Genomic DNA, 57,671 nt, shown 5'->3' with positions numbered 1-57,671 from the left:
AGCAGGCCGATCTCCTCGGCCAGCGCGTCCTCGACCCGGCGCAGCAGCTCCTCGGAGGTCTGCGGGGTCGAGCCCTGCTCCAGCAGGGCCGCGGTCGCCTCCGGGATCTGCTCGCCGGTCGCGCCGGCGGCCTCCTCGTCGCGCCGGTCCGGGCGGACGTCCTTGGCCCAGATCGCGGTCTTGCCGGCGTCGATCAGGCGCTGCAGGTTCGCCGAGACCGGGAAGCGCTCCGCGCCGAAGGACGCGGAGAGGGACTCGGACACGTGCTGGGCCACGGGGATGCCGACCATGGCCAGGAGGGTGAACGGCGTCATCGGCAGGGCCAGCGGGTCCAGCGCGTGGTCGGCCTCGTGCGCGTCGGTGCCCTCGTCGAAGGAGTTCTGCACCTCGCCCATCATGCGCAGCAGGACGCGGTTGACCACGAACGCGGTGGCGTCGTGGACGAGCACGCCGGTCTTGCGGAGCCGGCGGGTCAGTTCGAACGCGGTGGCCACGACCTCGTCCGTCGTCGCCTCGGTCCGCACGATCTCCACGAGCGGCATGACCGCCACCGGGTTGAAGAAGTGGAAGCCCACGAGGCGCTCGGGACGCTCGAGGACCTCGGCCATGGCGGCCACGGACAGGCTCGAGGTGTTGGTCATCAGGATGGCGTCCTCACGCACGATGCCCTCGAGCTCGCGGAAGACGGTGCGCTTGACCTCGAGCTCCTCGAAGACGGCCTCGATGACGATGTCGGCGTCCGCATACACGGCTTTGTCCGTGTCCGCGGTGATCAACCCGGCCAGGGCCTGGCCGTCCTCGGCGGAGAGCCGTCCACGGGAGACCATCTTCTCGACCTGCGCGCGCACGCCCGCCAGGCCGCGCTCGACACGCTCGGCGTCGACGTCCGTCATCACGACGGGCACCCGCAGGTGCCGGGCGAAGACGAGGGCGAGCTGGCCGGCCATCAGGCCCGCACCGACGATGCCGACCTTCCGGACCTCGCGGGCGAGCTCGCGGCCCGGGTCGCCGGCGGGGCGCTTGGCGCGGCCCTGGACGAGGCCGAGGAACGCGTACACGGTGCGGCGGAACTCGGGGGAGTGCAGCAGCGTCCCGAGGGCGTCCGCCTCGGCCTGGGCGGACTCGGCGCGGGTGCGCGTGCGGGCCCCGGTGAACAGGGCCTCCAGGTGACGGCGCGCCGGCAGGTGGCGACCGGGACGGGCGGCCTGCAGCCGCTCCAGCGCCGCCAGGGCGCGGTCCCAGGCGGCGTCGGACACGTCGCGGTCGCGGTGGGCGGCCAGTTCGGCCGCCACGGACTCGTCCCCGGTGACCAGGGCGGCGGCGAGCTCGAGGCCGGCGTCGAGGAGGTCCCCCTCGACGATCCGGTCCATGAGCCCCAGCCCGTGCGCCGCGCGGGCGTCGAGCATGCGGTTGTCGTCGAGGGGGTTCTTCAGCACGACGTCGACGGCGGCCTCCGGGCCGATCAGGTGGGGCACGCGCCACACGCCGGACCAGCCGGGGATCAGGCCGAGCCGGACCTCGGGCAGGCCGAAGCCCTTCGCGTCGGCGGCCACCACGCGGTGTCCGGCGGCCAGGGCCAGCTCGAGGCCGCCGCCGAGGGCGAGGCCGTTCACGAGCGCGACCGTGGGGATCTCGAGGGCCGCGAGCCGGTCGTAGACGGCGTGGCCGAGCAGGGCCAGGTCGCGGCCGACGTCGTCGGTGATGCTCGCGATCAGGGACAGGTCCGCCCCGGCCGCGAAGGTCCCCTCCACGCCGGTCACGGCCAGGGCCTGGATCTCGCCCGCGGCGGCCCGGGCGGCCTGCTCGTCGAGGACCCGGCCGAGGCCGAGGAGCGTGGCCGGGCCCAGGGTCGCGGGCCGGCGGGGTCCCTGCCCGTTGTCCAGCGTGAGCAGCGCGAGCGTGCCCGCACCCTCGGGCAGGGCGTGGTCGGTCACGGTGACGGTGGTGACGACCTCATCCGGGGCCAGGGCGGGCAGGTGGTCGAAGGAAGCAAGAGAAACGGATGTCATGCGGGTCACACTACCGGCGAGTAGCCTCCGCGTCGACGCGACGCGACGGACCGATCCGGCCGGCCGCGTCGGGGGCTCAAGCGCCGGCGGGATCGGGGTCCAGGAGCGCGACCGTGACGATCGCGCCGACGTTCTCCACCTGCCACGGGCGCGCGCCCCGCTCCGTCAGGAACGCGTCCACGGTCTCGGGGGTGATCGGGGCAGGCGGGGTCCAGCAGATCCGCCGGAGGGTGTCCGGGGTGAGGAGGTTCTCGGTGGGCATCCCCAGCTGCTCGGCCCGACGGGCGACGCGGGCCTTGGCCGTGCGCAGGCGGCGGTCCGCCACCGGGTCCCGGTCCTTCCAGGCCCGGGGTGGGGGCGGGCCGTCCCCGGTGCGGATCTGCGCCGCGGGGGCGTCGCCCCGCTCGGCGTCCTCGACGCCGGCCCGGATCGCGGCGATCCAGCGCGGGGCCTCGCGGCTCGCGGCGCGGCCGTGGAAGCCGGAGGTCTGGCGCAGGGCGGGGACGGTGCGCGGCTGGGCGGCCGCGGCGGCGACGATCGACCGGTCCGGGATGAGCCGGCCGGGGGCGACGTCGCGGTGGCGGGCGAGGTCCTCGCGGGCCTCCCACAGGCGCTTGAGGACCGCGCGCTGCACGGGGCGGCGCAGCGTCTGGGAGCCCGAGGTGCCGCGCCAGGGGTCCTTCTTCGGCGTGGGCGGCGGGGCCGTGCGCACGTGCTCGAACTCCTGCTCGGCCCACGCGAGCTTGCCGTCGGCCTCGAGGCGCGCGATCAGGGCCTCGCGCAGCGGGACGAGCAGCTCGACGTCGAGCGCCGCGTAGGTGAGCATCGCCTCGGGCAGCGGACGCACCGACCAGTCGGCGGCCGAATGCTCCTTGGCGAGGGTGACCCCCAGCAGCTCCTCCAGGACCGCGGCCAGGCCGACGCGCGGCAGGCCGGCCACCCGGGCCGCGAGCTCGGTGTCGAACAGCCGATCGGGGCGCAGCCCCTGCTCGGCCAGGCAGGGCAGGTCCTGGCTGGCCGCGTGCAGGATCCACTCGACGCCCGCGAGGGCCTCCTGCAGCGGGGCCAGCCCGTCGAGGGCCTCGGGATCGACGAGCCAGATGCCGGCGCCCTCGCGCTTGAGCTGGACGAGCATGGCCCGCTGGCCGTACCGGATCCCGGAGGCGCGCTCCGCGTCGACGGCGACCGGCCCGGTCCCCGCGGCGAGCGCCGCGGCGCAGGCCTCCAGACCCGCGCGGGTGTCGGTGAGCCGGGGGACTCCACCGGCCGGTGTGGCGATCAGCCGCGGGGGCGCGTCCGGGGCGGCCGTCTCGGGGGCGTCGGTCATGCTGCTCCTGTTCGGGGAGGTCGGGGCGGGGACGGGCCGGGGCCCGGTGTGACGGAGGCGCGGGCGCGCGGTCAGGGGCCGGCCGTGTGGACGTCCGCGGCGTGCTCGGGCGGCAGACCGGCGAACGCGCAGATCATGTCCGACCACGCCTCGAGATGCGAGCCGAGGTCCCGCGGGGCTGGGGTCCACGAGGCGCGCAGCTCGATGTCGGTGGTGTCCGGGGCCGCACTGAGCGTCCCGAAGCCCTCCGCGATGCTGCGCGTCGCGGTGCCGCCGGCGTGGGAGTGCTCGGCGTGGTGGCGCTCGAGCGCCTCCACGAGCCACGTCCACGCGACGGCGCCGGCCAGCTGGTCCAGTGCGACGTCCGGTTCCAGGCTCGCACGGATCCAGGTCACCGCCCGGAAGCCTCCCGGCCACCGGGCGTCCGGGGCCGGGTCGTGCAGGAGGACGAACCGCCCCGTGGCCAGCACGCCGCCGGTCGCGCCCGGCCCGTCGCACACGTCGGCGGCGAGGGCGACGGCGAAGGGCGCCTGCCCCTCGGGTGCCGGGATCTCCCGCAGCCGCACCTCGGTCCGTGGCCGCGCATCGCGCAGGTCCGCCAGGGCACGCCGGAACACCCCCGGCGGCACGGGCGCCTCGACCGCCCCGGGGGCGGCGGAGAGGCGACGGGGCCCGATCACGCTCATGCCCGTCAGCCTAGGCTGCGGGGCCCAGCGGGCCGCGGGGGCGCGCCGTGGACGCCACGGCGCTCCCGCACCGGATCAGCGCGCCCCGTCCGGGGCCGCCGCGTCGTCGGCGGGGGCCAGGCGCAGCGAGATCGAGTTGATGCAGTAGCGCAGGTCCGTGGGGGTGTCATAGCCCTCGCCCGCGAAGACGTGACCCATGTGGGAGCCGCACGCCGCGCACCGCACCTCGATCCGCTCCATGCCCAGGGTGGTGTCCTTCAGGTACTCCACCCGGTCCTCCGCGAGCGGTGCGAAGAACGAGGGCCAGCCGCAGTGCGCGTCGAACTTCTCGTCCGAGCGGAACAGCTCGGATCCGCACGCCCGGCACGCGTACACGCCCTTCACGTGCGAGTCCCAGTACTCGCCCGTGAAGGGCCGTTCCGTGCCGGCCCGGCGCAGCACCTGGAACTCCTCGGGCGTGAGCCGTCGGGCCCACTCCTCGTCCGTCAGGCGGGCGCCGCCCGGGGCGGCCAGGGTCTGCTCGGGAGCGGGGACGTCCCGCGCGGGGTCGGGGGTGGGGCCGTCATGGGGGGTGTGGGGAGTCTCGGTCATGCCCGGTGCAACGGTCCGGAGCGCCGTCGTGTTCCCGACCGGCGTCGCATTGGCGGGCGCGCCCGCCCGTGGAGGACAATGGCGCGCATGGCCGCACGACCCCGCCGTCCCCGTCCCCACCCCGCCGACCTGCCGCCCGCCCTGGCCGCCGCCGTCACCGTGGCAGCCCGGCGGGCCGGGAGCCGCGAGTCCCGCGTCCGCCGAGCGGGCCGCCTGGTCCGCCGCGGAGTCACCGGATCGGTGCGCGGCGGCGTGGCCGTGGCCTCCCCGGTGGCCCGCTGGGCCCCGCCCGTGCTCAGCGTCGCCGCGGCCTCCGCCTTCGTGCTGGCCGGGGCGAGCTCGGCGCTCGCGGGCGTGTTCGCCCGCACCGTGGTGACCCCCGTGCGCCGCCACGCCGAGTCCACGCCGATCCTCGCCGTCGTCGACACGCCCGCCGGGCAGGACGTGATCCTGCAGGCCGACGAGTACACCACCGTGCCCGGCCAGTACTCCCTCACGTTCGACGACGGCGCCGGATGCGCCCGCATCGGGGAGATCACCTCCTTCGACCCCCGGGACGGCACGGTGCAGCGCGCGGTCGAGGAGGTCTTCTCCGGCGATCTGACGACGGCGACCCGGGGCCGGTTCACCGGCTTCGTCTACCCGACCCCCGCCGACGCCGGGCTCGACGCCGAGGACGTGCAGGTGCCGGTGCCCGGCGGCCACGCCCGCGCATGGCGCATCGCGCCTTACCCCAGCGAGGACGGCGAACCCCGTCCTGCGGAGGGGCTGTGGGCGGTGATGGTCCACGGCCGCGGCGCGCGCCGCAACGAGGGCATCCGCGCCGTGCCGACCGCCCGCCGCCTGGGCATGACGTCGCTGCTGATCTCCTACCGCAACGACGGCGACGCCCCGGACGCCGCCGACGCCCGCTACGGGCTCGGCACCACCGAATGGGAGGACGTCGAGGCGGCCATCCGCTACGCCCTCGACCACGGCGCCCGGGACGTCGTCCTCTTCGGCTGGTCCATGGGCGGGGCCGTGGTGCTGCAGACCGTGGACCGCTCCGCGCTGGCCCCGCACGTGCGCGGCGTGGTCCTGACGGGCCCCGTCATCGACTGGGTGGACGTGCTGCGCCACCAGGCCCGGCTCAACCGGATCCCCGAAGCCGTGGGCCTGCTCGGCCAGTGGCTGCTGGCCAACCGGGCCGGCCGGTTCATCACGGGCCTGGCCGCCCCCGTGGACCTCAAGGCCCTGGACTGGGTGACCCGCGCCGACCACGTGCGTGTGCCCACGCTGATCCTGCACTCCGAGGACGATGAGTACGTGCCCGTCGGCCCCTCGCAGGACCTGGCCGAGCGCAACCCGGACCTGGTTCGGTTCGTCCGCTTCCACCAGGCCCGCCACACCCGGGAGCAGAACGTGGACCCGCGCAAGTGGGACACCGCCGTGCGCGGCTGGCTGCGCGCCGTGCTCAGCGCCCCCCGCCCCGGCGGCCGGGGGCGCTGACCGCGCTCAGGCGGCGGCGTCCGCCAGCCCCCGACGGCGCAGCAGCGGCTCGAGCTCGGCGTCCCGGCCGCGGAACGCACGGTAGGACTCCAGCAGGTCACGCGTGTCGCCCCGCGAGAGCAGCTCGTCCGCGAACCGGCGGCCGTTCTCCCGCGTCATCCCGCCGTGCTCGCGGAACCACTCCACGGCGTCCGCGTCCAGCACCTCGGCCCACACGTAGGAGTAGTACCCGGCCGCGTAGCCGCCGCCGAAGATGTGCTTGAAGTAGCCGGTGCCGTAGCGCGGGGGCACCAGGTCCGGGTCGATGCCCGCCTCGGTCAGCACCCGGCGCTCGAACGCGGCCGGGTCGGCCGTGGCGGCGTCCACCGTCTCCTCCGTCAGCGAGTGCCAGGCCCAGTCCACGAGCGTCGCACCCAGGTACTCGACCGTGCGGTGCCCCTCGCCCCACAGGTCCGCCGCCTCGAGCCGCTCCAGCGTCCCGGCCGGCAGCGGCTCGCCCGTCTCCACGTGCCGCGCATACGCGGCCAGCAGGGACGGCTCGCGCAGCCACACCTCATTGACCTGCGACGGGAATTCCACGACGTCGCGCGGCACGTTCGTCCCGGTGAGCGAGGCGTACTCGCCCCGAGCCAGCAGCCCGTGCAGGGCGTGGCCGAACTCGTGGAACAGCGTCGTGGTCTCATCCAGCGTCAGCAGGGCCGGACGCCCCGCCGCCGGGGCCGGCACATTCATCGTGGTGAACACCACCGGGCGCTCGCCCAGGGCGTCCGCCCTGTCCCGCACCGTGTGCATCCAGGCACCGCCGGACTTGGTCGGCCGCGCGAACAGGTCCGCGACGAACAGACCCACCCCGGCACCGTCCTCACCCGTCACCTCGAACACCCGGATCCCGGGGCGGTACAGGTGTCGCGCCAGCTCCGGGCGCTCGGCGAACGTGAGCCCGTACAGCGCGGTCGCCGCCGCGAACACGCCCTCCGTCAGCACCCGGTCCAGCTCGAAGTACGGGCGCAGGGCGTCCGCGTCCACCGCGAACTCCTCCCGCGCGTACCCCGCGGACAGCGCCGGCCAGTCCCACGGGGCCACCTCGGCGTCCGCCCGGCCCGCGTGTGCCGCCGCCGTCGCCGCGTCCGCCCGCGCATTGGCCATCGCCCGCGGCGCCATCGCGGCCAGCAGCTCCTCCACGGCCGCCGTCGACGGCGCCGCCCGGTCCTTCAGCGCCTGCTCGGCCCAGCTCTGCGCCCCCAGCAGCCGCGCCTTGCGCAGCCGCAGCCGCACCATCGCCATCGCCGTCGTCAGCGTCTCGTGCTCCCCGGACCCGCCCCGGCCCGTCGACGCCTCGAACACCTCGCGCCGCATCCCCTCGTCCTGCAGGGACGCCAGCCACGGCTGCGACGTGAACAGGGACAGCGTCAGCAGCCACGGGCCCGCCGCCGCGTCCCCGTCCCCGTGCCCCGCCTCGGCGGCCGCCCCCGCCGCCGCGGCCAGGTCGTCCTCGCTCAGACCGGCCAGGCGCTCGCGGTCCGTGACGAGCACGGCGCGGGCGGCGGTGTCCGCGACGAGGCGGCGCGTGTAGGCGGCCGAGAGGGACGCCAGCTCCGTGTTGATCCCGCGCAGCTCCTCGCGCGCGGCCTCGTCCAGGTCCGCCCCCGCCAGGGAGAGGCGCAGGCGCAGCGTCTCCAGCAGGCGGGCGTCCTCGCCCGTGAGGCCGCCGTCGTCGATCGAAGCGACGCGCGCCGCCAGCCGCGGGTCCAGCAGGATCGCGTCCTCGTGGGCCGCGAGCTCGGGGGAGAGCTCCTCGGCCAGGGCCTGCCGCGCATCCGTGCCGTCCGAGCCGACGAGCGTGAAGAACATCGCGGCGGAGCGGCGCAGCAGCTGGCCGGACAGCTCGAGCGCACGGACGGTGTTCTCGAAGGTCGGCGCCGTGGCCGCCCCGAGGATCTGGTCGACCTCGGCGCGCTGGGCCGCCATCCCCGCGCGCACGGCCTCGGCCAGCTGCGCGTCGGAGACGGCGGAGAAGTCGGGCAGCCCGTAGGGCAGGTCGGAGGGGGTCGCCAGCGGGTGGTCGGCGGGCAGGACGGAGGGCGCGGAGGTGTGGGTCATGGGCGCGAGTGTAGTCAGCCGTGATCCGCGCCACCCCACCGGGCGTCGCTAGACTGGGCGGTCGAGCCAGCAGACGAGATCCAGACCTGAGGAGGCGTGATGGCAGGACATTCCAAGTGGGCGACCACCAAGCACAAGAAGGCCGTCATCGACGCGCGGCGCGCCAAGGCGTTCGCGAAGTACATCAAGAACATCGAGGTCGCGGCACGTGCCGGCGGACCCGACGTCGCCGGCAACCCCGCCCTCGACCTGGCCGTGTCCAAGGCCAAGAAGGCCTCGGTGCCCAACGACAACATCGACCGCGCCGTCAAGCGCGGCGCCGGCCTCACCGGCGAGGTCATCGACTACGCCGAGATCATGTACGAGGTCCGCGGCCCCCAGGGCTCGGCGCTGCTGGTCGAGTGCCTGACCGACAACAAGAACCGCGCCGCCGCGGACGTGCGCGCGGCCGTCACCCGCAACGGCGGCACCATGGCCGACTCCGGCTCCGTCTCCTTCCTCTTCGAGCGCAAGGGCCTCGTGCGCCTGCCCGCCGAGGGCAACACCGAGGACGGCCTGCTCGAGGCCGTGCTCGAGGGCGGCGCCGACGCCGAGGAGGTCGTCGTCTCCGGCGACTCCTTCGAGATCCTCTCGGACCCCTCCGACCTGCAGTCCGTGGCCAAGGCCCTCGACGAGGCGGGCGTGGAGTACGAGTCCGACGAGCTCGAGTTCGTCCCCACCATGAAGGTGGACCTGGACGCGTCGGGCGCCCGCACCTTCCTGAAGCTGGCCGATGCCCTCGAGGACCTCGACGACGTCCAGAACGTCTTCTCGAACGTGGACATCGCCCCCGAGGTCCTCGCCGAGCTCGACGAGGACTGATCGCGCTGAGCGCGCGCCGGCCCGCCGACGTCGTCCGGATCCTCGGGGTGGACCCGGGGCTCACCCGCTGCGGGATCGCCGTGGTGGACGTGGACGCGCGACGGCGGGCCGCGCTCGTCCACGTCGAGGTCACGGGCACCCCGCCCACCGCCCCCCTGGACCAGCGCCTCCTGCGCATCGACGAGGCCGTCTCCGCGGTCCTCGCCGCGCACCGGCCCGATCGCGCCGCCGTCGAGCGCATGTTCGCGAACACGAACACGCCGACCGTGCTGGGCACGGCCCAGGCCGCGGGCGTGGCGATCGCCGCGGCCGCGCGCGCCGGCGTCCCCGTGGGCCTGCACACCCCCTCCGAGGTCAAGGCCGCCGTCACCGGACACGGCGATGCGGGCAAGGAGCAGGTCACCACGATGGTCACCCGGATCCTCCGCCTCGACGCCCCGCCGCGCCCGGCCGACGCGGCCGACGCCCTCGCCCTGGCCATCGCCCACGGCTGGCGCGGCACCGCCCTCGGCGCGGCCGCCGGCCAGACCGGCCTCGACACCGCAGACCTCGCCTCCCGGGCGGGGCGCTCGCAGTTCGCCGCCAAGGCGCCCGCGCGCGCCCGCCCGCGGGGCCAGCTCACCGCCGCGCAGCGGGCCTGGCTCGACGCCGAGCGCTCGGCGGGCGGCGGGCGTCGCCGGTAGGCCGCTGCCGGGCCGGCGTTCGATGATATGTTCGAATCCGCGCCGACCGGCGTCCGTCCGTCCCGACAGGAGGGCCCCTCATGATCGCCTCGCTCAGCGGCACCGTGGAGCACGTGGCCCTCGACCGGGCGGTCATCGCCGTCGGCGGCCTGGGCGTGCAGTTCTCCGCCACCCCGCAGACGCTGTCCACGCTGCACGAGGGCCGGCCGGGAACGGTGCAGACCCACCTCGTGGTCAAGGAGGACGCCCTGACCCTCTACGGCTTCGCGGACCGTGACGAGCGCGAGGTGTTCGAGGTGCTCATCACGGCCAACGGCGTGGGTCCCCGGCTCGCCCTGGCGATCCTCTCGGTCCACCACCCCGAGACCGTGCGCCGGGCGGTCACCGAGGAGGACGAGAAGACCCTCACCCGCGTGCCCGGCATCGGGCCGAAGATGGCGCGCAAGATCATCGTCGAGCTCTCCGGCCGCCTCGCGCCCACCGGGGAGCCGGTGCCCGAGGCGGAGGCCGAGGCGAGCGCCGAGCCGACCGTCGAGACGGTCTGGCACGCCGACGTCGTGCAGGCGATGGCCGGCCTGGGCTGGTCCGAGAAGGAGGCGCTCAAGGCCGTCGAGGCCACCGTGGCGGCCCGCCCGGAGCTGGACGAGGGCCGCGACGTCGCCGCGCTGCTGCGCGCCACCCTGCGCGACGTCGGCATGGCCGGCGCGGTGCGAGGCGGGCGATGAGCGCGGAGTCCTCACCGCTGTCCGCGGCGGCCGTCGACCCGGAGGAGCGCCGGCTCGAGGCCGCGCTGCGCCCCAAGCACCTGGACGAGTTCGTGGGCCAGATGCGGGTGCGCGAGCAGCTGGACCTCATGCTCGCCTCCGCCCGGCTGCGGGACCGCGCCGCGGACCACGTCCTGCTGTCCGGTCCGCCCGGGCTCGGCAAGACCACGCTGGCGATGATCGTGGCCGCGGAGATGAACGCCCCCCTGCGGCTGTCCTCCGGCCCCGCGATCCAGCATGCGGGCGACCTCGCGGCCATCCTGTCCTCGCTCACCGAGGGTGAGGTGCTCTTCCTCGACGAGATCCACCGGATGTCCCGCCCGGCCGAGGAGATGCTCTACATGGCCATGGAGGACTTCCGGGTGGACATCGTGGTGGGCAAGGGCGCCGGCGCCACCTCGATCCCGCTCGAGCTGCCGCCCTTCACGCTCGTGGGCGCCACCACGCGGGCCGGCCTCCTGCCGGGGCCGCTGCGCGACCGTTTCGGCTTCACGGGTCACCTGGACTTCTACACCGAGGAGGAGCTCGAGCGCGTCCTGCGCCGCTCCGCCCTGCTGCTGGACATGCGGCTGGCCACGGAGGGGTACCGGCAGATCGCCCGGCGCTCGCGCGGCACCCCGCGCATCGCCAACCGGCTGCTGCGCCGGGTGCGGGACTGGGCGCTCGTGAAGGGGCTGGCCGAGGTCGGCGCGCACGACGCCGCCGCCGCCCTGGACATGTACGACGTCGACGGGCGCGGCCTGGACCGGCTCGACCGGTCCGTCCTCACCGCCCTGTGCACCACGTTCGGCGGCGGGCCCGTGGGGCTCAGCACGCTGGCCACCGCCGTGGGGGAGGAGGCCGAGACCGTGGAGACCGTGGCCGAGCCCTTCCTCATCCGCGAGGGCATGGTGGCGCGCACCCCCCGTGGCCGCGTCGCGCTGCCGGGGGCCTGGGAGCACCTGGGCCTCGCCGCTCCGGAGGCCACGCCGGGGCCGTGACGCCCAGGGCGGGCCCCTACACTGGACAGGCCCGCCCACCCCGAGCTTCAGGAGTCCCCCATGCCCGTCGCCGCCGCAGCGACCCTGCCCGTGATCGCCCAGCAGGCCCAGGGGGGTGGCGGCAGCATGCTCATGCTCATCGCCTTCGCCCTGCTCGCGGTGATGCTCTTCCTCTCCTTCCGCAAGGGCAAGAAGATGCAGCAGCAGCAGGCGCAGATGCGCAGCACCCTCGCCCCGGGCGTCGAGGTCATGACCGGCGCCGGCATCTTCGGCACCGTCGTGGCCGTGGACGCCGAGGCCCAGCGGGTGACGCTGGAGACCGCCCCGGGCACGCGCATGGACGTGCACCTGCAGGGCATCACCACCGTCGTGGAGCCCGAGACGGCCGCCGCGGCCGCCGCGCCCACCACGGACCCGTCGCGTCGGGATGACGCCCCCGGCACCGAGTACCGCGCCGACGACGCCGACCCGCGTCCGCGCCGCGACGACCTGGCCTGAGGCCCACCCACCCCTGCACACGCGGCCCCGCCTGGCGGGGCCGCTCGGATGTGACGGAAGCACCTGAGCAATGGCGAAGAGAACACCCTCCGGCTCCGCCGGGCGCACCCTGACCTGGCTGGCCGCCCTCCTCGTGGTCCTGGCCGCGATCCTCGGCGGGGGCGTGGCCTCCGGCGCGGCCTCCTGGGCTCCCAAGCTCGCCCTCGACCTCGAGGGCGGCACGCAGATGGTGCTGGCCCCCGAGACCTCGACGGGCGAGTCCGTCACCCCCGAGCAGCTGGACCAGGCCGTGGAGATCATCCGCCAGCGTGTGGACGGCTCCGGCGTGGCCGAGGCGGAGGTCGCCACGCAGGGCTCCCAGAACGTGGTCGTCTCCCTGCCCGGGGTCCCGGACGAGGAGACCCGCCGCCTGATCCAGGCGTCCGCGGACATGCAGTTCCGCCCCGTGCTGCAGTCCGGCCCGGGGGAGGCCACCCCCGAGGACCAGCGCCTGCCCGAAGACCAGCTGCCGAAGCCCGACGGGGAGCCGGCGGACGCCTACGACCCGAACTGGGTCACCCCGGCCCTGCTGGCCGAGTTCCAGGCCACGGACTGCACCGCCCCGCGGGACCCGGCCGCGCCCCCGCCGCCGTCCGACCGGGCGATCGTCGCCTGCCAGCCCTCCGAGGAGCTCGCCGACGGCGCCGTCACGCCGGCCCAGAAGTACATCCTGGGCCCCGTGGTCATCCCGGGCACCCAGATCAAGGGCGCGTCCAACGGCATGGCCCAGGCCCAGGGCGGCGTCTCCACCAACCAGTGGGTCGTCAACATCGAGTTCGACGAGGAGGGCACCAAGGCCTTCACGGAGGTCACCCAGAAGCTCACCCCGTACCCCGAGGGCGACCCGCGCAAGCAGTTCGCGATCCTGCTGGACGGGGACGTGATCTCCGCGCCGCAGTCCAACGTGGTCATCACCAACGGCAGCGCGCAGATCAGCGGCCCCACCCTGAACGAGCAGACGACGGCGCAGTTGGCCGAGCAGCTCAACTACGGCTCCCTGCCGATCTCCTTCTCGATCGAGTCCGAGCAGCAGATCTCCGCCACGCTCGGCCGGGACCAGCTCTTCTGGGGCCTGATCGCCGGCCTGATCGGCCTCGGCCTCGTGGCCGTGTACCAGTTCTTCCAGTATCGGGCCCTGGGCCTGCTGACCTTCGCCTCGATCATCGTGGCGGGCGTGCTGACGTGGCTGACCATCGCGATCCTGGGCTGGACGGACAACTACCGCCTGTCCCTCGCGGGCATCGCCGGGCTCATCGTGGCGATCGGTCTGACGGCGGACTCGTTCATCGTCTACTTCGAACGCATCAAGGACGAGCTGCGCGCGGGCCACACCGTGCCCGTCGCCGTGCACGAGGGCTGGAAGCGCGCCCGGCGGACGATCACCGCGTCCAAGGCCGTGAACCTGCTGGCCGCCGTCGTGCTGTACTTCGTGGCCGTCGGCAACGTGCGCGGCTTCGCGTTCACCCTCGGCCTCACCGCGATCGCCGACCTGATCGTGGTGTTCATGTTCACCCACCCGCTCATGGTGCTGTTGGCCCAGACCCGCTTCGTGGGCGAGGGACACCCGATGTCCGGACTGGACCCGTCGCTGTTGGGCGGGCCGTCCCTGTACCAGGGCGCCGGGCGCTTCCGCGAGCCCGCCACTGCCCCCCGCACCGGGCTCCCGGCGGAGGCCTCCGACGAGCCGGCCGACGCCGACGACGCGGCGGCCGCCGACGCCCCGCGCCCGCTCGCCGCGACGGGCGCCCCCCGCGCGGGCACGTCCGCCCGGGGCGGCCGCCGCTCGCGCACCGCGCCGCCCATGACGATCGCCGAGCGACGCCGCGCCGAGCGCCGCCGCCAGGAGGAGGACCAGTGAACCGCTTCGCCGACTGGGGCAACGCCCTCTACTCGGGCCGCATCTCCTACCCGTTCATCCAGCGCTGGCGGTGGTGGTTCGCCCTCGCCGCCCTGCTGCTCGTCCTCGCCGGCGGCCTGACCGCCCTGCGCGGCGGCTTCAACCTCGGCATCGAGTTCCGGGGCGGCTCCGAGTTCACCGTCTCGCAGACGGCCTCCACCGACGTGGCCGCGGGCGAGCGCGCCGTGACCGACGTGCTGGCCGACGGCCACGCCACCGTCACGAACGTCGCCCCAAGCACCGTGCGCGTCCAGACCGAGCAGCTCGACGACGCCCAGACCCGAGCCGTGGCCGCGAACCTGCAGGAGGCCTACGGCGTCGGCCAGGACCAGGTGACCTCGACCTTCGTGGGGCCGACCTGGGGCGCCGCGGTGTCGCAGCAGGCCCTGATCGGCCTGGTGATCTTCGTGGTGCTCGTGACCCTGTTCATGGCCGTGTACTTCCGCACCTGGAAGATGTCCCTGGCCGCCGTGCTCGGCATGCTCTACGTGGTCGCGCTGACCGCCGGCATCTACGGCGCCACCGGCTTCGAGATCACGCCGTCGGCCATCATCGGCTTCCTCACGATCCTGTCGTACGCGCTCTACGACACCGTGGTGGTCTTCGACAAGATCCGCGAGAACACGATCGGGGCCGAGGAGGACCCGGAGCGCTCCTTCGTCGAGAACGTGAACCTCGCGGTGAACCAGACGCTCGTCCGGTCCATCACGACCTCCGTCGTCGGCATCCTGCCGGTCGGCTCGATCCTGTTCATCGGCGCGGGGCTGCTCGGTGCCGGCACGCTGCGGGACATCGCGCTCGCGCTGTTCGTGGGCATCATCGTGGGCACCCTGTCCACCCTGTTCCTCCAGGCGCCGCTGTACGCCCTGCTGCGCCGCAACGACCCGGACGTGCGCGACCACGACGCCCGGGCCGCGGCCCGCGCCGCCCGGGAGCGTGCCTCAGAGGCGGTCACCGATCCCGACGTCGCCCCCTGGGACGACGGCGCACGGCTCTGACGGAGCCGCTGCGGCCCCGGTGGTCTTCCTGGGGCGGGGTGGGACGGGCGCGGGTAGACTCGCCGATCATCCCGGCCGGAGCGGTCGGGGCCGCACGAGTCAGGAGGCGTGGCCCATGAGCGAGCAGGACCCCACTCCCGCCCCGGCCCGTCCCGTCCCGGTCCGGCCCCGCGGCCGGATCGCACGCCTGACCGGCCGGCACGCCACCGAGTACTCGCCCCTGCTCGAGCCGCTGATGCGCACGGTGCGGCAGCGAGCCACCAAGACCGAGCTGGCCGACATCGTCCGCGCCTTCGAGGTCGCCCGCGCGGCACACGAGGGGCAGATGCGGCGCTCCGGGGACCCGTACATCACCCACCCCGTCGCGGTCGCCACGATCCTCGCCGAGATCGGCGTGACCGGCCCGACCCTCCTGGCGGCCCTGCTGCACGACACCGTCGAGGACACGGACTACTCCCTGGAGCGCCTGCGCGCCGACTTCGGCTCCGACGTCGCCCTCCTCGTGGACGGCGTGACCAAGCTGGACAAGGTGACCTACGGCGCCGCGGCGCAGGCCGAGACCGTGCGCAAGATGGTCATCGCGATGGCCCAGGACGTGAACGTCCTGCTCATCAAGCTCGCCGACCGGCTGCACAACGCGCGGACGTGGCGGTACGTCTCCCCGGAGTCCAGCGCGCGCAAGGCCCAGGAGACCCTGGACATCTACGCCCCGCTGGCCCACCGGCTCGGCATGAACACCGTCAAGTGGGAGCTCGAGGACCTCTCCTTCGCCGCCCTCAAGCCCAAGATGTACGCGGAGATCGTGCGCCTCGTGGGGGAGCGGAACCCGGAGCGGGAGAAGCACATCGCGGCGCTGCGCACCGTGATCGAGGATCATCTGCGCGAGCACCGGATCCGGGCGACCGTCACCGGACGGCCGAAGCACTACTACTCGATCTACCAGAAGATGGTGACGCGCGGGAAGGACTTCGACGACATCCACGACCTGACGGGCATCCGGGTGCTCGTGGACTCCGTGCGTGACTGCTACGCCGTGCTCGGCGCGATCCACGCCCGCTGGAACCCGGTCCCGGGTCGGTTCAAGGACTACATCGCGGTCCCGAAGCTGAACATGTACCGCTCCCTGCACACCACGGTGATGGTGCCGGGCGGCAAGCCGGTGGAGATCCAGATCCGCACGCAGGAGATGCACCGCCAGGCCGAGTACGGCGTCGCCGCGCACTGGCGGTACAAGGCCCAGGCCGCCGGCCAGGCGCCGGTGCAGGCCACGCCGGCCTGGCTGCGCTCGGTGATGGACTGGCAGGCGGACACCCGGGACCCGGACGAGTTCCTCGCCTCGCTGCGCACCCAGATCGGGGCGGACGAGGTGTACGTCTTCACGCCGAAGGGGGAGATCCGCACCCTGCCGGCCGGCTCCACGCCCGTGGACTTCGCCTACGCCATCCACACCGACGTCGGCCACCGCACCATCGGTGCCCGGGTCAACGGCAAGCTCGTCCCGCTGTCCACGCCGCTGAGCCACGGTGACACCGTGGAGGTCTTCACCTCGCGCGCCGAGGACGCGGGCCCGAGCCGGGACTGGCTGGGCTTCGTGGTCTCGCCGCGGGCCCGGTCCAAGATCCGTCACCACTTCGCCACGCAGCGCCGCGACGAGCAGGCCGACCGGGGACGCGAGTCGCTGACCCGTCAGCTGCGCAAGGCCGGCATGGCCGTGCAGCAGGTGCTCGGCGGCGAGGAGCTGGTGCAGGTGGCCACGGATCTCGGCTACGCGGACCTCGACGGGCTGTTCGTGGCCCTCGGCGACGGCCACGTGTCCGCCCAGTCCGTGCAGGAACGCGTCGCGGAGCGCCTCGCTCCGCCGACGCCGACGCAGGCCGAGCCGGAGGGCGAGCTGACCGTCGGCGAGGTGCACCTGCAGGAGCTGGTCCCGGCCCAGTCGCGGCGCGCCCCCGCGCGGGCCACCAACGACGCCGGCGTGCTCGTGGACGGCGACGGCGGCGTCATGGCCAAGCTGGCACGGTGCTGCAACCCGGTGCCGCCGGACGCCATCGACGGGTTCGTCACCCGCGGCTCCGGGGTCTCCGTGCACCGGGTCGACTGTCCCAACCTGGCGACCCTGCTCGCGCAGGAGCCGGAGCGCCGCACCCCGGTCAGCTGGGCGCCGTCGCGGGACACCGTCTACCTGGTGGAGATCCAGATCGAGGCGCTGGACCGCAAGTCGCTGCTCTCCGACGTCACACGGGTCCTCTCCGAGAACCACGTGTACATCCTCTCGGCCTCCGTGAACACCACCCGCGACCGCGTGGCGATGAGCCGGTTCGTCTTCGAGATGGGCGACCCCCGGTTCCTCGGCCACGTGATCGACGCGGTGCGCCGCATCGACGGCGTCTTCGACGTGCACCGCACCTGAGCCTCCCGGCCTCAGTCGGGGACGTCCAGCGCCGCCAGCAGCGCGCCCAGCCGGCGCCGGGCCGCCACGACGCCGGCACGGCGGGTCCGGCGGGCCAGCCGCTCCCGCAGCCCGGCGGCGCCGTGGGCGCCGATCACGGCGGCCGCGCGCCGCGCCGCATCCGGGTCGGCGCTGAGCAGCAGGTCTTCGACTGTCCGGGCGGGCGTCGTGACCCGCACGGGGCCGAAGCGGAGCACGTCGTGCTCGGCGGGGGCGACGCCCGTGGCATCGGCCGCGACGTCCGACTGCGTGAGCGTCCAGGGCAGCAGGCCCCCGCCGGCGGGGCGCCGGTGGAAGTGCGGCACGGCCGCGTGTAGCCGCCCGGGCGCCGCGCCGCCGGCCAGGATCCAGGCCGCCGACGGGCCGATCGCGGTCCAGCCGGCGGCCAGGAGCGGGCCGCCGAGGGTCCACAGGGCAGCGGCCCGGACCGCGGGATCGTCCGCGGCGTCCGGCCGCGCCCACACCCCGGGCAGCAGCGGCCGCACGGCGCCCCGCGCGCCGAGCGCCTGCAGCTCCGGCTCCGTGAAGGGGTCGCCCGCCAGCACGAGTGCCCCGGTCGGGGCGGTCTCCTCGATCGTCACGGTCGTCATGCCCGGATCCTGCCAGAGACGGGGACGCCCCCGCGGCCGCCTGTGGACAGGCGGGCCGCGGGGGCGTGCTCGAGACGGGTGGGGCTCAGCGGAGCTCGGAGGCCGAGGCCTCGAGGGCCTGCTTCCACTGCAGGCGCGCGTCGAGCGCCTCCTGGGCCTTCTTGACGGCGCGCTGGTCGCCCCGGGCCTGGGCCCGGGCGAGATCCGCCTCGAGCCCCGCGATGGTCTCCTCGAGCTGCGTGAGGGCGGAGTTCGTGCGGGCCTTGGTCTCCGGGTCGGTGCGGCGCCAGTGCTCGTTCTCCGCCTGCTTGAGGGCGTCCTCGAGCTTGCGGAGGCCCTCCTCCATCCGGCGGACGTCCCCGCGGGGCACGCGGCCGGCATCCTCCCACCGCCCGCGCAGCTCGTTGAGCGCGCGCCGTCCGGCCTTGACGTCCGTGAACGGGAGCAGCTTCTGGCCGTCGGCGAGGATCTGCTCCTTCACCTTCAGGTTGGCCCCGTACTCGCGGTCGATCTCCTGGTTCGCGGCCTTGCGGGCGGCGAAGAAGACGTCCTGGGCGGCGCGGAAGCGGGCCCAGAGGGCGTCGTCCTCCTTGCGGGAGGCCCGGGGGGCGCGCTTCCACTCGTCCATCAGGTCGCGGTACTTGCCGGCGGTCACGCCCCAGTCGGTGGAGGTGGACAGCTCCTCGGCACGGGCGATGAGACGCTCCTTGACCTGCTTGGCCTCGGCCGAGGCGGCGTCCAGCCGGGAGAAGTGGGCGCGGCGGGTCTTGTCGAACGCGGTGCGGGCGCCGCGGAAGCGCTTCCACAGGTCGTCCTCGACCGACTTGGCCAGACGCGGACCGGCCTTCTGGGCGGCCTTCCACTCCTCGAACAGCTCCGTCATGCGCTTGGACGCGGTCTTCCAGGGCATCCGCTCGGCCGGGGTCTGGGCGAAGGTCTCGGCCTCGGCGACGATGGCCTCGCGGGTGGCCAGCTGCTCGGCCTGGGCGGCCTGCCGGGCCTCCTGTTCCGCGGCGCGGTAGTCGCCCAGGAGGGTCTCCAGGGCCGCCAGGCGGGTGCGGAGGGCGTCCATGTCGCCGACCATGTGGCGCTCGTTCACCGCGGTCGTCATCTGACCCAGCGCCCGGCCCAGCTCACTCGAGGGGGCGCCGGCGGCGATGCGCTGCTCGAACAGGGCCATCTGGGCGCGCACGTCGTCGTACTTGCGCACGAAGTACGCCAGCGCGTCCTCGGTGCTCGCGTCCGGCACCTGGCCGACCGCGTGCTCCTCCTGCCCGTCCAGCAGCGTGACGTGGCCGTCCTCGCTCACCCGGGCGAACCTGGCGGCCTCCTCCACCGGGGTGGGCGGCACGGTCGGGGCCACGACGGGGGTCGGGGCGGCGGACGCGGCGGCGGGCGTCGCGGGGCGCACGGCGGCCGGGCTGGCCTTCTTCATCGCGGCCGGGGAGGGCACGGCGGGCGCCTCGGCGGGCTGGGAGGAATCACCGTGCGCCGGCGCGTCGGGGACGACCTCGGGGACGGGCCGGGCCTCGGCGGGCACGGTCGGCTCGGCGGCCTCGGCCGACGCGGGGGCGGCCTCGGTGGCGGGGGACTGCTGGTCGTCGGGCTGCATGTGATTGGTCACCGCTGGAACTCTCCCTGACTGCGCCGGCACGCAGTCGTCGAGGGATGCGGCCGGTCGGGATGGACACGAACAGGGCCAGCGTACCGGGCCGGACAGCGCCCGCGCCTAGAATGGGCCGGTGCGCCGGCGGGGGACCGTCGCGCGTCCCCGCCGTCGTCGTCTCGAAGGATCGCCATGTCCCGCAAGGCCTCCCTGTCCGGTTTCCACGAGTGGCTGCCCGCCGAGCGGCTCGTGGAGCAGCACGTGCTCGACACGCTGCGGCGGACCTTCGAGCTGCACGGGTTCGCCGGCATCGAGACCCGTGCCGTGGAGACCCTGGGCCAGCTGCTGCGCAAGGGCGAGGTGGACAAGGAGGTCTACGCGGTCTCCCGCCTGGCCGAGGACGAGGAGGTCGCCGCGGGCCGGCGCGATCCCAAGGACCCGGCCGACCCCAAGCGCCTGGCCCTGCACTTCGACCTCACCGTGCCGTTCGCCCGCTACGTCGTGGAGAACGCCGGCCACCTCGCCTTCCCCTTCCGTCGCTACCAGATGCAGAAGGTCTGGCGCGGGGAGCGCCCTCAGGAGGGCCGCGCCCGCGAGTTCACCCAGGCGGACATCGACGTCGTCGGCGACGGCGCCCTCTCGCCCCGGTACGACGCCGACGTCGCACTCGTGATGGCCGAGGCGCTCGGCGCCCTGCCGATCGGCGACTTCCTCATCCGCGTGAACAACCGCAAGCTCGCCGAGGGCTTCTACCGGGGCATCGGCCTGGAGGACACCGCCGGCGTGCTGCGCAGCATCGACAAGCTGGAGAAGGTCGGCCCGGAGGAGGTCGCGCGGCTGCTCCAGGAGGAGGTCGGCGCGAGCCCCGAGCAGGCTGCGCAGGCGCTGGCCCTGGCGGACATCCGCACGTCGGACGCCTCGTTCGTCGAGCGGGTCCGCGCCCTGGGGGTGACCCACGAGCTGCTCGAGGAGGGGCTGACCGAGCTGGCCGACGTCGTCGCCACCCTGCACCGCCGCGCCCCCGGGCGCGCCGTGGCGGACCTGTCCATCGCGCGCGGCCTGGACTACTACACGGGCACCGTCTACGAGACCGTCCTGGTGGGCCACGAGCAGCTCGGCTCGATCTGCTCGGGCGGCCGCTACGACGCGCTCGCCTCCAAGGGGAACCGCGTGTTCCCCGGTGTCGGACTGTCCATCGGCGTGACGCGGCTGGTGATGCGCATGCTGTCCCAGCAGATGGCCGTGGCCTCCCGCTCCGTGCCGACCGCGGTGTACGTGGCGCTGACGGCGGACGAGGACTGGCCCGAGGCCCAGGACGTCGCGGCCCTGCTGCGGGAGCGCGGCATCCCCGCGGAGGTCGCGGTGTCCGCGGAGAAGTTCGGCAAACAGATCAAGTACGCGGACCGCCGCGGCATCCCGTTCGTGTGGTTCATGGGCCGGGACGACGCCGGCGCGCGGGTCCACGAGGTGAAGGACATCCGCTCCGGCGAGCAGCACGCCGCGGACCCGGCCGACTGGACCCCGCCGGCCGAGGACCTGCTGCCGCAGGTCGCCCGCGCGCAGGACTGAGCGGACGCGGCCGCTGTGCCGGCCCCGGTGTGCGGCGGCGGTGGGTGTCTGCGCGTCGGGTCACCGGCCCCGGCGCCCGGCCCGCACGAACGCGCGCCCGCCCACCCCGATCAGGAACACGCCCGCCATCGCGGCCACGGACATCGGCGGCAGGCTGAGGGCGAGCAGCAGGCACAGGGCCAGGCCGAGGACGTTGACGGCGCGGGGCACGCGCAGCGGGCGCAGCGGGCGCGGCCGGGCCGGGCGGCGGCCGTCGTCGTCCCCGCGCAGGGTCAGGGCGGACAGGTTCGCCACCGCGTAGTAGACGAGCACGCCGAACGAGCTGAAGCCCACCACGGTGAGGATGTCCGTGGTGAGCAGGAGCAGGATCACGGCCGCGGCCACCGTCAGCTGAGCCGTCCACGGCGTGCCGGTCCCCGCATGGACCCGTGCCAGGGGGCGGGGCAGGTCGGACTCGCGGGCCATGGCCAGGGCGGTGCGGGAGATGCCCGTCAGCAGGTTGAGCATGGCCCCGGCCGCGGCGAGGGCGGCGCCGGCCACCGCCACCCAGCCCCAGCCGGAGCCCAGGGCGGTCTCGAGCAGGTCGCGCACGGGCGCCGGGGACCGGGCCAGCCCGGAGGTCCCGAGGCCCGAGATCAGCGCCGTGGCGAGCAGCAGGTACAGCGCCACGGTCACGGCGAGGGCGATCAGGATGGCGCGCGGGATCGTGCGTGCGGGGTCGATGACCTCCTCACCCATGGTGGCCACGCGCGCGTAGCCGGCGAACGCGAAGAACAGGACGCCCGCGCCCATGAGCACGCCCTGCACGGGGGAGTCGACGCCGAGCGCCGCGGCCGAGCCCCCGGGGGCCTCGCGCGCCAGGCCTGCGCCGATGGCCAACACGAGCACGGCGAGCACGGGCACGAGGATCGCCAACGTCGCCTGCGCGGTCCGCGTCACGCCCGCCATCGCCACCCCGGTGAGCACGACGACGGCGGCCACGCCCGTCCACCGGGCCGCGGCGGCGTCGTCGGGGAAGAGGTACAGGCCGAGGGTGGCCGCCATCGCGGCCACCGACGCGGTCTTGCCCGTGACGAAGCCCCAGCCGGCGACGAAGCCGGCCCACGGGTGCAGCTGCCGCCGGCCGTAGACGTAGGCGCCGCCGGACTCGGGGTGGACGGTGGCCAGCTGCGCCGTGGACAGGGCGTTGCACAGGGCCGCGACGGCCGCGACCGCCAGGGCCCCGTACAGCAGGCCGGGGTGGCCGCCGGTGAGCGCGGCCGCCAGGCCGATCGCGGTGAACACGCCCGCGCCGATCATCGAGCCGAGGCCGATCGCGACGGCGTGGAGCAGGGTCAGGCGGCGCTGCAGGGCGGCGGTCATGACGGGGTCCTCCTGGGCTGGGGCAGTGTGGACGGGGCACTAGACTGACGGGAACGGCGCGCGCCCGCCCCGCAGGCGTATCACACGGCGTCGACCATCACATGAACCCCGCACATCGTCCGGCGACCGGACGGAGAGGATCCTCGTGCTGCGCACCCACTCCCTCGGCGAGCTCAACGCCTCGCTCATCGGCCAGACCGTCACCGTCACCGGCTGGGTGGCGCGGCGGCGAGACCACGGCGGCGTGGCCTTCGTGGACCTGCGCGACGCCTCGGGCTTCGCCCAGGTTGTGGTGCGGGACGAGGCGGACTTCGACCCGCTGCGCAACGAGTGGGTTCTGCAGGTCACCGGCACGGTCGAGCGCCGCCCCGAGGGCAACGAGAACCCGAACCTGCCCTCCGGCGAGATCGAGCTGATCGCGGAGACCGTGACGGTGCTCAACACCGCCGCCGCGCTGCCGTTCCAGGTGGACGAGCACGTGGAGGTCGGCGAGGAGGCCCGGCTGCGCCACCGCTACCTGGACCTGCGCCGCCCGCAGCCCTCGCGCATCATGCGCCTGCGCTCCGAGGTCAACCGGACGGCGCGCGAGCTGCTGCACGGCGAGGGCTTCGTGGAGGTCGAGACCCCGACTCTCACGCGCTCGACGCCGGAGGGCGCCCGCGACTTCCTCGTCCCGGCCCGCCTGGCTCCCGGCTCCTGGTACGCCCTGCCGCAGTCGCCGCAGCTGTTCAAGCAGCTGCTGCAGGTGGGCGGGATCGAGAAGTACTACCAGATCGCCCGCTGCTACCGCGACGAGGACTTCCGCGCGGACCGTCAGCCCGAGTTCACCCAGCTGGACATCGAGGCCTCCTTCGTGGAGCAGGATGACGTGATCGCCCTCGGCGAGAAGATCGTCAAGGCCCTGTGGGCCCTCGTGGGCGTGGACGTGCCGACGCCGATCCGCCGCATGACCTACGCCGAGGCGATGGAGAAGTACGGCTCGGACAAGCCGGACCTGCGCTTCGGCCTCGAGCTGACGGACCTGACCGAGTACTTCAAGGACACCCCGTTCCGCGTGTTCCAGAACGAGTACGTGGGCGCCGTCGTGATGCCGGGCGGCGCCTCCCAGGCCCGCCGCACCCTCGACGCGTGGCAGGAGTGGGCCAAGCAGCGCGGCGCCAAGGGCCTGGCCTACGTGCTCATCCAGGAGGACGGCGAGCTGACCGGCCCGGTGTCCAAGAACATCTCCGAGGAGGAGAAGGCCGGGCTGGCCGCCGCCGTGGGCGCGAACCCGGGCGACTGCGTGTTCTTCGCCGCCGGGAAGCCGAAGGAGTCCCGCGCGCTGCTGGGTGCGGCCCGCGTGGAGATCGGCCGTCGCTGCGGGCTGTTCACCGATGCCGGTGACGGCGTGGCCGCGAAGGACGCCGACTGGGCGTTCGTGTGGGTCGTGGACGCGCCGATGTTCGAGCCGGCGGCCGACGCCGTGGCCTCGGGCGACGTCGCCGTGGGTGCGGGCGCCTGGACCGCCGTGCACCACGCGTTCACCTCGCCCAAGCCGGAGTTCGCGGACACCTTCGACACCGACCCGGGCGCGGCCCTGGCGTATGCGTACGACATCGTGTGCAACGGCAACGAGATCGGCGGCGGTTCCATCCGCATCCACCGTCAGGACGTGCAGGAGCGCGTGTTCGAGGTCATGGGCTTGTCCCCGGAGGAGGCGAACGAGAAGTTCGGCTTCCTGCTCGAGGGCTTCAAGTACGGCGCCCCGCCGCACGGCGGCATCGCGTTCGGCTGGGACCGCGTGGTCGCCCTGCTGGCCGGCACCGACTCGATCCGCGAGGTCATCGCGTTCCCGAAGACCGGCGGCGGCTTCGACCCGCTGACGGCCGCACCGGCGCCCATCACCGCCCAGCAGCGCAAGGAGGCCGGCGTCGACGCGCAGCCGGAGCCGAAGCAGGCCGAGGCCGAGCCGGAGGCCTGATCCGGGTCCGCGGCGGGCCCGCCTCAGCCGCGCCGCGGACCGGCCAGCTCGTCCGAGTCCACGATCAGCGTGAACGGCCCGGAGTTGGTGAGGGAGACGTCCATCTTCGCGCCGAACACCCCGCGCTCCACGCGCACGCCGGCGGCCTCGAGCTCGGCCGTGAACCGCTCGTAGAGCGGCTCGGCCTGGTTGCCCTTCGCCGCGCGCGTCCAGGACGGCCGCCGGCCCTTCCGCACGTCGCCGTACAGCGTGAACTGGCTGACGACGAGCGCCGGGGCACCGGCGTCGGTGAGGGACCGCTCGCCGTCGAGCATGCGGAGCCCGGCCACCTTGCGGGCCACCTGGACGGCCTCGGCCTCGGTGTCGTCGACGGTCACGCCGAGCAGGATCACCAGCCCCTCGCCCTCGAAGGAGCCGACGACTTTGCCGTCGACGGTCACGGACGCGGAACGGGCGCGTTGCAGAACGGCTCTCATGCAGCCATTCTGCAACGCGCCCGGAACCGGTCCGCGTCAGCGGATCACTGACGACGGGTCGGATTCACCTCGTACACGGTGGTCGAGCCGGAGACCTCGTTGGCGACGATCAGCAGGGCGGTGCCGGAGGGGGACTCGTCGGCCGGCACGAAGGTCAGGCCCTCGGCGCCCATGTCACCCAGGCCGGCCGTGGCGTCGTCGCCCGCGGCATCCCAGTCACGGTCGTTGACGTAGTCCACGTAGGTGGCGTTCCGCGGGTCGGTGATGTCGAAGACCACCACGCCGCCGATGCGCTCGAGGCCCACGAACGCGTAGGTGCGGCCCTGGATCGTGCCCACCACCACGGACTCGGGCTCGGGGCCCTTGTCATCCGAACGGGAGTCCCCGGACGGGGTCTCGTCGTTGTTCGCGTTGAACGCGTGCTCCGGCAGCTCGCCGGCGGCCACGAGCCGGGCGATCTGCTCCTCGATCATGCCGGCGGAGTCGAACAGGCGGGTGCCGTCCGCGGTGTAGATGGAGAAGGACCGGCCGCCCAGTGTGGTCAGGGAGGAGTGGCACTCGCGCTCAGAGTCGTAGCCGAGGTCGGTGAGCACCTTCAGGCGGCCCAGGGCATCCTTCTTCTGCAGGGCCTTGGCCCCCGGGAACTCGGCGGCGCACAGGTCCAGGTCGCTGACGCGCTCGGAGTCGTTGAAGTCGCCCCACTCCCGCCCGTCACCCTCGTTGGCGGTGACGACCAGGTTCTGACCGCGCCAGCGGTACGTGTCGATGCCGTCGGGCATGGGCAGGCCGTCGACCGGCCAGTGGCCCAGCTCGATGCCGCCGTCCTTGTCCGAGGCGTCCAGCACGCCCTCGGTGGACCAATCGGTGGGCGTCAGCGCCCAGAGGTCCTCCAGCGTGGCGGACTTCAGGTCCACGACGGCGACGGCGTTGGCCTCCTGCACGGACACGTAGGCGGTGCGTCCGGTCGGGTCGACGGTGACGTACTCCGGCTCGAGGTTGCGAGCCACCCGACCGGCGGGCTCGTGACCGGCGGGCACCGCCATATCGGGGCCGGAGACGCGCACGCCGGCGGGCAGGGCGGTGCCGGCGTCGTAGGCGCGGAAGTCCACGGTGCGCACCGCGTCCTGGGTCAGGCGGGAGAACTGCCGGGCGTTCTTCGGTACGGAGACCACGGAGATCGTGCCCTCCGGGTCGACGGAGAAGTCGTCGGCCGGTTCGCCCTCGTTGGCGACCACCACGTACGCCCCGTTCGGGGAGAAGGCCAGCGAGTCCGGCAGGGCACCCACCCGCACGCCGCCGAGGTAGCGCAGGGTGGTGGTGTCGAAGAACACGACCCAGCCGTGGTCGGTCTTCTCGGCGGCCTCCACGGCGACGGCCATCACGCCGCCGGAGACGGCCACGGAGTTCACCGTGGCGCCCTTGTCCGTGACGGAGCCGTCCGCGGTGCGCAGGCCCTCGGCGGAGAGGGTCCGCTCGGCCACGGGGGCGGCGTCGGCGCCCAGGCGCATGACGTCGACGGCGCCGCGCTGCGCGTTCACCACGAACAGGCGGCCGGAGACCGCGTCGAAGGCCGGGATCTCGGCGGCGGACTCGCCGAACACGCCGGTCTCGTGGGTGCCGGCGCGGGTGAGCTCGATGCTCTTGCCGGACGGGTTGGCGGCGATGGCGGCGCGCTGGGCCGTGGCCGAGTGCGGGGCGGGCGCGCTGAGGGAGGCCGGGGCGAGGAAGGCCGTGGACAGGGCCGCGGCGGTGACGGCCGTGGCGAGGCGTGCGAGGCGAGGCATGGATGCTCCAGTCAGGGCAGGGAGGCGGAGGACGGGGTCACCCCATCGCACGGATGTGAACGGACCGTGACGTCCCGGCCAGCGCGCGGTGTCCCGCGGGTGTCGACGCCCCGGACGCCCCGCGTGCCGTCCGCCGAGGTCAGTCCTCGCTCGGCAGCCCCGCGAGCACCCGCACCGTCGTGAGGTTCCGGGCCGTGCCGCGCACCCCGAGCGCCCGGTCGAGGCGAGCCGGGGTGAGCGGGGAGTCGGCGACCCCCGCGGCGCAGCGCATCCACAGCAGCCGTCCCTCCAGGGCCGTGCGATCCGGCCCCGCGGGTCGGCCATCCCCGTGGTCGAGCGCGGCCAGGGCGGCGGCCGCCTCGGGTGCGGGGTCGTCCTCGAGCACGGTGAGCTGGGTGCGTTTCGGCTCGCCGCCGGCCCAGGGGAGCGCGTCGTGCAGCTCCAGGGCGCGCCGGAGCGTGCCCACGTCCACGAGGACCACGGGGACGTCGAGGCCGCCCTCCTCACGCGCCCGCCGCGCGAACCCCTGCCGCACGCCCTCGGCGGCCGCGTCGGAGGACGCCCGGAACAGGACGTTGCCGCTGGCCAGGTGGGTCGTGACCGCCTCCCCGCCGGCGGCCCGGGCCCAGCGGATCAGCGTGTCCTTCCCGACACGGTTGCTCCGGCCCACGTTGATCCCGCGCAGCAGCAGGACATGGGTGTGGTCGGCGCGCGGGGCGGCGGGGCTCATGCGGCCAGGATGCCACCCACGCGCCCGCGGGCCGAGGACTACCCTGGACCCGATGGACGACCTCTTCAGCGCCGCGCACAACGGGGCCGACGACGACGGCCCGGCCGGCACCGTGGCCGCCCCGCACCCCGGCGCACCGCTGGCCGTGCGCATGCGCCCGCGCACGCTGGATGACGTGCTGGGCCAGCGGCACCTCATGCGGCCGGGCTCCCCGCTGCGCAAGCTCGCTGAGCCCGATCCGGACTCCGCCGCGGGACCGAGCTCGGTCATCCTCTACGGGCCTCCGGGCATCGGCAAGACGACGCTGGCCCACGTGATCGCCCGCGCCCCCGGGCGCACGTTCACGGAGCTGTCCGCGATCACGGCCGGTGTGAAGGACGTGCGGCAGGTGATGGAGCAGGCCCAGCGCGAACGGGACCTCTACGGGCGCACCACCGTCCTGTTCCTCGATGAGATCCACCGCTTCTCCAAGGCGCAGCAGGACGCGCTGCTGCCGGGCGTCGAGAACCGCTGGGTCGTGCTGGTGGCCGCGACCACGGAGAACCCGTCCTTCTCCGTGATCGCACCCCTGCTCTCCCGGTCGCTGCTGCTCACGCTGCGTCCCCTCACGGACGACGACATCGTCGGGCTGCTGGACCGTGCCGTGACCCAGGAGCGCGGGCTCAACGGCGCCGTGGTGCTCCAGGACGACGCGCGGGACTACCTGGTGCGGATGGCCGGCGGCGACGCGAGGCGGGCGCTCACGGTGCTGGAGGCCGCGGCCGGCGTCGCCCTGGACAAGGCGCGCGAGGCCGGCCGGGCGGGGGAGGGCGCCGTCGCGGTCACGGAGGAGGACGCCGCGCAGGCGATGGACCACCACGTCCAGCGCTACGACAAGGACGGCGACCAGCACTACGACGTGATCAGTGCCTTCATCAAGTCCATCCGCGGCTCGGACGTGGACGCGTCGATGCACTACCTCGCCCGGATGCTGGAGGCGGGGGAGGACCCCCGGTTCATCGCCCGGCGGCTGATCATCTCCGCGTCCGAGGACGTGGGCATGGCCGACCCGACCGCGCTGCAGACCGCCGTGGCCGCCGCCCAGGCCGTGCAGCTGATCGGCATGCCGGAGGGACGCATCATCCTGGCGCAGGCCGTGACGCATCTGGCCACCGCGCCGAAGTCCAACGCGAGCTACACCGCCGTGAACGAGGCGATCGCGGACGTGCGGGCCGGCCACACGGGCGCGGTGCCGGCGCACCTGCGGGACGCGCACTACCCCGGCGCGGCGGCCCTCGGCCACGGCCAGGGCTACGTCTACAGCCACGACGAGCCGCACGCCGTCGCCCGTCAGCAGTACGCGCCGGACCCCCTGGTCGGGAGGGACTATTACCGGCCCAAGCCCATCGGACACGAGAAGCGGCTCACCGAGCAGGTGGCCGCGCTGCGCCGGATCATCCGCGGCGACTGAGCGCGCGCCGGGCCCGGGGGCGGACGCCTCGGGCGGCCGCGCGGAATAAAGACGCCCGGATCACCGGTTGTCCAGGGATGAGCGGGGCGGTCGACGTCGGCCCGCCGACTCCTCGCCCGCTCGCGCCCCCATGCACCACCGACGCACAGAAGGAACAGAAGGAGCCGCCCCCATGACCCAGTCCACTCCGCAGCAGTCCACCCCGCAGCACACCGCCGCGCAGCAGCCGGCCCCGTACGGCCGCCCCGGCGCCGGCGGCCCCGCCCTCCCGCAGGCCGACTACCGCATCCTGCGCTCCGTCCCGGCCTACGCCGAGGCCCAGGCCCTCGTGGACCAGCTCTCCGACGCCGGGTTCCCCGTGGAGCGCGTGCGCATCGTGGGCACCGGGCTGCGCTCCGTGGAGCAGGTCCTGGGCCGGATGACCACCGGCAAGGCCGCCGTCCGCGGCGGGCTGCAGGGCCTGTGGTTCGGCCTCCTGCTCGGCCTGCTCTTCTCGATCTTCGCCCCCGGCTTCGGGTTCCTCTGGATCCTGCTGATCTCCCTGGGCCTGGGCGCCCTGTGGGGGGCGGTCTTCGGGGCGATCGGCCACGCGGCCACCGGCGGCAGGCGCGACTTCACGTCCCTGCAGACCATGGAGGCCGAGTCGTACGACGTGCTGGTCGAGGCCTCCCACCTGGACCAGGCCGGTCAGCTCCTCGGCGCGGACCCCGGCACCGCGGCCACGCCGCGCGCCTGAGCCCCGGCCCGCCCCGTCGTCGTCGCTCTGGTAAGGTGGACCGGTCTGGCAGGCGCTGCGCCCCGGACGCATCCCCCTCGCTCGGATCCCCGCGGACGCCCGCGTGCCCGGGCGAGGGACGCGCAGCGCATCAGTGGATGACGGGCGGCGGCACGCCCCTCAGCTCTCCTCAGGATCGCGGGGAGGCCAGGTTCGAGGCCCCTTGACCCGTGCGCCCCGGCGCCCGGACGAGACCTCGAGACAAACCCGAACCGTGCCGCACGTCAAGGAAAGGCAGGTCCACCATGAGTGGCAACCTTCGCACCCGCCGCACCGTGCGGCACTCCCGCGCCCTGGGCATCGCGCTGACTCCCAAGGCCGAGAAGTACATGGAGCGTCGTCCGTACGGCCCCGGCCAGCACGGCCGTGCCCGCCGCAAGCAGGACTCGGACTACGCGGTGCGCCTCAAGGAGAAGCAGCGTCTGCGCGCCCAGTACAACATCCGCGAGGCCCAGATGCGCCGCTACTTCGAGGAGGCCAAGCGCACCGCCGGCCTGACCGGTGAGAACCTGGTCGAGCTCCTCGAGCAGCGCCTCGACGCCCTCGTGCTGCGTGCCGGCTTCGCCCGCACCATCCAGCAGGCCCGTCAGCTCGTCGTGCACCGCCACATCATGGTGGACGGCAAGCGCGTGGACGTCCCCTCGTTCCGCGTGAAGGAGGGCCAGATGATCCACGTGCACGAGCGCTCGGAGAAGATGGTCCCCTTCCAGCTGGCCGCCGCCGGCGCCCACCAGCAGGTCCTGCCCGCCACCCCGGGCTACCTGACCGTGGAGATCGACAAGCTGCGCGCCACCCTCACCCGTCGCCCGAAGCGCTCCGAGGTCCCCGTGACCTGCGAGGAGCAGCTCGTGGTCGAGTACTACGCGCGCTGATCCGCCGCGGCCGGGTCCGTCCCGGACGACGGCGCCCCGCGCGTCCCGCAGGCCCGGTCACCTCTCGGAGGTGACCGGGCCTGCGGCGTCCCCCGGGCCCGCCGCCGGGGATCGGCGCCGCGCCCGGTAAGGTGGGGCCGGAATCCCTGCCGTCCGAAGGAGGCCCCCGCCATGCTCCGCTCGCTGCTGCTCGTCGGCGCCGGCGCCGCATCCGGCTGGTTCGCACACCGCGCCCTCGGCGACCGTGCCCACCCGGCCACCGACGCGACCGACGCGCCGACGTCTGACCCTGGCTCCGCGGGGGGGCGCGCGGGGTTCTCCGCCCGCCTGGACCCGGAGCGTCTGGCCCGCCAGGCCGGTGAGGCCGCCGCCGACGCCGCGGCGGCCGCCCTGCAGGACGGTGCCCGGCGCCTGGCCGAGCGCGTCCGCGCCGAGGCCCCCTGGGCCGCGCCCTACCTGCCCCACACGGGGCCGATCATCTCCGGGGAGACCGTGGAGCCGCCGTCGCACGGCGCCGCCCGCCCCCAGACCACCACCACGCAGAAGGACACCCCCGCATGAAGTCCCAGGAGATCGCCCGCCGCTGGACCGCCTTCTTCGAGTCCAGGGGGCACCGCGTGGTGCCGTCGGCGTCGCTCGTCTCGCCGGATCCGTCGCTGCTGTTCACGGTGGCCGGCATGGTCCCGTTCATCCCGTACTTCCTGGGGGAGCAGACCCCGCCGAGCCCGCGCGTCGTCTCGGTGCAGAAGTGCATCCGCACCGCGGACATCGAGGAGGTCGGCAAGACCGTCCGCCACGGCACCTTCTTCCAGATGTGCGGCAACTTCTCCTTCGGCGACTACTTCAAGGAGACGGCCATCCCGATGGCCTGGGAGCTGCTGACGTCCTCGGTCGAGGACGGCGGCTTCGGCCTGGACCCCGAGCGCCTCTGGGTCACCGTGTACCGCGAGGACGACGAGGCCGAGCGCATCTGGCGCGAGGACGTGGGCGTCCGTCCAGAGCGCATCCAGCGCATGGGCAAGGAGGACAACTACTGGCACACCGGCCAGCCCGGCCCGGGCGGCCCCTGCTCGGAGATCTTCTACGACCGCGGCCCCGCGTACGGCGTCGACGGCGGCCCGGCCGCGGACGACACCCGCTACATCGAGATCTGGAACCTCGTGTTCATGCAGTACCGCCTCTCCGCGGTGCGCTCGAAGGACGACTTCGACGTCGCCGGCGAGCTCGAGCACAAGAACATCGACACCGGTCTCGGCCTCGAGCGGCTCGCCATGATCCTCCAGGGTGTGGAGAACATGTACGAGACGGACCAGGTCCGCCCCGTGCTCGACCGCGCCGCGCAGCTGGCCGGTCGCTCCTACACCTCCACCGAGGACCCGGCCGACCCGCACTACGACGACGACGTCCGCCTGCGCATGGTGGCCGACCACGTGCGCTCGGCCCTGATGCTGATCAGCGACGGCGTGCGTCCCGGCAACGAGGGCCGCGGCTACGTGCTGCGCCGCCTCATCCGCCGCGTCGTCCGCGCCCTGCGCCTGATGGGCGTCACCGAGCCCGTGTTCCCCGAGCTGCTGCCGGTCTCCCGGGACGCGATGAAGGGCACCTACCCGGTCGTCGCGGACGAGTTCGAGCGCATCGCCCGGATCGCCTACGCCGAGGAGAAGGCGTTCCTGCGGACCATCGCCGCGGGCACGGCCCGCCTCGACGCCGCGGTGGGCCAGGCCCGCTCGGCGGGCGGCGGCATCGCCGGCCCGGACGCGTTCGAGCTGCACGACACCTACGGCTTCCCGATCGAGCTGACGCTGGAGATCGCGGAGGAGGCCGGCGTCGCCGTGGACGAGGCCGGGTTCCGCGCCCTCATGGCCGAGCAGCGCGACCGCGCCCGCGCGGACGCCAAGGCCAAGAAGTCCGGCCACACGGACACGGCCGTGTACCAGCGCCTGCGCGCCGAAGGCCAGACCCACTTCACCGGCTACACCGAGCACACCACCGAGTCGGTGGTGCGCGGCCTGCTGCAGAACGGCGAGGAGGTCCCGTCCGCGGGCGCCGGCACGGAGCTCGAGCTCGTCCTAGACGCCACGCCGTTCTACGCGGAGTCCGGCGGCCAGGCCGCGGACACCGGCCTGATCACCGGCGACGGCTTCCGCCTCGAGGTGCTCGACGTGCAGGCCCCCGTGAAGGGGCTGTCCGTGCACAGGGTCAAGGTCCTCGACGGCGAGGTCGCCGCCGGCGCGCAGGCCCTCGGCGCGATCGACCTGCAGCGCCGCCTTGACGGCGAGAAGGCCCACTCCGGCACCCACCTGGTGCACGCCGCGCTGCACCAGATCCTCGGCCCCGAGGCCACCCAGTCCGGCTCCTTCAACAAGGAGGGCTACCTGCGCTTCGACTTCCGCTGGGCCGAGTCGCTCTCGGCCGGGGCCCGCTCCGAGGTCGAGGACGTGGTGAACATCGCCATCCGCGACGACCACACCGTGCTCACCCAGGAGATGAGCCTCGAGGAGGCGCGCGCACTCGGCGCGATGAGCCTGTTCGGCGAGAAGTACGGCGACCGGGTGCGCGTCGTGGAGATCGACGGCGCCTGGTCCCGCGAGCTGTGCGGCGGCACCCACGTGGGCCGCACCGCGCAGATCGGCTCGCTGACCCTGCTCGGCGAGCAGTCCGTGGGCTCGGGCAACCGCCGCGTCGAGGCCCTCGTCGGCCTGGACTCGTTCCGCCACCTCGCCGCGGAGCGCACCCTCGTCTCCGAGCTCTCGGAGATGTTCAAGGCCCCGGCCGAGGAGCTCAAGGACCGCATCGGCGCCACCCTGGACCGGCTCAAGGCGGCCGAGAAGCAGGTCGCGGAGCTGCGGGCCCAGGCGCTGCAGGCCCAGGCCGGACAGCTCGCCGCGCAGGCCCGGGACGTCACGACGTCCGGTGGGACGTCGGTGCGGGTGCTGGCCCACCACGCCGGCGACGTGGCCGGGGACCAGCTGCGTTCCCTCGCGCTGGACCTGCGCGCCCGGATCGAGTCGGCCGGCGGCAACGCGGCGGGCACGCCCGTGTTCGTGGCCCTCACGGCCGAGGCCAAGGGCCGGCCCCTCGTGGTCGTGGCGACCAACGAGGCCGCCCGCGCGGCCGGCCTCAAGGCGGGCGCCATGGTCAAGACCGCCACCGGCGTGCTCGGCGGCGGGGGCGGAGGCAAGGACGACGTCGCCCAGGGCGGCGGCCAGGACGTCACGCGCGTCGGGGATGCGCTCGACGCCGTCGTCGCCGCGGTGCGCGCGGCCTGAGGCGGACGTGAGCGCAGGTCAGGACGGGGCCAACGCGGCAACCGACGCCGTGCGCCGGGGGCGCACCCTCGGCGTCGACGTCGGCCGTGCCCGCGTGGGCGTCGCGTCGGCCGACCCCGACGGCCTGATCGCCACCCCCGTGGCCACCCTGCGGCGGGATGCGCGTCGACGTCGTGACGTGGACGAGCTCGTCGCCCACGCACGCGAGCTCGACGTCGTCGCCGTGTACGTCGGCCTGCCGGTGAATCTACGGGGCGAGCACACGCCGTCCACGCAGGACGCCCTCGACTACGCGGACGCCGTCGCCGCCGCCCTGGCCGAGGCGGGCCACCCTGTGCCGGTCCGGCTCGTCGACGAGCGGCTCAGCACGGTCTCCGCGCAGGCCGGACTGCGGGCCGCGGGCCGGTCCGTCAAGGACAGCCGCGGCGTGATCGACCAGGCGGCCGCCGTCGCGATCCTGCAGGCCGCCGTGGACGAGCAGCGCCGCACCGGGCGCTGGGCCGGCCAGGACCGGGAGCCGATCCGGTGACCGGCGACCACCAGCACGCTCGGCGTGAGGACCACTGGGACGATCTGCTCGACGACGAGGCCGACGTCCACGACGACCTCGACGTGTTCGGCTTCGCCCACGAGGAGGCGGACGAGGCCGACGTCGGCGCCCCGTCCCAGCCGGTCGGCGCGGCCGGCCCACGCCGGCCCCGCACGTTCCTGCGCCGCCGGGGCACCGGGTCCCACCCGGCCTCGCGGGTCGACCGCGGCGCCGGCCGGCGGCGGACCGCGCTGGTGCTGGGCACGGTGCTGGTGGCGTTCGCCGTCGTGGTCGGGCTGATCGTGCGCGGCTTCCTGAGCGGCCCCGACCACACGGCCGTCGAGGGCGACGAGGTGACGTTCTCGGTGGAGCCGGGCGAGGACCTGGGCTCCGTGGCGGCCCGCCTGGACCGGGCCGGCATCGTGGGCTCAGCCCGTGCTTTCGAGCGCGCCGCCAGGGACACGGGCAGCGGTCTCGTCCGTTCGGGGGACTTCGTGCTGCGCGAGCGGATGCCCGCGGCCGAGGCCCTCGCGGTGCTCCAGGGTGCCACGGACGGGGCCGTGCACTACGTGCTCGTGGAGCGCGGGCGGCGACTCACCGAGGTGCTGGACGCCGTCGCCGAGGCCACGGGGCTGCCCCGCGAGGAGCTCGAGGCCGCCGCCCAGGACCCGACCCGCTACGGCGTCCCCGGGGAGGCGGGCACGCTCGAGGGCTGGCTCGACGCCGGGGAGTACCGCCTCCCCGTCGACGCCACCGCCGGGCAGGTGCTCGACGCCCTGGTCCGGCCCACCCTCGCCGAGCTCGAGGCCCTCGACGTCCGCGACCCGGCCGAGCAGCAGCGCGTGCTCACGATCGCCTCCATCCTCGAGGCGGAGGCCCTGCCCCAGGACTACCAGCAGGTCGCCGGCGCCATCGAGAACCGCCTCGCCCCGGACAACACCGAGACGCACGGGCTCCTGCAGATCGACGCCACCGTCACGTACGGCCTCGGAGTGCGCAGCCTCAGCTTCACCTCGGGCCAGCGGCAGGACGCCTCGAACCCCTACAACACGTACGTGCACCCGGGCCTGCCGCCGGGTCCGATCGGCATGCCCTCCGACGCGGCCGTCGAGGCCGCCCTCGACCCGGCCGAGACGGACGCCTACTACTGGGTGACCACGGACATCGGCACCGGCCACACCGAGTTCTCCCGCACCTATGAGGAGCACCAGCAGCACGTGCGCACCCTGCAGCGCTACTGCGCGTCCAATCCGGGGGTGTGCTGATGCGCCCCGTGCTGCGCGCGGCGGTCCTGGGCCGGCCGATCGCCCACTCGCTCTCCCCGGTGCTGCACGCGGCCGCCTACCGGGTCCTCGGCCTCGACGTCGACTACGGCCGCCGTGACCTGGGCGAGGACGAGGTGCTGGCCTTCGCGGCCGAGCACCTCGGCGCCCCGGGCGCGGCCGACGGCGGCGCGGCCGCGGCCCGCGGGCAGGACTGGCTCGGCTGCTCCGTCACCATGCCGCTGAAGCGGGCGGTCGTCGCCGCCGCCGGGCACGTCAGCGACCGCGTCCGGCTCCTGGGCACCGCGAACACCCTCGTGCGCGACCATCCCGCCGCCCCCGGGGTCGTCCACGCCGAGAACACGGACGTGGACGGCATCCTCGGCGCCCTCGCCGCGGCCGGCCTCGACCGTGCCGCCCGGGGCGGGACCGTCGGCGTCCTCGGGAACGGGGGGACCGCGACGGCGGCCGTCCTCGCCGCCGCCACGCTCGGCGCGAACGCGGTGCTCTTCGGCGTCCGCGACGCCGCCCGCGCCGCCGAGGTGACGGCCCTGGCCGACGCGCTGGGGCTGCGCTGGGCGACCCTGACCCAGGCGGATCTGCTCCGGCGGGCGCCGGGGCTGCGTGCCGTCGTCGCCACCCTGCCGCCGCGCGCCGCGGACGCCCTGGCCGCGCACGTGCCGGCCGACGCCGCCCTGCCGCCCCTGCTGGACGCGGCCTACGACCCGTGGCCCTCCGTGCTGGCGGCCGCCTGGTCCCGGGAGGGCGGTCCGGTGGCGTCCGGGCTGTCCATGCTGCTGCACCAGGGCGTCGAGCAGGTGCGGCTGTTCACGGCCCGGCCCCGCGCCGCGGCCGGGATGCCCGAGCCGGACTGGGCGGCGGTGACGCGCGCCGCGGCGGACGCCCTGGGGCCGGCCGCCGGCTGAGCGCCGGACGCCGCATCCGGCGCGTCCCGTCCGGTCACACGCGGCGGCGCGGTGCCCCGTGCGTGAGAGACTGCACGCCATGGTGCGCTGGTTGACAGCGGGGGAGTCTCACGGCCCCGCGCTCACAGGAATCGTTGAGGGACTGCCGGCCGGGATCCCGGTCACGACGCAGGACGTGCAGGACGCGCTCGCGCGCCGCCGCCTGGGGTACGGGCGCGGCGCGCGCATGAAGTTCGAGCAGGACGCGGTGACGATCCTCGGCGGCGTCCGCCACGGCCGCACCCTCGGCTCGCCCGTGGCGATCCAGGTGGGCAACACGGAATGGCCCAAGTGGGAGAAGGTGATGGCCGCCGATCCCGTCCCCGCGGAGGAGCTCGACGGTCTGGCCCGCAACGCGGCGCTCACCCGCCCGCGGCCCGGCCACGCCGACCTGACCGGCATGCAGAAGTACGGCTTCGACGAGGCCCGCCCCCTCCTCGAGCGCGCCTCCGCCCGTGAGACCGCCGCCCGTGTGGCCCTGGGCACCGTCGCCCGCGCCTTCCTCGGCGAGCTCGGCGTGCGGATCGTCTCCCACACCGTGGCCTTCGGGGAGGCCGCCCTGCCGGAGGGCCACCCGTTCCCCGTGCCCGAGGACGAGGCCCGCCTCGACGCCGACCCGGTCCGCTGCCTCGACCCGCAGACCTCGGCGGCGATGGTCGCCGAGGTCGACGACGCCCACCGCGCCGGGGAGACCCTCGGCGGCGTCGTGGAGGTGCTGGCGTACGGCGTGCCGATCGGCCTGGGCTCCCACGTGCACTGGGACCGCCGCCTCGACGCGCGGCTGGCCGGGGCGCTCGTGGGCATCCAGGCGATCAAGGGCGTGCAGGTCGGCGACGGGTTCGCCACGGCCGCCCGACGCGGCTCCGCCGCCCACGACGGGATCGCCCGCGGCGCGGACGGCCGCCCCCGGCGCACGAGCGACCGGGCCGGCGGCATCGAGGCCGGCATGTCGACGGGTGAGCTGCTGCGCGTGAGCGCCGCGATGAAGCCGATCGCCACGGTGCCGCGCGCGCTGCCCACGGTCGACGTCGCCACGGGCGCGGAGACCACGGCCCACCATCAGCGCTCCGACGTGGCGGCCGTGCCCGCCGCGGGCATCGTCGCCGAGGCCATGGTCGCCCTCGTCCTGGCCGACGCGATGCTCGAGAAGTTCGGCGGCGACTCCGTGGCCGAGACGCGCCGCAACCTCGAGGCGTTCCAGGCCGCGGTCCCCGCCCTGCCGGAGCCGGCCGCCGACGTCGTGGCGGACGGCCCGATGGGCGACCCCCTGCCGTGACCGACACCCCCGGGACCGCGCCGGCCCCGGGACCGGACCCGAGCACGCGTCCCGTCCCCGGCCCCGTCACCGTGTGCCCGTGGGAGGGCATGACCGGTGCCCTCGAGGCGCGCCTGACGGCCGCGGCCACGGTGGCCGCCGCGGCCGACGAGGACCCGGCCGCGCGCCCGGCCCGCCGGGTCGTCCTCGTCGGCCCGATGGGGGCCGGGAAGACGACGGTCGGCCGGGCCCTGGCCGCCGTGACCGGGCTGCCCTTCGTGGACTCCGACGAGCTGTTCACCCAGGTCCACGGCCCGATCCCGGAGTTCTTCGCCGAGCACGGCGAGGCCGCGTTCCGGGCGGAGGAGGCGCGCGTCATCGGCCATGTGCTCGGCCGACCCACCCCGTGCGTCCTCTCGTGCGGCGGCGGCGCCGTCCTGCATCCGGGCACCCGCCGCGCGCTGGCCGGGCCGGACTCCGACGTCGTCTACCTCGCGGTCGGAGAGGAGGAGGCGCTGCGCCGCGTGGGCGGCGGCGCGGGCCGCCCCGTCCTGGCCGGCGACCCCGCCGGGACCTGGCGGCGCATCCTCGCCGAACGCGAGGGGCTGTACCGCGAGGTCGCCGACCTCGTGCTCGACACCACAGGCCTGACGGCCGCCGAAGCGGCCTGGCGTATCGTGGGGGACGCCCACCGCCCCCGAAGGAGTGAGTCACACCCATGACCGACCGTGAGCCGGACATCACCGAGCAGGAGACACCGGGGGCGGCGCCCGCGGCCGCTCCGGCCGCACCCGAGGACGTGACGGTCATCCCCGTGGCCGGCGGCCACGAGGCGGCCGTGCACGGCGGCTACGACGTGGTGGTGGGCCGGGGCCTGCTCGCGCGCCTGCCGGACCTGCTCGGCCCGACCGTCCGACGCGTGCTGGTCATCCATCCGCGCGCCCTCCGGGCCACCGGCGACGTCGTCAAGAACGACCTCGAGGCCGTGGGCCTGACCGCACTGACCGCCGAGATCCCGGACGCCGAGGAGGGCAAGCACCTGCAGGTGGCCGGGTTCTGCTGGCAGGTGCTCGGCCAGAACGACTTCACCCGGTCGGACGCGATCGTCTCCGTGGGCGGCGGCGCCGTGTCCGACCTGGCCGGCTTCGTGGCGGCCACGTGGCTGCGCGGCATCCGCGTCGTGCACATGCCCACCACCCTGCTGGGCATGGTGGACGCGGCGGTGGGCGGCAAGACCGGCATCAACACCGCCGAGGGCAAGAACCTGGTGGGGGCGTTCCACAATCCGGCCGGCGTGCTGGCCGACCTGGACACGCTGCTCACCCTGCCGGCCAACGAGCTGATCTCCGGCCTGGCCGAGGTCGTGAAGTGCGGCTTCATCGCCGACCCCGCGATCCTCGACCTCATCGAGGAGGACCCGGCCCAGGCCCAGAACCCGCACTCCCCGCGGCTGCGCGAGCTGATCGAGCGCTCGATCCGGGTCAAGGCGGACGTCGTCTCCCGCGACCCCCGCGAGTCGGGCGCCCGCGAGGCACTGAACTACGGCCACACGATGGGGCACGCGATCGAGCTCGCCGAGCGCTACCAGTGGCGCCACGGCGCCGCGGTGTCCGTGGGCCTGGTCTTCGCGGCCGAGCTGGCCCGATCCCTCGGCCGGCTCGACGACGCCACCGCGGACCGGCACTGGTCGGTGCTGACAGCCCTGGGCCTGCCCGTCTCCTACCGCGGGGACCGGTGGCAGACCCTGCTCGAGGGCATCCGCCGGGACAAGAAGAACCGCGGCGACCAGCTGCGCTTCGTCCTGCTGGACGGGCTCGCGCAGCCCACCACCGTGGACATCCCGGACGCGTCCCTGCTCTTCGCGGCGTACCAGGAGATCGCGGAGTGAGCCGCCGCTGACCCCGGCCCCGCGCGGGGCCTCCCGTAGACTGGCCCGCGCACATCCAAGACCCCACCCACTGCAGGCGGACCCGTGACGGTCCGCGAGACCGATTGGGAGCACACACGTGGCAACGAGCAACGACATCAAGAACGGCGCCGTCCTGAAGCTGGAGGGCCAGCTCTGGAACGTCACCGAGTTCCAGCACGTCAAGCCGGGCAAGGGCGGCGCGTTCGTCCGCACCAAGATGAAGAACATCACCACGGGCAAGGTCGTGGACAAGACCTTCAACGCCGGCGCCAAGGTCGAGTTCGCCACCGTCGACCGCTCCGACTACCAGTACCTCTACCAGGACGGCGCGGACTACGTGTTCATGGACGTCAAGGACTACGACCAGATCACCGTGCCCGGGGCCGTGGTCGGCGACGCCGCGAAGTACATGCTCGAGAACACCCAGGTGGTCATCGCCCTGCACGAGGGCACGCCGCTGTACCTGGAGATGCCGGCGTCCGTCGTCCTGGAGATCACTTACACCGAGCCGGGCCTGCAGGGGGACCGCTCCTCCGCCGGCACCAAGCCCGCCACCGTGGAGACCGGCGCCGAGATCCAGGTGCCGCTCTTCGTGGAGCAGGGCACCCGCGTCAAGGTCGACACCCGCACCGGCGACTACCTCGGCCGCGTCAATGACTGAGCGGGCCTCCGCCGGCTCCGGTGCCAAGCGGGGAACCACGGCGCGCAGCCGCTCCCGGCAGCGTGCGGTGGAGATCCTGTTCGAGGCCGAGCAGCGCGGCTCCACCGTGCTGGAGGGCATCCGCACCCGCCGCGAGAGCACCGACCTGCAGGTGAACGCCTACACCCAGCGGCTCGTGGAGGGCGTCATCGCGGACCAGGAGCGGATCGACGAGGCCCTGAGCTCCTACTCCCGCGGCTGGTCCCTGGACCGCATGCCCGCCGTCGACCGGGCGATCCTGCGCGTGGGGGCCTGGGAGCTGCTGTTCCAGGACGACGTGCCGGACGCCGTCGCCATCTCGGAGGCCGTCGCCCTGGCCGCCCAGCTGTCCACGGACGACTCGCCCGAGTTCGTCAACGGTCTGCTCGGCCGCCTGCAGCAGGTCAAGCCGACGCTGCTCGCCTGAGCCGCCGAGAGCTCCGTCACGAGGCCCGTTTCGCACCGCGTCATCCGCGCCGTGGGGCGGGCCTCGCTGGTAGAGTCGGCGACGTCCCGCGCGGGGGCCCACCGGCGCCCCGGGACGAACCACGCATCCTTTAAGAGCCGTCCTGTGAGGCGGGGAAGGAGGCGCCGGCATGGGAACTGACCCCGCCGCACCTCGTGCTGCCCGGACCGTGCTGTCCACGTCCGAGATCGACCGGGCGCTGACCCGGATCGCCCACGAGATCCTCGAGTCCAACAAGGGCGCCGAGGGTCTCGTCCTGATGGGGATCCCGCGCCGCGGGGCCCCCCTGGCCCGGCGGCTCGGCGCCCTGCTGGCCCGCATCGAGCCGGCCTTCGACCCCACCGCCGCCGTCGGTGAGGTGGACGTGACGCTCTACCGGGACGACCTCCGCCGCGGCACGGCCCGCACCCCGATGCCCACCCGCCTGCCCGAGGTCCCCCTCGACGGCGCCGTCGTCGTGCTCGTGGACGACGTCCTCTTCTCCGGCCGTACCGTCCGGGCCGCCCTCGACGCGATCGCCGACCTGGGCCGCCCCGCCGCCGTGCGCCTGGCCGTCCTCGTGGACCGCGGGCACCGCGAGCTGCCCGTCCGGGCCGACTTCGTGGGCAAGAACCTGCCGACCTCCACCGCCGAGCGCGTCCAGGTCCGGCTCATGGAGGTCGACGGCCCCGAGGGCACCGGCGAGGTCACCGAGGACGCCGTGAGCATCGTCGACCGTGTCGCGACCCGGGAGGGTTGAGCCGTGCGCCACCTGCTGTCCACCGCCGACCTCTCCCGCGCCGACGCCCTCGCCGTCCTCGACACCGCCGAGGAGATGGCCGCCGTCAACCAGCGCGAGGTCAAGAAGCTGCCCGCCCTGCGCGGCCGCACCGTGGTGAACCTCTTCCTCGAGGACTCCACCCGCACCCGCATCTCCTTCGAGGCCGCCGCCAAGCGGCTCTCCGCGGACGTGATCAACTTCTCCGCGAAGGGGTCGTCCGTCTCCAAGGGGGAGTCGCTCAAGGACACCGTCCAGACGCTCGAGGCCATCGGCGCGGACGCCATCGTGATGCGCCACTGGTCCTCGGGCGCGGCCCGCCAGCTGGCCGACTCCGGCTGGGTGCGCTCCGCCGTCGTGAACGCCGGCGACGGCACCCACGAGCACCCCACCCAGGCCCTCCTGGACGCCTTCACCCTGCGCCGGCGCCTCGCCGCGGCGACGGGAGAGGACCTGGTCGGCCGGGACCTGACCGGCATGCGCGTGGTGATCGTGGGGGACATCCTGCACTCGCGCGTGGCCCGGTCCAACGTGTGGCTGCTCAGCACGCTGGGCGCACAGGTCACCCTGGCCGCCCCGCCCACCCTGCTGCCCGTGGGCGTGGCCGCGTGGCCGTGCCAGGTCACCTACTCGCTGGACGAGGCCCTCGACGCCGGCCCCGACGCCGTCATGATGCTCCGCGTCCAGGCCGAGCGGATGGGCGGCGCCTTCTTCCCGTCCGCAGGGGAGTACACCCGGACCTGGGGGCTGACCGATGACCGCTTCGCCCGCCTCACCGCCGGCCGGGGCGCCCTGCTCGACGAGCCCGTGGTCATGCACCCCGGCCCGATGAACCGCGGCCTGGAGATCAGCCCGGCGGCGGCGGACTCGCCCCGCAACACCGCCCTCGAGCAGGTCGCCAACGGCGTGTCCGTCCGCATGGCGGTCCTGCACCTCGTCCTCAACCACGACCAGGAGGTCCGCCCGTGAGCGCCCCCAGCCCCGCCCCCCTGCTGCTGCGCAGCGCGCGCCTGACCACGGGCGAGACCGCCGACGTGCTCGTCGCCGAGGGCCGGATCGCCGCCCTCGGCCCGGACGCCGCGACCCACGCCGCCGGCCTCGACCCGGCCCCCGAGGAGGTCGACTGCGCCGGCCTGGTGCTGCTGCCCGGGCTCGTCGACCTGCACACCCATCTGCGCCAGCCCGGCAAGGAGGACGCGGAGACGGTCGAGACCGGCACCCGCGCCGCCGCGATGGGCGGCTTCACCTCGGTCCACGCGATGGCCAACTCGACGCCGACGGCCGACACCGCCGGCGTGGTGGAGCAGGTGTGGCGGCTGGGCCGGGACGCGGGCTGGTGCGATGTGCACCCCGTGGGCGCGGTGACCGTGGGCCTGGCCGGCGAGGCCCTGGCCGACCTCGGCGCGATGGCCGACTCGCAGGCCCGCGTGCGGATGTTCTCCGACGACGGCATGTGCGTCCACGACGCCGTGCTGATGCGCCGGGCGCTCGAGTACGTGAAGTCCTTCGGCGGCTTCGTGGCCCAGCACGCGCAGGAGCCGAACCTCACCGCCGGCGCCCAGATGAACGAGTCCGAGCTCTCCGGCGTCCTCGGCCTGGCCGGCTGGCCCGCCGTGGCGGAGGAGGCCGTCATCGCCCGTGACGTGCTGCTGGCCCAGCACGTGGACTCCCGCCTGCACGTGTGCCACGTCTCCACGGCCGGCTCCGTCGAGCTGATCCGCTGGGCCAAGGCCCAGGGCGTGGCCGTGACCGCCGAGGTCACCCCGCACCACCTGCTGCTCACCGAGGAGCTCGTCCGCTCCTACGACCCCGTGTTCAAGGTCAACCCGCCGCTGCGCCGCGAGTCCGACGTGATGGCCCTGCGCGCCGGGCTGGCCGACGGCACCATCGACACCGTGGGCACCGACCACGCCCCACACCCCGCCGAGACCAAGCAGTGCGAGTGGACGGTCGCGGCGATGGGCATGACGGGCCTCGAGACCGCCCTGTCCGTGGTGCAGCAGGCGATGGTGGACACCGGCCTGATGGACTGGGCCGGCGTCGCCCGCGTGATGTCCACGGCGCCGGCCCGGATCGCCGGCCTGACCGACCAGGGCCAGGCCGACGAGCGCGGCGTCCCGCGCGTCGGCGCGGTGGCCAACCTCGTGCTCGTGGACCCGCGGGCCCGCCGCACCGTGGACCCCGAGCAGCACCTGACGAAGTCCCGCAACAGCCCGTACCGGGGCATGGAGCTGCCGGGTGCGGTGCGCCACACGGTCTATCGCGGTGCCCGCGTCGTCGCCGACGGCGCCCCCGCCCGGCCGTACCGCCACCCGGCCCTGACGGAGACGGGGGAGCGCGCGTGAGCATCACCCCCCTGGCCGCCGCCCTGGCGGCCCGTCCCGTCCCGCCGCGGACCCCGACGAAGGACTACGCGGACGTGTGGCTGCCGGTGACCCTGGGCACCCTGGCCGTCGTCCTCGTGCTGCTCGGCCTGCTGGCCCTCGGGTGGCGGGCCCGCCGCCGGGCGCAGGCCGGGATCCCGGCCCCGGCCCCCGTGCCGACGGCCCTCTACGACGCCGAGCCGACGCTGTCCGCGGAGGGCATGCACGTGGGCACGGTGCGCGGCGAGGACCGACTGGACCGCGTGGCGGTGCACGGCCTGGGCCTGCGCTCGCGCGCCGTCCTCGAGGTCCACGACGCCGGCGCCCACCGCGGCCTGCTCGTGCTCCGCCCCGGGGCCGCCAACCTGTTCATCCCCGCGGACGACCTCGTCGAGGCCGGCCTGTCCGCGGGGATCGCCGGCAAGTTCGTCGAGCCGGGCGGGCTCGTCGCCTGGGGCTGGCGCCTCGGCGACGTCGAACTCACCTCCGCCTTCCGCCCCGACCGCCCCGAGGACCGCGACCGGCTCCTCGCCGCCCTGCAGACCATCATCGACCCCGCCCCGGCCGACCCGGCCGGCCGCGCAGGAGAAGGAGACCCCCGATGAGCACCCCCACCGACGACCTGGCCCTGCTCGTCCTCGAGGACGGCACCGTCCACCGCGGCCGGGCCTACGGCGCCCGCGGCCGCACCCTGGGCGAGGCCGTGTTCACCACGGGCATGACCGGCTACCAGGAGACCCTCACCGACCCGTCCTACGCGGGGCAGATCATCGTGCAGACCTCCCCGCACATCGGCAACACCGGGGTCAACGACGCCGACCGCGAGTCGCGGGCGATCTTCGCGGCCGGCTACGTGGTCCGCGACGCGGCCCGGCGTCCGTCCAACTGGCGCGCCGAGCGCAGCCTCGACGAGGAGCTCGAGGCGTTCGGCGTCGTCGGGATCCGCGAGGTCGACACCCGGGCCATCACCCGCCGCCTGCGCACCGAGGGCTCGATGCGCGCCGGCGTGTTCTCCGGCGAGCACGCCGCCCGCCCGGAGGCCGAGCTGCTGGCGGAGGTGCGCGCCCAGCCGTCGATGGCCGGCGCCCGCCTCGCGGAGTCCGTCACCACGGAGGAGCCGTACGTCATCGAGCCGGCCGAGCACGGCTGGGAGGGCGAGCCGATCGCCGAGATCGCCGCCCTCGACCTCGGCATCAAGGCCGCCACGCCGCGGCACCTGGCCTCCCGCGGCATCCGCGTGCACGTGCTGCCCGCGGCCACGGACCTGGCCGGCATCCGCGCCGTGGACCCGGACGGCGTCTTCCTGTCCAACGGCCCCGGCGACCCGGCCACGGCAGACGCCCAGGTGGAGCTGCTGCGCGAGGTCCTCGACGCCGGCCTGCCGTTCTTCGGCATCTGCTTCGGCAACCAGATCTTCGGCCGGGCGCTCGGCTTCGACACCTACAAGCTGAAGTTCGGCCACCGCGGTCCGAACCAGCCGGTGCTGGACAAGGCCACGGGCCGCGTGGCCATCACCTCCCAGAACCACGGCTTCGCCGTGGACGCCCCCCTCGGCGACCCGATCGAGGCGCCGGAGTCGCGCTTCGGCCGCGTCGAGGTCTCCCACTGGTCCCTGAACGACCAGGTCGTCGAGGGCCTGCGCCTGCTCGACCGGCCCGCCTTCTCCGTGCAGTTCCACCCGGAGTCCGCGGCCGGCCCCAACGACACCCTCGACCTGTTCGACCGCTTCGTGCAGCTGCTCACCGAGCACCGCACCGCCACCACCCCCGCCACCGAAGGAGCCTGATCCATGCCCAAGCGCACCGACCTGAAGTCCGTCCTGGTCATCGGCTCCGGCCCCATCGTGATCGGCCAGGCCGCCGAGTTCGACTACTCCGGCACCCAGGCCATCCGCGTCCTCAAGGAGGAGGGCGTCCGCGTCGTCCTCGTCAACTCCAACCCGGCCACGATCATGACCGACCCGGAGCTGGCCGACGCCACCTACGTCGAGCCCATCACCCCGGCCGTGGTCGCCAAGATCATCGAGAAGGAGCGCCCGGACGCCCTGCTGCCCACCCTGGGCGGCCAGACGGCGCTGAACACCGCCATCGCCCTCGACAAGGACGGGGTGCTCGAGCGCTTCGGCGTCGAGCTGATCGGCGCGAACATCGAGGCCATCGAGCTCGGCGAGAACCGCGAGCTGTTCAAGGGCGTCGTGGAGCGTGCCGGCGGCGAGTCCGCCCGGTCCCACATCGTGCACACGATGGAGGAGGCCCTGGCCGCCGTCGAGGACCTGAAGTACCCCGTGGTGGTGCGCCCCTCGTTCACGATGGGCGGCCTCGGCTCCGGCATGGCCTACGACGAGGCCGACCTGTACCGCATCTGCGGCGCCGGCCTGCAGTACAGCCCGACCTCCGAGGTCCTGCTCGAGGAGTCCATCCTCGGCTGGAAGGAGTACGAGCTGGAGATGATGAGGGACAAGAACGACAACGTCGTCGTCGTCTGCTCCATCGAGAACGTGGACCCCGTGGGCGTGCACACCGGCGACTCCATCACCGTGGCCCCGGCCATGACGCTGACGGACCGCGAGTACCAGAAGCTGCGGGACATCTCGATCAACGTCATCCGCGAGGTCGGCGTGGACACCGGCGGCTGCAACATCCAGTTCGCGGTGAACCCCGTGGACGGGCGCGTCGTCGTCATCGAGATGAACCCGCGCGTCTCCCGCTCCTCGGCGCTGGCCTCGAAGGCCACCGGCTTCGCGATCGCCAAGATCGCCACCAAGTTGGCCCTGGGCTACACGATGGACGAGATCCCCAACGACATCACCCAGAAGACCCCGGCGTCCTTCGAGCCGGTCCTGGACTACGTGGTCGTGAAGGTCCCGCGCTTCGCGTTCGAGAAGTTCCCGGCGGCGGACCCCACGCTGACCACCACCATGAAGTCGGTCGGCGAGGCCATGGCCATCGGCCGCAACTTCACGGAGGCCCTGCAGAAGGCCCTGCGCTCGCTCGAGCAGAAGGGTTCGGAGCTCGCGTTCCCGCAGGACGCCGACCCGCAGGCCCTGCTCGCGGCGGCGCGCACGGCCACCACCGACCGGCTCTCCCAGACCCAGCAGGCGCTCTACGCCGGCGCCACGATCGAGGAGGCCTTCGAGGCCACCGCGATCGACCCGTGGTTCCTGGACCAGTTCGTGCTCATCAACGAGGTCGCGGACGAGATCCGCGACGCCGAGGTCCTCGACGAAACCCTGCTGCGCCGCGCCAAGCGGCACGGGTTCTCCGACGCCCAGATCGGCTCGCTGCGGCACATGGACGCGGCGGTCGTGCGCGGCGTGCGTCACGCCCTGGGCGTGCGCCCCGTCTACAAGACCGTGGACACCTGTGCCGCCGAGTTCGAGGCCTTCACCCCGTACCGGTACTCCAGCTACGACCTCGAGACCGAGGTCGCCCCGCACGAGGGCGAGTCGGTGATCATCCTCGGCTCGGGCCCGAACCGGATCGGCCAGGGCATCGAGTTCGACTACTCGTGCGTGCACGCCACCATGGCGCTGCGCGAGGCCGGCTACGAGACCGTGATGGTCAACTGCAACCCGGAGACCGTGTCCACGGACTACGACATCTCCGACCGCCTCTACTTCGAGCCGCTCACGCTCGAGGACGTCCTGGAGGTCATCGCGGCCGAGGAGGCCTCCGGCGGCGTGCGCGGCGTCTTCGTGCAGCTCGGCGGTCAGACCCCGCTCAAGCTGGCCCAGCAGCTCGCCGACGCCGGCGTGCCGATCCTGGGCACCTCGCCCGCGGCCATCGACCTGGCCGAGCACCGCGGCGAGTTCGCGCTCGTGCTCGAGCGCGCGGGCCTGGTGGCGCCGAAGAACGGCACGGCGGTCTCCTTCGACGACGCCAAGCGCGTGGCGGACGAGATCGGCTACCCCGTGCTCGTGCGCCCCTCCTACGTGCTCGGCGGCCGCGGCATGGAGATCGTGTACTCCGAGGAGGCGCTGGCCCACTACGTGGAGCACGCCACGGAGATCACCCCCGACCAGCCGATGCTCGTGGACCGCTTCCTCGAGGACGCGATCGAGATCGACGTCGACGCCCTCTACGACGGCACCGAGCTGTACCTCGGCGGCGTCATGGAGCACATCGAGGAGGCGGGCATCCACTCGGGTGACTCCGCGTGCGTGCTGCCCCCCGTCACCCTGGGCCCGGACGTGCTCGAGCGCGTGCACCGCGCCACCGAGCGGATCGCGGCCGGCGTCGGCGTGCGCGGCCTGATCAACATCCAGTTCGCGCTCGCCTCGGACGTGCTGTACGTGATCGAGGCGAACCCGCGTGCCTCGCGGACCGTGCCGTTCGTCTCGAAGGCCACGGGCGTCCAGCTGGCCAAGGCGGCCGCGCGGATCGGCGTCGGCGAGAGCATCGCCGACCTGCGCGCGGCGGGCATGCTGCCCACGGCGTACGACGGCGGCACCCTGCCGATCGGCGCGCCCGTGGCGGTCAAGGAGGCGGTGCTGCCGTTCACCCGCTTCCGCACCGCGGAGGGCCGCGTGGTCGACTCGCTGCTGGGCCCGGAGATGCGCTCGACGGGCGAGGTCATGGGCATCGACAAGCACTTCGACACCGCGTTCGCCAAGTCCCAGTCCGCCGCCGGCGGCCCGCTGCCCACCTCGGGGCGCGTGTTCGTGTCGGTCGCCAACCGGGACAAGCGCACCCTCGTGGGCCAGGCCAAGCGCCTCGTCGACCTCGGCTTCCAGGTGGTCTCCACCGGCGGCACCGCCGAGGTGCTGCGGCGCAACGGCATCCCCGCGGAGGTCGTGGCGAAGATCGCCGACGCCGGGCACGAGGACGGCGCGGGCACCGTGCTGGAGCAGCTGCACGCCGGCACCGTCGATCTCGTGCTGAACACGCCCTCCGGCGGCGACGCCCGCACGGACGGCTACGAGATCCGCGCGGCCGCGACGTCGCTCGGCGTGCCGGTGATCACGACCACGGCCGAGTTCGGGGCGTGCCTGCAGGCCATCGAGGCCATGCGGTCCTACGAGTGGTCCGTCACCTCACTGCAAGAGCACGACGCGCGCCTGCAGCAGGCCGTCGCCGGGCCGGAGGCCGCGGCGTGACCACGACGGCGACGGGCGGCGCGGGGCCCCGCGCCCCCTTCGGGCGGCGGCTGGCCCACGCCATGGAGACGGCCGGTCCGCTGTGCCTCGGCGTGGACCCCCATCCGGGCCTGCTGCGGCAGTGGGGCCTGAGCGACACCCCGGCGGGCCTCGAGGCGTTCTCCCTGACCGCCCTCGAGGCGGCGGTGGGTCCCGAGGGGCCTCGCGTGGCGGCGATCAAGCCCCAGGTGGCGCTGTACGAGCGCCACGGATCGGCCGGCCTGGCGGCCCTGGAGCGGCTGCTCGCGGCCGCCCGGGACGCCGGGGTGCTCACGATCGCGGACGCCAAGCGCGGTGACATCGGCTCCACCATGGACGGCTACGCCGCCGCGTGGACCTCCGACGCCTCGCCCCTGGCCGCGGACGCGGTGACGCTCAGCCCGTACCTGGGTTTCGGCACCCTCGTGCCGACCATCCGCGCCGCCCACGAGGCCGGCCGCGGCGTGTTCGTCCTCGCGCTGACCTCCAATCCGGAGGGCCGCGAGGTCCAGCACGTGGGCGAGGGGTCGGCCGAGGGATCGGTCGCCCGGCGCATCGCCGGGGCCGCGGCCGCCGAGAACGCGGCCCTGCGCGGCGACGACGCGTGGGGGCCGGTGGGACTCGTCTTGGGCGCCACGGTGGCCGCCGAGGCGGACCGCCTCGGCCTGGACCTGCCGGCCCTCGGCGGGCCCCTGCTGGCCCCCGGGTTCGGTGCCCAGGGCGCCACGGCCCGGGGCATGCGGGCCGGCTTCGGAACGGCCTGGCCGCAGGTCTTGGCGACCTCGTCCCGCGGCATCCTGAGCGCGGGTCCGTCGGTGGCCTCGCTGGTGGACGCGATCGAGGAGAATCGCGCCGCCCTGCGGTGACGCCCGCGTCCTCCCGGCGCGCCCGTGCCGTGTGGATGAGATGGTATTTTCCCTTTCGATCGGCTGCGCTCGTTGGCCTTGACCGTGGAAGGGTCACGATGGGGCCGGTGAGGAACGAGAGGCATCGAGGTCAGACCCATGGCGTTGCGGCAGCTCAGTGTGCAGGAGCGGGCGGAGGCCCGGAGGAAGGCCCTCCAGGCCCGCCGGGCGCGGGCGGAGCTCAAGGCGGCCTTCGCCGCCGGTGAGGTCGGCCTGGCCGACATCTTCGCGCGCGCGGACGCCGAGGACGCCGTCGCCCGTCTGCGGACCGTGGACCTGCTGCTGGCCCTGCCGGGCGTGGGCGAGGTCCGGGCCCGGGCGGCGATGGCGGGGTGCGGCGTCTCGCCGCGGCGTCGGCTGGGCGGCCTGGGCCGTCGTCAGCGCGAGGCGCTGATCGCCTATATTGGCCGGTGACCCCCACACCCCGGCGGGTCGGCGCCGGCCCGGGTGAAGGGCCTGCGAGGCCCGTCCCACCAGGAGGATGCGTGACCGACACGTTCGACCCCGGACCCGCCCCCGCCGTCCCAGTGGCCCGCACCGCCGTCCAGGAACGCCCCCCGGGCCCGGGCGTCACCGTCCTGGCCGGCCCCACCGCCGTCGGCAAGGGCACCGTCTCGGCCTGTGTCCGCGAGCACTACCCCGAGGCCTGGCTGTCCGTCTCCGCCACCACCCGCCCGGCGCGCCCGGGCGAGGAGGACGGGGTGCACTACTACTTCACGACGCCGGAGGAGTTCGACTCCCTCGTCGAGGCGGACGAGATGCTGGAATGGGCCGTCGTGCACGGCGTCCACCGCTACGGCACGCGGCGCGACCGCGTGATGGAGGCCGTGGCGCAGGGCCGCCACGTCCTGCTGGAGATCGACCTGCAGGGCGCGCGCCAGGTCCGCCGTGCGCTGCCGGAGGCCACCTTCGTGTTCCTGGCGCCGCCGAGCTGGGAGGAACTCGTGTCCCGGCTGCTCGGCCGCGGCACCGAGAGCCCGGAGGAACAGCGCCGCCGGCTCGAAACGGCTAGACTGGAACTCGCCGCGGAACCCGAGTTCGACGCCGTCGTCGTGAACGACCGCGTGGAGCGGGCCGCCGAGGAACTGGTGAGACTCATGGGGCTGGACCCCGAGCGCCGTCCGACCGAGGCCTGAGGACCGGCCGCACCGACGCCGCACCCGGCGCCGACGTGACAGTGAGATGAAGACTTTGGAGACCCCGTGACCGAACAGTACGAAGGCATCGTCAACCCGCCCATCGACTCCCTGCTGGAGCGGGTCGACTCGAAGTACGCCCTGGTGCTCTTCGCCGCCAAGCGGGCCCGGCAGATCAACGCCTACTACTCGCAGCTGCACGAGGGGCTGTTCGAGTACGTCGGCCCGCTCGTGGACACCCAGCTGAACGAGAAGCCGCTGTCCATCGCCCTGCGCGAGATCGAGACCGACCTGCTCGAGTCCCACGAGGCCGTCGAGGCCACCCCGGAGGCCGACCTGGCCGCCGAGGACTTCGGCGACTTCTCCCTGCCGGGCGAGGACGACCCGTTCGCCACCCTCGAGTCGTCCGACGCCCACCAGCCGATGGGCGATCCCGCCGCCATCGAGGAGGCCGCCGAGACGGTGCGCGCCGAGGAGGGCACCTCCGAGGACGCCCCGGAGGCCTGAGCCCGTCATGGAGATCGTCCTCGGAGTCGGCGGCGGCATCGCGGCCTACAAGGCGGCGCTGCTGCTGCGCCTGATGACCGAGGCCGGCCACGGCGTGACCGTGGTGCCCACCGCCAACGCCCTCGAGTTCGTGGGCGCGGCGACGTGGGAGGCCCTCTCCGGCCGCCCGGTCCGCACGGACACGTTCGAGGCGGTCGACGAGGTGAACCACGTCCGGCTCGGCCGGCGTGCGGACCTCGTGGTGGTCGCGCCGGCCACCGCCGACCTGCTCGCGCGCACCGCCGCGGGGATGGCGCCCGACCTGCTGGGCAACGTGCTGCTCACCGCCACGTGCCCCGTCGTCCTGGCCCCCGCCATGCACACCGAGATGTGGCACCACCCCGCCACGGTCGCCAACGTCGCCCTCCTGCGCGAGCGCGGCGTCACGGTCGTGGATCCCGCCGTGGGCCGCCTCACCGGGGCCGACTCCGGCACCGGACGTCTGCCCGAGCCCGCCGAGATCTGGGAGCGTGCGCAGGCCGCCGCGGCCGCGGGCGCCCCGCGCCGTCCCCGGGCCTCCGCGTCCGGGTCCGATGCCGAGCCCGCGCCCGGCCCGCTGGCTGGTCGCACCGTGGTGATCACGGCCGGGGGCACCCGCGAGGCCCTGGACCCGGTCCGCTACCTGGGGAACCGCTCCTCCGGCAAGCAGGGGGCCGCCCTGGCGCGCGCCGCCCTCGAGGCCGGCGCCACCGTGCGGTTCGTCGCCGGGTCCATGTCCGTCCCGACGCCCGAGGGCGTCGAGCGCGTCGTGCCCGTGGAGTCCACGCAGGACCTGCTCGAGGCCGTGCTGGCGGAGGCCGCCGACGCCGACGTCCTCGTGATGGCGGCGGCCGTCGCGGACTTCCGGCCGGCCGAGGTCTCGGACGCCAAGATGAAGAAGGGCGACGACGGCGGCGCGCCCGTCATCGTGCTCGAGCGCACCCCGGACGTGCTCGCCACGGCCGTGCGCACCCGCTCCGAGGGCGGGCCCATGGCCCCGCTCATCGTCGGCTTCGCCGCGGAGACCGGCGACGCGACGTCCTCCGTGCTCGAGTACGGCCGGGCCAAACTGGCGCGCAAGGGCTGCGAGATGCTCGTGGTCAACGAGGTCGGCACGGACAAGGTGTTCGGCCGGGACGAGACCGCCGTGACCATCCTGTTCGCCGACGGCCGCCCCGCCGTGGAGGCCGCGGGCTCCAAGGACCAGGCGGCGGCCGCCGTCGTGCGGGCGATCGTGGATGACCTCGCCGGTCGCGACCCCGCCGGCGCGTCGGGCCGCTGACCTAGACTGGGCGGCATGACCGATGCCGCCTCGCTGAGCCCCACCCGCCACGCCGACCCGTATTCGGGGGTGGGCGGCGGAGAGCTCCGCCTCTTCACCTCCGAGTCCGTCACGGCGGGCCACCCCGACAAGATCTGCGACCAGATCTCCGACGCCATCCTGGACGCGATCCTCGCCGCCGACCCGTCGGCGAAGGTGGCCGTGGAGACCCTGACCACCACCGGCCTGGTGCAGGTGGCCGGCGAGGTGAACACCTCGGCGTACGTGGAGATCCCCAAGATCGTGCGCGAGACCATCCTGGACATCGGCTACGACTCCTCGGCCAACGGCTTCGACGGCGCCCAGTGCGGCGTGAACATCTCCATCGGCCAGCAGTCCTCGGACATCTTCGCCGGCGTCTCCCGGTCCCTCGAGGCCCGCGAGTACGGCTCGGCGGACGAGGTGGACGAGCAGGGCGCGGGGGACCAGGGCATCATGTTCGGCTACGCCACGGACGAGACCCCGGCGTACATGCCCATGCCCATCTACCTCGCGCACCGGCTCTCCGAGCGGCTCACCGCGGTGCGCCGGGCGGAGAACACGCCCATGCCGTACCTGCTGCCGGACGGCAAGACGCAGGTCACCATCGGCTACGCGCCCGGCCACGTGCCCACCACGGTCGAGGCCGTGGTGGTCTCCACGCAGCATCACGAGTGGGTCACGCAGGAGCAGCTGCGGGCGGACGTGGAGGAGCACGTGATCCGACCCGTCATCGAGCGCTCCGGCCTCGACACCTCCGGTATGCGGATCATCATCAACCCGGGCGGCAAGTTCGTCATCGGCGGGCCCGTGGGCGACGCCGGCCTCACCGGTCGCAAGATCATCGTGGACACCTACGGCGGCATGGCCCGGCACGGCGGCGGCGCCTTCTCCGGCAAGGACCCGTCCAAGGTGGACCGCTCCGCCGCCTACATGCTCCGCTGGGTCGCGAAGAACGTGGTGGCCGCCGGCCTCGCCTCGCGCGCCGAGTTCCAGGTGGCCTACGCGATCGGCTCGGCCCGGCCGGTGGGCCTGTACGTGGACACCTTCGGGACGGCCACGGTGCCGGAGGAGAAGATCATCGAGGCCGTGAACGCGGTGTTCGACCTGCGTCCGGCCGCCATCGTGAAGGAGCTGAACCTCCTGCGGCCCATCTACCGACGGACCGCCGCGAACGGCCACTTCGGCCGGGACGACGCCGACTTCACGTGGGAGCGCACGGACCGCGTCGAGCAGCTGCGCGCCGCCGCCGGCCTCTGACCCGGAGGCGGGCATCACGGACACGCTGTTCGCCCTCCCCGAGCCGGAGGACGCACCCCGACTGCCGGAGCGGGCCGAGGGGTGGCCGGAGCGGCCGATCGCACGCGTCCTGCTGGACTCGCCCGTGCCGCACCTGGACCGTGAGTTCGACTATCTCGTGCCCGTGGCCCTGGACGCCCGGGCGGTCCCCGGCTCCCGCGTGTCCGTCCGCTTCGGCGGACGGGCCATGACGGGCTGGCTCGTCTCGCGGGAGCAGGAGCCGGCCACCGGCGCCCAGCTCACCGAGCTCACCGGCGTGCTCACCGCCATCCCGCCGCTGACGGAGGAGGTCCTGGCGACCGCTCGCGCGGTGGCCCGCCGCCAGGCCGGCGTCGTCACGGACGTGCTGCGGGCCGCGGTGCCCCCGCGCGTCGCGCAGGTCGAGAAGGCCGCCCTGGCGGAGGACGCGGAAACCGCCGCGGACCACCCTGTGACGCTGACCGGCACGGACGCCGAGCGCCCGGAGGCGCCCGCGGCGGAGGAGGGCCTCGTGCCCACGGTGTGGGAGTCCCTCGAGGGGGGCACCGCGTTCGTGTCCGCCGTGCTGGCCGGGGACGCCGCGCGGGCGGCCGCCGTCGTGCCCTCGCGCCTGTTCGAATGGGACGAGGCGGGCGCGCTGGCCGCCCTAGCGCGCACGGTGGCCGCCTCGGGCGGCGGCGTCCTGCTGCTGGTGCCCGACCACCGCGACCTCGACCGGCTCTGCGCCGCCCTCGACGAGCACGTGGGCGAAGACGCCTACGCGCGGATCGGCTCCGAGGACGGCAACACGCCCCGGTACCGCGCCCACCTGGCCGCGCTGCGCGGCACCCGGCGCATCGTGGCCGGCACCCGGGCCGCCGTGTGGTCGCCCGTGCGCGACCTGCGGCTGGTGGTGCTCTGGGACGACGGCGACGACGCGTGGGCCGAACCCCGCGCGCCCTACTTCCACGCCCGAGAGGTCGTGCTGGAGCGGGCCCGCGCGACCGGCGCGGCGCTGCTCTTCGCCGGGCCCTCCCGGTCCGTCCCGGTGCAACGGCTCGTCGAGTCGGGCTGGCTGCTGCACCTGGGCCCCTCCCGCGCGACCCAGCGCGAGCTCGGGCCACGGGTCGTCTCCACCGCCGACGCCTGGGAGACGGCGCGCGACCCGTTCGCGCAGCGGGCGCGGCTGCCGCAGGCCGCCTGGGCCGCCGCCCGCGCCGCGCTGCTCGGGCCACGGCCGGGCCCGGTGCTCGTGCAGGTGGCCCGGGCCGGCTTCATCCCCGCCCTCGTGTGCGAACGGTGCCGCACGCCCGCCCGCTGCCGCGTCTGCGCGGGGCCGCTGGGCTTCCGCGACGCGCGGGCCGCCCGGCACGGGGAGGTGGCGTGCCGGTGGTGCGGCACCCGGGAGCGCGGCTTCCGGTGCACCGAGTGCGGCGGCACGACGCTGCGGGCCGGCGCCCGCGGCGTGGACCGCACGGCCGAGGAGCTGGGCCGGGCGTTCCCGCGCGTGCCCGTGCACGCCTCCTCGGCGCAGCACATGCTCGGCTCGGTGCCGCCCGGGCCCTCCCTGGTGGTGGCGACCGTGGGGGCCGAGCCGATGACGCCCGACGGCTACGCGGCCGCCCTGCTGCTCGACGGGGACAGCCAGCTCCAGCGCGAGGGCCTCGACGTGCCGGGCCGCGTGCTCGCCCGCTGGCTCGCGGCCGCCTGCCTGGTCCGCCCCGCCTCCGACGGGGGCGTCGTGGTGGTCACCGCGGACGCGGGGGAGGCGGTGAACGCGCTCGTCCGACGGGACCCCGACGGCTTCGCCGCGCGCCAGGTCGCCGAGCGGCGCGAGCTGCACCTGCCTCCCGCCGGCCGCCTCGCAGAGGTCACGGGGGAGGCCGCCGCCGTCGCGGAGTACCTCGAGCTCGTGGAGGCCGCCCGCCGGGAACGGCCGGACGAGGACGTCCACGAGGATCCTCACTCGGCCCCGCTCGACGGCGGCCCGGCGCGACTGCCCTGGATCGGGCCGGTGCCGGACCCCGCCGACGAGACCCGCTCCCGCGCCCTGCTGATCTTCCCGTACGCGGCGGCCGAGGCCACCGTCGGCGCCCTGCGCGCCGCCCGGTCCGCGGCGAGCGCCCGGCGCGAGACCGCCCCGGTGCGGGTGCGGCTCGACCCGGCCGGGGTGCTCTGAGGGGGCGGCCGGACCGACCCGCAGCCCGAGGGGCCGGAGCGCGGCGACGCCGGGGCGATGACGGCGTCAGCGGCCGGCGCGGCGGAGCCAGTCGCGGATCAACGCCGCACAGGCGGCCGGCCGCTCGTAGTGCAGCAGATGCCCGACGCCGTCGAGGACGTGCAGCTCCGCCGTGCCGCCCGCGTCGTCGATCGCCGCGGCGAGCGCCTCCTGTGCCGGCACCGAGCCCAGCGGATCCTCCCGCCCCGCGACCAGCAGCACCGGCAGGCTGAGGCGGGCGGCGACGTCGGCCACGGAGCCCGTGCTCGAGGCGCGGTACGCCTCGGAGAGCATGCGTGCGGAGGCGAAGTCCGAGAAGTGGCGCCGGTGCTGGTCATGGGTGTACGCGAGGACATCCCTGTCCCTGGTGCGGGTCATGGCGAGCGTGGTCACCCACACGACCGGCGGCGCGCCCAGCAGCAGCCGCGCCGGGCGCTCGGGCAGGCGGGCGGCGACCTCGTAGTACCCTTCGGCGACGGCCGCCAGCACCCGACTCGACACGGACGCCGACGCCTCCAGCGCGGGTTCGGCGATGGGGTTGAGCAGGACCAGCCGTCCCCACCGGGACGGGTCCCGCGCGACCAGCTCGGCCGCCACCGTCGTCCCGTAGGAGTGCGCGACCAGCACGGGGGTCGCCCGCAGACCCAGGGCGGCGACGACGGTGGCCACCGCGTCCGCGTGATGGGCCACGGTGTGCTCGGCGTGGGGGAAGGGCTCCGAAGCCCCGAAGCCGGGCAGCTCGATCGAGTGGATCGGATGCTCCGGGAGCGCGTCGGCCAGCAGGGCGAGGCCGTGGTGGTCCCCGCGGAAGCCGTGCACGAACACGAGCGGGGCAGCGGCCGCGTCCCCCTCGGGTGCGCCGGGCGATCCCGGCGCGGCCACCGGAACGGGGGTGTACTCCCACACGGCCACGGACGACCGGATCCCGCTGACGGGGTCCGGGACGGCCAGGGTGTGCCGGCGGGGCGTCCGGGCCGGGTGGCCCGTGAGCACGCGGGGATCGGCGGGCGCCGCGGGCGGGCGCAGCAGATCGCGCAGGCGGACGGGCGGGCCCGGGGCGGCGGACGGCGTCGGGACAGGCACGTCCCCACCCTAGCTGTAGGAGGGCATGACGTTGTTGACTCGGGCCGGTGCCAACGAGGCCGGAGGGGCGTCCCCGCAGGAGGTATGAGGCCGATGGTAGTTGTAGTGGTTCACCCACACGGCCAGCGCCTCACGC

At 74.6% G+C, this 57,671-nt stretch carries 50 protein-coding genes (1 of these 50 running past the window's edge); 37 read left to right on the top strand and 13 right to left on the bottom strand.

Annotation, left to right across the window (positions count from 1 at the left end; all coding sequences use genetic code 11):
• The 4 genes from MF605_RS07820 to msrB all read right to left on the bottom strand — a co-directional run.
• Positions 1-2,009, bottom strand: the 5' portion of a protein-coding gene (locus MF605_RS07820; protein WP_208857715.1) for a 3-hydroxyacyl-CoA dehydrogenase NAD-binding domain-containing protein. It extends 163 nt beyond the left edge of the window; the window shows 2,009 of its 2,172 coding nt (coding positions 1-2,009); the start codon lies at positions 2,007-2,009; the stop codon falls past the left edge of the window.
• A 76-nt stretch (positions 2,010-2,085) separates the two neighbouring features.
• Positions 2,086-3,336 (bottom strand): ribonuclease D, encoded by a 1,251-nt coding sequence (locus tag MF605_RS07815; protein WP_069941680.1) that lies wholly within the window; start codon positions 3,334-3,336, stop codon positions 2,086-2,088.
• A gap of 71 nt (positions 3,337-3,407) precedes the next feature.
• Positions 3,408-4,022, bottom strand: coding sequence for a DUF3000 domain-containing protein (locus MF605_RS07810; RefSeq protein WP_078025483.1), 615 nt, complete (start codon positions 4,020-4,022; stop codon positions 3,408-3,410).
• 75 nt (positions 4,023-4,097) lie between these two features.
• A complete protein-coding gene (gene msrB / locus MF605_RS07805; RefSeq protein WP_020627848.1) occupies positions 4,098-4,613 on the bottom strand; it encodes a peptide-methionine (R)-S-oxide reductase MsrB in 516 nt (171 codons plus the stop codon).
• Between the two features lie 87 nt (positions 4,614-4,700).
• Here msrB and MF605_RS07800 point away from each other — a divergent pair, with 87 nt between their 5' ends.
• Positions 4,701-6,101 (top strand): alpha/beta hydrolase family protein, encoded by a 1,401-nt coding sequence (locus MF605_RS07800; protein ID WP_134416475.1) that lies wholly within the window; start codon positions 4,701-4,703, stop codon positions 6,099-6,101.
• A gap of 6 nt (positions 6,102-6,107) precedes the next feature.
• Here MF605_RS07800 and MF605_RS07795 read toward each other — a convergent pair whose 3' ends face one another.
• Complete coding sequence (locus MF605_RS07795) at positions 6,108-8,201, bottom strand: M3 family metallopeptidase (protein WP_134416477.1); 2,094 nt, start codon at positions 8,199-8,201, stop codon at positions 6,108-6,110.
• A 99-nt stretch (positions 8,202-8,300) separates the two neighbouring features.
• Here MF605_RS07795 and MF605_RS07790 point away from each other — a divergent pair, with 99 nt between their 5' ends.
• The 8 genes from MF605_RS07790 (at position 8,301) to MF605_RS07755 (ending at position 17,331) form a co-directional block, all read left to right on the top strand.
• Positions 8,301-9,062, top strand: a complete 762-nt coding sequence (locus tag MF605_RS07790; RefSeq protein WP_036317934.1) for a YebC/PmpR family DNA-binding transcriptional regulator — start codon at positions 8,301-8,303, stop codon at positions 9,060-9,062.
• A 47-nt stretch (positions 9,063-9,109) separates the two neighbouring features.
• A complete protein-coding gene (gene ruvC, locus MF605_RS07785) occupies positions 9,110-9,745 on the top strand; it encodes a crossover junction endodeoxyribonuclease RuvC (RefSeq protein ID WP_036317938.1) in 636 nt (211 codons plus the stop codon).
• A gap of 80 nt (positions 9,746-9,825) precedes the next feature.
• Complete coding sequence (ruvA, locus tag MF605_RS07780; protein WP_134416479.1) at positions 9,826-10,470, top strand: Holliday junction branch migration protein RuvA; 645 nt, start codon at positions 9,826-9,828, stop codon at positions 10,468-10,470.
• Entirely contained in the window at positions 10,467-11,489 is a 1,023-nt protein-coding gene (ruvB, locus tag MF605_RS07775; RefSeq protein WP_115166198.1) for a Holliday junction branch migration DNA helicase RuvB, read from the top strand. Before ruvA ends, ruvB begins: the two co-directional genes overlap by 4 nt.
• Positions 11,490-11,549: 60 nt before the next feature.
• A complete protein-coding gene (gene yajC / locus MF605_RS07770) occupies positions 11,550-11,987 on the top strand; it encodes a preprotein translocase subunit YajC (RefSeq protein ID WP_123244393.1) in 438 nt (145 codons plus the stop codon).
• 70 nt (positions 11,988-12,057) lie between these two features.
• Entirely contained in the window at positions 12,058-13,884 is a 1,827-nt protein-coding gene (secD, locus tag MF605_RS07765; protein ID WP_123244392.1) for a protein translocase subunit SecD, read from the top strand.
• Positions 13,881-14,921 carry a protein translocase subunit SecF gene (gene secF / locus MF605_RS07760; RefSeq protein WP_134416481.1) on the top strand — a complete coding sequence of 347 codons (1,041 nt, stop codon included), beginning with the start codon at positions 13,881-13,883 and terminating at the stop codon, positions 14,919-14,921. Before secD ends, secF begins: the two co-directional genes overlap by 4 nt.
• A 115-nt stretch (positions 14,922-15,036) precedes the next feature.
• On the top strand, positions 15,037-17,331 hold the full coding sequence (locus MF605_RS07755) for a RelA/SpoT family protein (protein ID WP_095353339.1): 2,295 nt from the start codon (positions 15,037-15,039) through the stop codon (positions 17,329-17,331).
• 11 nt (positions 17,332-17,342) lie between these two features.
• Here MF605_RS07755 and MF605_RS07750 read toward each other — a convergent pair whose 3' ends face one another.
• Positions 17,343-17,960 carry a hypothetical protein gene (locus MF605_RS07750; protein ID WP_036380977.1) on the bottom strand — a complete coding sequence of 206 codons (618 nt, stop codon included), beginning with the start codon at positions 17,958-17,960 and terminating at the stop codon, positions 17,343-17,345.
• An 85-nt stretch (positions 17,961-18,045) separates the two neighbouring features.
• On the bottom strand, positions 18,046-19,584 hold the full coding sequence (locus MF605_RS07745; protein ID WP_063188928.1) for a DUF349 domain-containing protein: 1,539 nt from the start codon (positions 19,582-19,584) through the stop codon (positions 18,046-18,048).
• A 174-nt stretch (positions 19,585-19,758) separates the two neighbouring features.
• Between MF605_RS07745 and hisS the strand changes: the two genes are divergently transcribed.
• Positions 19,759-21,135, top strand: a complete 1,377-nt coding sequence (hisS, locus tag MF605_RS07740; protein ID WP_063188930.1) for a histidine--tRNA ligase — start codon at positions 19,759-19,761, stop codon at positions 21,133-21,135.
• 60 nt (positions 21,136-21,195) lie between these two features.
• On the opposite strand, the gene MF605_RS07735 is transcribed toward hisS, so the two are convergent.
• Positions 21,196-22,497, bottom strand: coding sequence for an APC family permease (locus MF605_RS07735; RefSeq protein WP_060973791.1), 1,302 nt, complete (start codon positions 22,495-22,497; stop codon positions 21,196-21,198).
• A 145-nt stretch (positions 22,498-22,642) separates the two neighbouring features.
• On the opposite strand from MF605_RS07735, the gene aspS reads away from it, so the two are divergent.
• On the top strand, positions 22,643-24,457 hold the full coding sequence (gene aspS / locus MF605_RS07730; protein ID WP_078025478.1) for an aspartate--tRNA ligase: 1,815 nt from the start codon (positions 22,643-22,645) through the stop codon (positions 24,455-24,457).
• Positions 24,458-24,480: 23 nt separating this feature from the next.
• On the opposite strand, the gene dtd is transcribed toward aspS, so the two are convergent.
• The 3 genes from dtd to MF605_RS07715 form a co-directional block, all read right to left on the bottom strand.
• Positions 24,481-24,933 carry a D-aminoacyl-tRNA deacylase gene (dtd, locus tag MF605_RS07725; RefSeq protein WP_044659818.1) on the bottom strand — a complete coding sequence of 151 codons (453 nt, stop codon included), beginning with the start codon at positions 24,931-24,933 and terminating at the stop codon, positions 24,481-24,483.
• Between the two features lie 44 nt (positions 24,934-24,977).
• Positions 24,978-26,717 carry a choice-of-anchor I family protein gene (locus tag MF605_RS07720; protein ID WP_063188934.1) on the bottom strand — a complete coding sequence of 580 codons (1,740 nt, stop codon included), beginning with the start codon at positions 26,715-26,717 and terminating at the stop codon, positions 24,978-24,980.
• 139 nt (positions 26,718-26,856) lie between these two features.
• Positions 26,857-27,447: a DUF1697 domain-containing protein gene (locus MF605_RS07715; RefSeq protein WP_020621558.1), complete on the bottom strand. Its 591-nt coding sequence runs from the start codon at positions 27,445-27,447 to the stop codon at positions 26,857-26,859.
• Between the two features lie 52 nt (positions 27,448-27,499).
• Between MF605_RS07715 and MF605_RS07710 the strand changes: the two genes are divergently transcribed.
• The 26 genes from MF605_RS07710 (at position 27,500) to MF605_RS07585 (ending at position 56,413) form a co-directional block, all read left to right on the top strand.
• A complete protein-coding gene (locus MF605_RS07710) occupies positions 27,500-28,897 on the top strand; it encodes a replication-associated recombination protein A (RefSeq protein WP_041103678.1) in 1,398 nt (465 codons plus the stop codon).
• A 172-nt stretch (positions 28,898-29,069) separates the two neighbouring features.
• Positions 29,070-29,633 carry a general stress protein gene (locus tag MF605_RS07705; protein ID WP_020621560.1) on the top strand — a complete coding sequence of 188 codons (564 nt, stop codon included), beginning with the start codon at positions 29,070-29,072 and terminating at the stop codon, positions 29,631-29,633.
• 284 nt (positions 29,634-29,917) lie between these two features.
• Positions 29,918-30,544, top strand: a complete 627-nt coding sequence (gene rpsD / locus MF605_RS07700; RefSeq protein WP_036313685.1) for a 30S ribosomal protein S4 — start codon at positions 29,918-29,920, stop codon at positions 30,542-30,544.
• A 171-nt stretch (positions 30,545-30,715) separates the two neighbouring features.
• On the top strand, positions 30,716-31,105 hold the full coding sequence (locus tag MF605_RS07695; protein ID WP_020621562.1) for a hypothetical protein: 390 nt from the start codon (positions 30,716-30,718) through the stop codon (positions 31,103-31,105).
• Positions 31,102-33,813, top strand: coding sequence for an alanine--tRNA ligase (gene alaS / locus MF605_RS07690; RefSeq protein WP_063188936.1), 2,712 nt, complete (start codon positions 31,102-31,104; stop codon positions 33,811-33,813). Before MF605_RS07695 ends, alaS begins: the two co-directional genes overlap by 4 nt.
• Positions 33,773-34,342: a Holliday junction resolvase RuvX gene (gene ruvX / locus MF605_RS07685; RefSeq protein ID WP_041103686.1), complete on the top strand. Its 570-nt coding sequence runs from the start codon at positions 33,773-33,775 to the stop codon at positions 34,340-34,342. Before alaS ends, ruvX begins: the two co-directional genes overlap by 41 nt.
• Positions 34,339-35,607, top strand: a complete 1,269-nt coding sequence (gene mltG, locus MF605_RS07680; RefSeq protein ID WP_063188937.1) for an endolytic transglycosylase MltG — start codon at positions 34,339-34,341, stop codon at positions 35,605-35,607. The genes ruvX and mltG overlap by 4 nt, the downstream gene beginning before the upstream one ends.
• Positions 35,607-36,530, top strand: a complete 924-nt coding sequence (locus MF605_RS07675; RefSeq protein WP_063188948.1) for a shikimate dehydrogenase family protein — start codon at positions 35,607-35,609, stop codon at positions 36,528-36,530. The genes mltG and MF605_RS07675 overlap by 1 nt, the downstream gene beginning before the upstream one ends.
• A gap of 79 nt (positions 36,531-36,609) precedes the next feature.
• A complete protein-coding gene (aroC, locus tag MF605_RS07670; protein ID WP_134416483.1) occupies positions 36,610-37,845 on the top strand; it encodes a chorismate synthase in 1,236 nt (411 codons plus the stop codon).
• Positions 37,846-37,934: 89 nt separating this feature from the next.
• Positions 37,935-38,546: a shikimate kinase gene (locus MF605_RS07665; RefSeq protein ID WP_240968317.1), complete on the top strand. Its 612-nt coding sequence runs from the start codon at positions 37,935-37,937 to the stop codon at positions 38,544-38,546.
• Positions 38,543-39,712 carry a 3-dehydroquinate synthase gene (aroB, locus tag MF605_RS07660; protein ID WP_041103694.1) on the top strand — a complete coding sequence of 390 codons (1,170 nt, stop codon included), beginning with the start codon at positions 38,543-38,545 and terminating at the stop codon, positions 39,710-39,712. The genes MF605_RS07665 and aroB overlap by 4 nt, the downstream gene beginning before the upstream one ends.
• Before the next feature lie 118 nt (positions 39,713-39,830).
• Complete coding sequence (gene efp / locus MF605_RS07655; RefSeq protein ID WP_002857030.1) at positions 39,831-40,394, top strand: elongation factor P; 564 nt, start codon at positions 39,831-39,833, stop codon at positions 40,392-40,394.
• Complete coding sequence (gene nusB / locus MF605_RS07650; RefSeq protein ID WP_063188939.1) at positions 40,387-40,839, top strand: transcription antitermination factor NusB; 453 nt, start codon at positions 40,387-40,389, stop codon at positions 40,837-40,839. Before efp ends, nusB begins: the two co-directional genes overlap by 8 nt.
• 169 nt (positions 40,840-41,008) lie before the next feature.
• Positions 41,009-41,617: a bifunctional pyr operon transcriptional regulator/uracil phosphoribosyltransferase PyrR gene (pyrR, locus tag MF605_RS07645; RefSeq protein ID WP_036313707.1), complete on the top strand. Its 609-nt coding sequence runs from the start codon at positions 41,009-41,011 to the stop codon at positions 41,615-41,617.
• A gap of 3 nt (positions 41,618-41,620) precedes the next feature.
• Positions 41,621-42,604 (top strand): aspartate carbamoyltransferase catalytic subunit, encoded by a 984-nt coding sequence (locus MF605_RS07640; RefSeq protein WP_036313715.1) that lies wholly within the window; start codon positions 41,621-41,623, stop codon positions 42,602-42,604.
• Complete coding sequence (locus tag MF605_RS07635) at positions 42,601-43,980, top strand: dihydroorotase (RefSeq protein WP_063188942.1); 1,380 nt, start codon at positions 42,601-42,603, stop codon at positions 43,978-43,980. The genes MF605_RS07640 and MF605_RS07635 overlap by 4 nt, the downstream gene beginning before the upstream one ends.
• On the top strand, positions 43,977-44,603 hold the full coding sequence (locus tag MF605_RS07630; protein WP_036380937.1) for a PH-like domain-containing protein: 627 nt from the start codon (positions 43,977-43,979) through the stop codon (positions 44,601-44,603). The genes MF605_RS07635 and MF605_RS07630 overlap by 4 nt, the downstream gene beginning before the upstream one ends.
• Positions 44,600-45,784, top strand: coding sequence for a glutamine-hydrolyzing carbamoyl-phosphate synthase small subunit (carA, locus tag MF605_RS07625; protein WP_134416485.1), 1,185 nt, complete (start codon positions 44,600-44,602; stop codon positions 45,782-45,784). Before MF605_RS07630 ends, carA begins: the two co-directional genes overlap by 4 nt.
• 3 nt (positions 45,785-45,787) lie before the next feature.
• Positions 45,788-49,093 (top strand): carbamoyl-phosphate synthase large subunit, encoded by a 3,306-nt coding sequence (carB, locus tag MF605_RS07620; protein ID WP_134416487.1) that lies wholly within the window; start codon positions 45,788-45,790, stop codon positions 49,091-49,093.
• The gene (gene pyrF / locus MF605_RS07615; RefSeq protein WP_134416489.1) at positions 49,090-49,977 is read left to right on the top strand and encodes an orotidine-5'-phosphate decarboxylase; all 888 of its coding nucleotides are present in this window, start codon (positions 49,090-49,092) and stop codon (positions 49,975-49,977) included. The genes carB and pyrF overlap by 4 nt, the downstream gene beginning before the upstream one ends.
• A gap of 138 nt (positions 49,978-50,115) precedes the next feature.
• Entirely contained in the window at positions 50,116-50,430 is a 315-nt protein-coding gene (gene mihF, locus MF605_RS07610) for an integration host factor, actinobacterial type (RefSeq protein WP_134416491.1), read from the top strand.
• 71 nt (positions 50,431-50,501) lie between these two features.
• Positions 50,502-51,152, top strand: a complete 651-nt coding sequence (gmk, locus tag MF605_RS07605; protein WP_134416493.1) for a guanylate kinase — start codon at positions 50,502-50,504, stop codon at positions 51,150-51,152.
• Between the two features lie 66 nt (positions 51,153-51,218).
• Positions 51,219-51,659, top strand: a complete 441-nt coding sequence (gene rpoZ / locus MF605_RS12085) for a DNA-directed RNA polymerase subunit omega (RefSeq protein WP_065573109.1) — start codon at positions 51,219-51,221, stop codon at positions 51,657-51,659.
• Positions 51,660-51,666: 7 nt separating this feature from the next.
• Positions 51,667-52,959, top strand: a complete 1,293-nt coding sequence (gene coaBC, locus MF605_RS07595) for a bifunctional phosphopantothenoylcysteine decarboxylase/phosphopantothenate--cysteine ligase CoaBC (protein WP_134416495.1) — start codon at positions 51,667-51,669, stop codon at positions 52,957-52,959.
• Between the two features lie 15 nt (positions 52,960-52,974).
• Positions 52,975-54,237, top strand: a complete 1,263-nt coding sequence (gene metK / locus MF605_RS07590; protein WP_095694620.1) for a methionine adenosyltransferase — start codon at positions 52,975-52,977, stop codon at positions 54,235-54,237.
• A 13-nt stretch (positions 54,238-54,250) separates the two neighbouring features.
• Positions 54,251-56,413 (top strand): primosomal protein N' family DNA-binding protein, encoded by a 2,163-nt coding sequence (locus MF605_RS07585; RefSeq protein ID WP_336627756.1) that lies wholly within the window; start codon positions 54,251-54,253, stop codon positions 56,411-56,413.
• 66 nt (positions 56,414-56,479) lie between these two features.
• Here MF605_RS07585 and MF605_RS07580 read toward each other — a convergent pair whose 3' ends face one another.
• Together MF605_RS07580 and MF605_RS07575 are read right to left on the bottom strand one after the other, a co-directional pair.
• Positions 56,480-57,535: an alpha/beta fold hydrolase gene (locus MF605_RS07580; RefSeq protein ID WP_036336590.1), complete on the bottom strand. Its 1,056-nt coding sequence runs from the start codon at positions 57,533-57,535 to the stop codon at positions 56,480-56,482.
• A 9-nt stretch (positions 57,536-57,544) separates the two neighbouring features.
• A partial coding sequence (locus tag MF605_RS07575; protein ID WP_242821241.1) for an integrase core domain-containing protein occupies positions 57,545-57,671 on the bottom strand: 127 nt, incomplete at its 5' end.

The sequence above is a fragment of the Micrococcus luteus genome (assembly GCF_022664405.1).
Lineage (GTDB): Bacteria > Actinomycetota > Actinomycetes > Actinomycetales > Micrococcaceae > Micrococcus > Micrococcus luteus.
Note: the sequence above shows the minus strand (reverse complement) of the source record. Positions and strands in the feature narration are given on the sequence as shown.

Coding starts and splice junctions, on each gene's coding strand:
- MF605_RS07815 (WP_069941680.1), bottom strand. CDS start 3,336: ATGACCGACGCCCCCGAGACGGCCGCCCCGGACGCGCCCCCGCGGCTG.
- MF605_RS07810 (WP_078025483.1), bottom strand. CDS start 4,022: ATGAGCGTGATCGGGCCCCGTCGCCTCTCCGCCGCCCCCGGGGCGGTC.
- msrB (WP_020627848.1), bottom strand. CDS start 4,613: ATGACCGAGACTCCCCACACCCCCCATGACGGCCCCACCCCCGACCCC.
- MF605_RS07800 (WP_134416475.1), top strand. CDS start 4,701: ATGGCCGCACGACCCCGCCGTCCCCGTCCCCACCCCGCCGACCTGCCG.
- MF605_RS07795 (WP_134416477.1), bottom strand. CDS start 8,201: ATGACCCACACCTCCGCGCCCTCCGTCCTGCCCGCCGACCACCCGCTG.
- MF605_RS07790 (WP_036317934.1), top strand. CDS start 8,301: ATGGCAGGACATTCCAAGTGGGCGACCACCAAGCACAAGAAGGCCGTC.
- ruvA (WP_134416479.1), top strand. CDS start 9,826: ATGATCGCCTCGCTCAGCGGCACCGTGGAGCACGTGGCCCTCGACCGG.
- ruvB (WP_115166198.1), top strand. CDS start 10,467: ATGAGCGCGGAGTCCTCACCGCTGTCCGCGGCGGCCGTCGACCCGGAG.
- yajC (WP_123244393.1), top strand. CDS start 11,550: ATGCCCGTCGCCGCCGCAGCGACCCTGCCCGTGATCGCCCAGCAGGCC.
- secD (WP_123244392.1), top strand. CDS start 12,058: ATGGCGAAGAGAACACCCTCCGGCTCCGCCGGGCGCACCCTGACCTGG.
- MF605_RS07755 (WP_095353339.1), top strand. CDS start 15,037: ATGAGCGAGCAGGACCCCACTCCCGCCCCGGCCCGTCCCGTCCCGGTC.
- MF605_RS07750 (WP_036380977.1), bottom strand. CDS start 17,960: ATGACGACCGTGACGATCGAGGAGACCGCCCCGACCGGGGCACTCGTG.
- hisS (WP_063188930.1), top strand. CDS start 19,759: ATGTCCCGCAAGGCCTCCCTGTCCGGTTTCCACGAGTGGCTGCCCGCC.
- MF605_RS07735 (WP_060973791.1), bottom strand. CDS start 22,497: ATGACCGCCGCCCTGCAGCGCCGCCTGACCCTGCTCCACGCCGTCGCG.
- dtd (WP_044659818.1), bottom strand. CDS start 24,933: ATGAGAGCCGTTCTGCAACGCGCCCGTTCCGCGTCCGTGACCGTCGAC.
- MF605_RS07720 (WP_063188934.1), bottom strand. CDS start 26,717: ATGCCTCGCCTCGCACGCCTCGCCACGGCCGTCACCGCCGCGGCCCTG.
- MF605_RS07715 (WP_020621558.1), bottom strand. CDS start 27,447: ATGAGCCCCGCCGCCCCGCGCGCCGACCACACCCATGTCCTGCTGCTG.
- MF605_RS07710 (WP_041103678.1), top strand. CDS start 27,500: ATGGACGACCTCTTCAGCGCCGCGCACAACGGGGCCGACGACGACGGC.
- MF605_RS07705 (WP_020621560.1), top strand. CDS start 29,070: ATGACCCAGTCCACTCCGCAGCAGTCCACCCCGCAGCACACCGCCGCG.
- rpsD (WP_036313685.1), top strand. CDS start 29,918: ATGAGTGGCAACCTTCGCACCCGCCGCACCGTGCGGCACTCCCGCGCC.
- MF605_RS07695 (WP_020621562.1), top strand. CDS start 30,716: ATGCTCCGCTCGCTGCTGCTCGTCGGCGCCGGCGCCGCATCCGGCTGG.
- alaS (WP_063188936.1), top strand. CDS start 31,102: ATGAAGTCCCAGGAGATCGCCCGCCGCTGGACCGCCTTCTTCGAGTCC.
- ruvX (WP_041103686.1), top strand. CDS start 33,773: ATGCGCTCGACGCCGTCGTCGCCGCGGTGCGCGCGGCCTGAGGCGGAC.
- MF605_RS07675 (WP_063188948.1), top strand. CDS start 35,607: ATGCGCCCCGTGCTGCGCGCGGCGGTCCTGGGCCGGCCGATCGCCCAC.
- aroC (WP_134416483.1), top strand. CDS start 36,610: ATGGTGCGCTGGTTGACAGCGGGGGAGTCTCACGGCCCCGCGCTCACA.
- MF605_RS07665 (WP_240968317.1), top strand. CDS start 37,935: ATGACCGGTGCCCTCGAGGCGCGCCTGACGGCCGCGGCCACGGTGGCC.
- aroB (WP_041103694.1), top strand. CDS start 38,543: ATGACCGACCGTGAGCCGGACATCACCGAGCAGGAGACACCGGGGGCG.
- nusB (WP_063188939.1), top strand. CDS start 40,387: ATGACTGAGCGGGCCTCCGCCGGCTCCGGTGCCAAGCGGGGAACCACG.
- pyrR (WP_036313707.1), top strand. CDS start 41,009: ATGGGAACTGACCCCGCCGCACCTCGTGCTGCCCGGACCGTGCTGTCC.
- carA (WP_134416485.1), top strand. CDS start 44,600: ATGAGCACCCCCACCGACGACCTGGCCCTGCTCGTCCTCGAGGACGGC.
- carB (WP_134416487.1), top strand. CDS start 45,788: ATGCCCAAGCGCACCGACCTGAAGTCCGTCCTGGTCATCGGCTCCGGC.
- mihF (WP_134416491.1), top strand. CDS start 50,116: ATGGCGTTGCGGCAGCTCAGTGTGCAGGAGCGGGCGGAGGCCCGGAGG.
- coaBC (WP_134416495.1), top strand. CDS start 51,667: ATGGAGATCGTCCTCGGAGTCGGCGGCGGCATCGCGGCCTACAAGGCG.
- metK (WP_095694620.1), top strand. CDS start 52,975: ATGACCGATGCCGCCTCGCTGAGCCCCACCCGCCACGCCGACCCGTAT.